The following is a 57,671-nucleotide window of genomic DNA, read 5'->3' as shown; positions in this document are numbered from 1 at the left end:
AAGGTGCAAGGGTTTTAGAAAAATCCAAAGAAAAGCTTGCGCTTGAAAGCTGATTCAATGATAGAGAAGAAAGAATCGCATTTTCAAAGATGGATTCTTCTATATTTTAAGACAGAGCTTGCTGACAAATTGGGTACAAACTCAGAATCGGATTCGTTCAGCAAGCCCTAATTAGACATTTCACCGATCCAGGCATCCAGACCGCAACGTGCGCTTTTATCTGTTCTGCACAAGGGAGCGAACGGTGCACAAGGCATTCAGGGACTGTCCTCCTTTATCTTCCGCACCCCGTCCATCACAAACCGGACAACGGATTCAATCTCAGCCTCTTCATCCTGGGATCCGTTCAGCCCGAAGACAAACTTAAAAATAAATGTGCCGCCGATTGAAAAAAAGATATGCCTTGCCATGGTTTCAGCGGGCTGGTCTGAAAGCTCCCCGCGTTCCTGGAAAGTTCGGATCACCTGCACCAGCCGGGAACCGATATTTTCCGCAAAATACGGTATCAGTTCATGGCGGATTTCTTCATTATAAAAAAACTCTTTTACGATGATTTGGAAAATCTCCCTGTTCTGTTTTAAAAAGAGAAGCCGGTCCCGGAGCAGGTTCCGCAAAAAGTCCTCAAAACCGAGGCCATGGTTTGACAGCAGTTTTTCAAAAAGCTCTTCCGCCATCAAAGGAATCGAATCTTTTAAAAACGGAACGATCAGCGAAACAAGCAAATGGTCTTTCGTGCCGAAGTGCCGGAAAATCGTCCCTTCTGCAACGCCGGCCGCTTTTGCGATTTCGCTTGTCGGCGTATTGCCATACCCTTTCTCTGCAAACAATGCAATGGCCGCCTCCATGATTTTTTGCTTTTTATCCGTGAGCTTCGCGTCCGTCCTTTTTTGCTCCTTCATTGCTTCCAGAAGATTATATTTTGGCAAATTTTCTCCCCCTTTACAGCGCACGGTAACGCCGCAACGCGACAATATTGAGCAGAATAAAAATCACTGCAAAAACAACAAGCGCCGTCAAGTCTTTCCATACATCCCCAAGGCCCATGCCTTCATACATGACCCGCTTTAAGGCATCGGCACCGTAATAAATCGGCATCACTTTTGCAAGCGCCTGCAGCCAGACGGCCATCCCTTTTAACGGAATAATGCCGGAGAAAAAGATCTGCGGCACCACGACAAGCGGAATAAACTGTACCATTTGAAACTCTGAAGCCGCAAAAGACGATAATAAAATCCCGAGAGACAGCGCCACAAGCGCGAGCATCAAATTAACGAGCAGGACATTCCAGAGTGAACCGACAAGCACCATATCCAGCACGTTCACCGCATAAAACACGACAATCACAGTCTGGATGACAGCAAAAATGCCGAAACCCGCCAAATAAGCGGCCACAATTTCGCCCCGCTTGACCGGCGTTGCCATCAGGCGGTCGAGCGTGCCCGATGTCCGCTCTTTCAAAAGCCCAATGCCGGAGATTAAAAATACGAAAAAGAAAACGAAGAAACCCACCAAAATTGGGCTCAGCACATCAAAATATGCCGTATGGCTATTGCCGTATACATATTTTGCTGATACATCCGGTTTGGAAAAAGCCACTTTGACCGGCGCCTGCAACACGCGTTTCGTTCTTTCCGCCTGTTCTTCCAGCTGCTGCACTTTCCCAAAGGCGGGTGACTGTGCGGGAACCTGTTTGATCAAAATATGCTGCGCCTCATTTTGCAAGGCAATGATTTTCTGCACGCCTTGAAGCGTCTTTGCCTGTGCTTTGATTTGTTCGGCCAGCTGCTGCGTGGATTCCGCCGCAATCGCCTGCTTCACTTTCATCTGCAGCGATTTGGCAGTAGACGGATCATTGTTTTGCAAAGTGAGGACATACGCGCCGCCTTTTTTTACAAGCAGCCCGTCAAGATTTCCATTCAGCACGGTTTGCTCCGGATCTTTTACTGTTTCATAGTGTTTGATTTTCATATCCGCTTTATCCAACACTTTTACAAGGCTTGCGTCCACGTGGCTGATCCCGAGTCTCGGGCTGGTTGAGCTGCCGTTAAAGAAAAAGTACATAAGCGTCAAAATCAACAGCGGCGCGAGAAACAACAGCGCCAATGTGCGTTTGTCCCTCAGCATTTCCAACAAAATTCTTTTGATGAGTGCGGCTGTCCTCATTGCCCGTCCCTCCCTGCTTTCAGGAATATCCGGTTTGCATCATCTGTTTGAAGCAGTTCTTTTAATCCGGCCGTATCGAGCAAAAAGCTGGTTCTCTTCATTTTCCGGCCCTCCCCGCTTTCAAAAACACTTCATTCAAGTCGGCTGCTTCATACATTGCTTTCAACTCGCCCGGTGAGCCGTGCGCCAAAATTTTTCCTTCCCGGATCATGGCGACCGTATCGCATTTTTCCGCTTCGTCCATCACATGCGTCGTGACGATCATCGTTTTGCCTTCTTCATTTTTGAGGCGGAGCAGTTCATCCCAGATACTCGCCCTTAATTCCGGGTCAATGCCGACAGTCGGTTCGTCCAGAATGAGCAATTCCGGATCCTGGATAAGCGCAATCGCAAGCGACAGCCGCCGTTTCATCCCGCCGGAATAGGCAGACACTTTTTTATTAAGGTCATCCTGCAAATGGACAAGGCCCGCCGCGTAGGCAATCCGCTCATGCCGTTCCGCTTTCCCCATTTTATAAAGCGATGCGAAAAATTTCAGGTTTTCCTTCCCGGTCAGCTGCATATACAATGCATCTGACTGCGCCATATAGCCGATATGCTGTAAAACTTCAAGGTCCGGCATTTTTTCTCCCAGCACATGGACCGTGCCAGCATCCGTTTTTTCCATCCCGACCATCATTTTGACCAAAGTGGTTTTCCCTGCCCCCGACGGCCCGATCAAACCATAAATCCGGCCCTTCCCGATTTTCAAACGGATATCATTTAACACAGGCTTTTTCCCGAACTGCTTGCTTATATGTTCCATCAGAACCGCAGCTTCCATCCCTGGGCCTCCCTCTTTTTAGAAAAGTGAGTAATGACTCACTTATTATATTGCCATGATGAAAGTTGGCTGTCAATTAAAAAGTGAGTGGTCACTTTCATTTTCCTTTAAACTTGCAAAAATCCGCCCTATTCTCCATTTTTTTGTTTATTATCGGGGTCATTGGGACAATCTTAACATGAGAATATGGGAAACGATTCCACATCCAACATAAAGGAGCGAAAACATGTCAGGACCATCTTTAAGGCGCGCCGACAGCCATTCGTCCATCCATGAAGCGGCTTTAAATGAAGCCCGCGATTTAACGGATTTGCTTGCACAGCTGCTCGGGAAAAAGATGCACGCGGAGGCGCTGAAAACCGCTTTGATTTTGCTTGAACATTGGGAAACAAGGACGCTCGCGCACGCCCAGGCAGAGGAGGAAGGCCTGTACCCGGAACTGCTTGCCGAAAATGAAAACATGAAAGATAAGCTCACCGCCCTTGCCCGCGACCATGATCTGATGCGGAAACTGGCACAGGCAGTGAAAAAGGATTTGCAGCAGGAAAAGCTGGGCCGGCAAACCGTCCGTCAGTTTTATGCATTGATTTGTATCGATGAAATACATAATCACGAAGAAGAAAGCGTACTCCCCCATCATTAAAGAGGTGAAGTCATGAAAAAACAGCAGGAAAAACCGCTGTTTTCCGTCTCCCCGCCACTTTACCATACGTTCATGCAGACATTTGAACTGCATCATATTCATCTGTATGACGCAGATCCGGCGGGCGTCGAAAAGGAAAACGGGATTGAAGTGGTGTTACGCTACGGCGATCGTTTTCAACATGAAACAAGAAAATGCTTCTCCTTCTCCGATATTGAAAACAAAGCGCCGGAAGTGGCGGAATTTTTCAAACAAGCGGCGGAATCATGCAAAGAAGTGCTGATTGCAGATTACTACAAAATGATGAAAAGCTGATAAGGAAAGGTGAAAACATGTTCCAGTTTGAAGACGCAGATTTAATCCAGGACCGCGAAGATTTGATCGCCATCATGCGCATGCGTTTCGGCGATATCCCCCCGGCATTCATTGAAACCATTTATCAATTGGACGATCCGAATACCCTGCAGCGGCTGATTCTGGCGAGCGCCAATGCCCCGGACTTCGAAATTGTGGCAGAAGAACTCCGGGCCGAATCCGGCAGTATCCGGTTAACGGGCGAACGCTTCAATCCATTCGGGAAAGGAAATGACGGCCATGTATAAAGACAACAAGCTGCTTCAGCGGCTGCGACATTTAAAACGCGGAAAACGGATCAACGACGGCTGGACGGAAGAAAGCCCGCGCTCGCGTGATGCAGAAAAATATTACCGCAGGCGTTACGGCTACGACAACATTGTCCGCTCCACGCACGGGATCAACTGCACCGGTTCCTGCAGCTGGCGGATCTACGTGAAAGACGGGATCATCACAGCCGAGACGCAGCACACCGACTATCCGACAACCGGCAGCGACTTCCCGGAATACGAGCCGCGAGGGTGCCCACGGGGAGCGAGTTTTTCCTGGTATACGTACAGCCCGACCCGCGTAAAATTCCCCTATATTCGCCAGGACTTAATCGAACTGTGGCGGGCGGAAAAGGAAAAAGGCCATGACCCTGTCACGGCGTGGGCGAACATTGCCGGAGATGAAGCAAAACGCACCCAGTATGTCAAAGCCAGAGGAAAAGGTGGTTTTGTCCGCACCGATTGGAAAACAGCGTGCGAAATCATCGGTGCTGCCTCGATTTACACGATCAAAACGTACGGTCCCGACCGGATCGCCGGCTTCAGTCCGATCCCGGCGATGTCGATGGTCAGCTATGCGGCCGGCACCCGGTTTTTATCCTTGATCGGCGGTACGATCCTCAGCTTTTACGACTGGTACGCCGACCTCCCGCCCGCTTCCCCGCAAATCTGGGGAGAACAGACGGACGTTCCGGAAAGCGCGGACTGGTATAATGCCAAATACTTTATCATCTGGGGCACAAACCTGCCGCAAACGCGGACGCCGGATGCCCATTTTATGGTGGAATCCCGCTATAATGGGACAAAAATTGTCGGCATCAGCCCGGACTACGCCGAATACGACAAATTTGCGGATATTTGGCTGCCTGCTCGCGCCGGCACGGACGGGGCGCTTGCCCTTGCGATGACGCATGTCATTTTAAAAGAATTTTACATTGACCGCGAAACGCAATATTTTTCCGATTACGCAAAAAAATATACGGATCTCCCCTTTCTCGTTGAAATTGACGAAAAAAACGGGGATGCCCGGTCCGGCCGTTTTCTGCGGGCAACGGATCTCACGGACGGCGAAAAACTCGGCGAATGGAAAACGCTTGTCTGGGACAAGGCGACAAACAGCCCCCAAGTTCCGAACGGCAGCCAGGGCTTCCGCTGGGACGGCAGCAGCAAATGGAATCTCGAGCTGACAAAAGACGACGGCAGTGCCATCGATCCGAAGTTAAGTTTTATCGATGACTATGATGAACCCGTCATGGTTACGTTCCCTTACTTTGCTGATAAAGAAGGCGGCACGATCAAGCGGGCGGTGCCAGCTAAACGGTTAAAGACAAAAGACGGGCAGACGGTGAAGTTTACCACTGTGTTTGATCTTTTCTGCTCGCACCTCGGCGTGGATCGCGGCCTGCCCGGCGATTTCGCGGCGGATTACAATGACGCAAACGCACCATACACCCCGGCCTGGCAGGAAAGCATTACCGGCGTGAAAAAAGCGCACGTCATCCAGGTCGCGCGCGAGTTTGCCGACAATGCCGCCCGCACAAACGGAAAATCAATGATTGCCATGGGCGGCGGGACCAATCACTGGTACCATAGCGACCAAATTTACCGCTGCATTTTAAACCTTGTCATGCTGACGGGATCACAAGGCGTAAACGGCGGCGGCTGGGCCCATTATGTCGGGCAGGAAAAAGTGCGCCCGCTCGAAGGCTGGCAGCAAATCGCCTTTGCCAATGACTGGACAAAACCGCAACGCTTCCAAAACGGTACATCCTTTTTCTACTTTGTAACCGACCAGTACCGGTATGAAGCGCGCATCAACGACAACCAGGAAGGCTGGGGCGGCCGTTTTAAAAACATGCATCCGGCAGACGTCAATGCCCTTGCAGCAAGGCTTGGCTGGCTCCCTTCTTTCCCGCAGTTTACAAAAAATTCGCTTGACCTTGTCAAAGAAGCCCGCGAAAACGGCGCAAAAGACGACCAGGAAGTCATCCAATATGTGGTGGAGCAGTTAAAGCAGGAAAAACTCGAATGGGCAATTGAAAACCCAGATGATCCGTGCAATTTTCCAAGGGTATTTTTCAACTGGCGCTCGAATCTTTTGGGTGACAGTGGAAAAGGCCATGAATATTTCGTCAAACATTTTATTGGCGGTGACGATGCCGTAATGACCGATACGGCCAACTCGTGGCAGCCGGAAACGATTAAAACAGAGGGTGAGCCGCCGCGCGGAAAAGCCGACTTGTTTGTCAGCATGGATTTTCGGATGACCAGTTCCGGCCTGTTTTCGGATATTGTTTTGCCGGCTGCCACATGGTATGAGAAATTTGACCTCTCAAGCACCGATATGCACCCGTTCGTCCACCCGTTTAACGCGGCGATCTCCCCGCCGTGGGAATCGAAAAGCGACTGGGAAGCGTTTAAAGAGATCGGAAGAACATTTTCGGAACTCGCAAAAGAGCATTTGCCGGCGTGCGAAGACCTTGTCATGACGCCGCTCGGCAAAGACACACCGAATGAAATCGGCCAGCCGTTCGGAGAAGTGAAAGACTGGCGCAAAGGCGAAGTCGAAGCGGTGCCGGGAAAAACGATGCCGAACTTCGTCATTGTCGAGCGCGACTACCCGAACGTTTTTCAAAAAATGACCACCCTCGGCCCGAACATTCAAAACGGATACGGCAGCAAAGGCATTCAGATACCCGGTGAAGGCGTTTATAAAGATTTGCTTTCCCGCCTCGGAAAATCGCGGCGGGAAGGGGTTGGAAAAGGGCTCCCGGATTTATCGTCCGACAAGCAGGCGATTGAAGCGATTCTCTTTATGTCCGGCGCCACCAACGGGAAACGGGCAGTCGAAGAATGGAAAGCACTTGAAAAGAAAACAGGGCAAAAACTGGAACACATTGCCAAAGGCCGGGAAGATGAAGACTTCACCCTGCTGGATATTACCGCCCAGCCGCGCCATACGATTTCCGCGCCGGTCTGGAGCGGGCTTGAAAATGATAACCGCCGTTATGCCCCGTTTACAATGAACAAGGAATACAACATCCCGTGGCGGACACTGACAGGAAGGCAAAGCTTTTACCTGGATCATGAAGTCATGCTCGATTTCGGCGAAGGGCTGCCACTGTATTTGCCGCCGCTTCGGCACGGGCCGTATTTAAAAGGCGAAACAGCGGCGCCTGAAAACGGCAAATCGATTACGCTCCGCTACTTGACGCCGCACCAAAAATGGGGCATCCATACGATGTTTACGGATACGACCCAGATGAACCATTTGTTCAGGGGATTCCAGACCGTCTGGATGAATGAGAAAGACGGGCAGTCTATCGGCATTAAAGACAACGACTGGATTGAAGTGTACAACCGGAACGGCGCGATTGCCGCGAGGGTCGTCCTCACTTATCGGATTCCGCAGGGGATGGCATATATGTACCACGCCCAGGACCGGGTATTGGGCGTTCCGGGCACGGCCGTCAGCCAAAAGCGCGGCGGCACCCATAACAGCGTCACACGCATTTCGCTGAAACCGACCCATATGATTGGCGGTTATTCCCAGCTCAGCTACGGTTTTAATTACTACGGCCCGACCGGAAGCCAGCGAGATACCATCGCCATCATCCGGCCGCTAAAGGAGGTAAACTGGCTTTGAGAGTAAAAGCACAAGTCGCAATGGTCATGCACCTTGATAAATGCATCGGCTGCCACACTTGTTCCGTCACTTGCAAAAACATGTGGACAAACCGGCCGGGGATGGAATACATCTGGTTTAACAATGTCGAAACCCGGCCCGGTGCCGGTTACCCGAAACAATGGGAAAACACGGACCGTTTTAAAGGCGGCTGGGTGTACAAAGACGGGAAACTGAAGCTGCGCGCAGGCGGCCCCGTTACGAAATTGGCACAAATTTTTTACAACCCGAACATGGCAAAAATAGATGATTTTTACGAACCATGGACATATGATTATGACCATCTGATCCACAGCCCGAAAAGCAGCCATATTCCTGTCGCAAGGCCGCGCTCGATGATTACCGGAAAACCGATTGACAAGCCCCGGTGGAGTTCAAACTGGGACGATGATCTTGCCGGGGGGAGCGAGACGACAGCGCTTGACCCGAATATGGAAAACTTGCAAAACCATATTACCGGCGAGTATGAAAAAACGTTCATGATGTACTTGCCGCGCATTTGCGAGCATTGCCTTAATCCTTCGTGCGTCGCTTCCTGCCCGACCGGCGCGCTCTACAAACGCGATGAAGACGGGATCGTCCTTGTCGACCATGAAGCATGCCGTGGCTGGCGTTTTTGCATGAACGGCTGCCCGTACCATAAAGTGTATTACAACTGGAACACGCATAAAGCGGAAAAATGCAATTTCTGCTATCCGCGCACCGAAGCCGGCCTGCCGACGATCTGCTCGGAAACATGCGTCGGCCGGATCCGCTACATCGGCGTATTGCTTTACGATGCGGATAAAGTGAAGGAAGCCGCATCGGCCCCGGATCCGAAAGCATTGTACGAATCCCAGCTGTCCGTCTTCCTCGACCCGTTTGACCCGGAAGTGATAGAGGAAGCCCATAAAGCAGGCATAACCGACCCATGGGTGAAAGCCGCGCAGGATTCCCCGGTCTATAAAATGGCGATGAAATGGAAAATTGCGCTTCCGCTCCACCCGGAATACCGGACGCTGCCGATGGTATGGTACGTGCCGCCGCTCAGCCCGATTATGAACCATCTTGAAAATGAAGACGAGTTGTCCACGGACGGCTACATCCCGGCCATTGACCAGATGCGGATCCCGATGGAATACCTTGCTTCGCTGTTAGCGGCAGGCGATACGGCAGTAATCCGGAAAGTGCTGCTGAAAATGGCGGCGATGCGCGTCCATATGCGCGCCAAAACGGTCGGCGGCGTGGATGAACTGAACAAAAGCAAACTGCTTGAAGAAGCCGGCATGACTGCAGAAGAAGTGGAAGATATGGCACGCCTGCTTGCCGTTGCCAAATACAGGGAACGGTTCGTCATCCCGACCGGCCGCCGCGAAATGAACGGTGACCTGTATTACAAGCAAGGCTCCTGCAGCATTGAAGAACTCGCCCCGCCGGAAGGCATGGTTACCTATCCGTTTGAAAGGGGAGCAAGCAATGAATGACCGTGAAAAGCTGATGTTGGCTATTGCTTCACGGATGCTTACCTATCCGACAGAGGCGCTTTATGAGGAAAAAGAGGCGGTCATCGCGGCGGCGAAAGAAACAGACGCGGCACTTGAAAAAGCTGCTGCCGCCCTGTTTTGCCTCCCGCTTTCCGAAATACAGTCTTTGTATGTGTCCACATTCGACCTTCAAGAAAAAAACGGACTGTACTTAACGTACCATGAATTTGGTGACAGCCCGAAACGCGGCGCCGCTTTCATTAAACTGCAGAAAATGATCAACGAGGCCGGTTTTGAGCGCAACGACGGGGAATTGGCCGATTATATGCCAATGCTGTTCGAATTTCTAGCCGTATCGGAGCCGTCACGCGAAACGGAACGCCTGTGCAAAAGGCTCGCCTATGCCGTACAGCGGATTGCCGGCCATTTATCAGAGGAAAGCTTATATATGCCGGTTTTCTCCGTGCTGATGGAACAGATTTTTGAACAACCGAGCAAAGAAGAGATTGAAGCATTGGAACAACAGCGGGAAAAGGCCGATCTTGAAAATCTGCCTTACCCGATCATGTATTAAAGGAGGTACATACATGGCTTCTATCTTTTTATGGGTCATCTTCCCCTATGTAATGGGCACCATCATGATTTTCGGGCTGTTGTACCGGTATGCGTTCCGACAGATCAGCTGGGCGGCGCCTTCTACCGAAATTTTCGAGAAAAAATGGCTCAGCATCGGCTCTCCCCTTTTTCATTGGGGCATTGTCTTTGCCTTTATCGGGCATCTCATGGGTGTCCTTATCCCGAAGCGATTTTATGAAGCCATTGGCGTACGCGATGAGCTTTACCACACGGGCGCCATTATCGGCGGCGGCATTGCCGGGCTGATGGTCGTCGCAGGACTTGTCATTTTACTCATCCGGAGAATCAAATTTGAACGGGTGCGGATCCACGCCACATTCGCCGAATTTTTTTCCATCATTGCCCTGCTTGTGGTCGGGGGCTTGGGCGCTTATATGACGATCGTATACAACACAACCGTGACTGCTTATGAGTACAGGACTACCATTGGCCCATGGTTCCGGAGCTTATTTGTCTTCCGGCCGAAACATGAACTGATGAACGATGTGCCAACGCTTTTTAAGGTGCATGTTATCGCGGCGTTTCTCTTGTTCGCTTCGATCCCGTTTACGCGCCTTGTCCACCTGTTCAGCTTTCCGGCGCGCTATCCGGTACGCGCACCACAGCAATACCGGTCCCGCGCCGGTTACAAGCGTATACCGGAAAAATGAGATGAAAGGATAAGCATATGAAAAAGATTCAACTCCCATTACAGACAATTAGTTTAGTGGCAGCTTTTATGATTTGGGTCATCCTCTCTTCTCTTCTTACCTATATAAAAGGGGACATCCCACTGACACCGGGCGAGACTTCATGGGTGACCTCCATTCCGGTTATTCTCGGATCGCTGTTCCGGGTTCCGGTCGGGTTTTATGCAAACAGGCTCGGAGCAAGGGTGCTGTTTACATTCAGTTTCTTGTTCCTTTTGATTCCGGTGTTTTACCTGAGCATTGCCCAGTCTTTCTGGGGCCTTGTGGTCAGCGGATTTCTAATCGGGGTTGCGGGCGCCACTTTTTCGATCGGTGTCACTTCCCTTCCGAAATATTACCCGAAAGAGCGGCACGGGACGATCAACGGGATTTACGGTATGGGGAATCTCGGCACCGCTGTCACCACCTTCGCCGCGCCGGTCATTGCCAATATGGCGGGATGGCGAACCACTGTCAAGCTTTTCTGCATTCTTTTGATCGTATTTGCTTTGCTGAATTTCTTCTTTGGAGACCGGCATGAGCCAAAAGTCAAAGTTTCGTTTGCGGAAGAGTTTAAAAAAGTGTACCGGGACAGGCGGCTCTGGTTCCTCAGTATTTTTTACTTTATTACATTCGGTTCGTTCGTCGCCTTTACTGTCTACCTGCCAAACTTTTTGGTGTCGAATTTTTCCCTCGCCAAAGTGGATGCCGGCATGCGGACAGCGGGATTTATTTTGCTGGCAACATTGCTACGGCCGCTCGGAGGCTATCTGTCCGATAAATTTAACCCGTATACAGTGCTGGCGTTTACTTTTATAGGACTGACCCTTTCCGGCATCCTGCTTTCCTTCAGTCTCGGGATTACGCTGTTTACGATCGGTTGCCTTGCTGTCGCCTTTTGCGCAGGGGTCGGCAATGGTGCAGTTTTCAAACTCGTTCCGTTTTATTTTTCAAACCAGGCAGGCACGGTAAATGGCATTGTCGCGGCTGCCGGCGGGCTCGGCGGTTTCTTTCCCCCGCTCCTTTTAACATTCGTTTACGGGCTGACCAAAAGCTATGCGATCGGCTTCATGTCCCTTTCGGAAGTTGCGCTTGCTAGCCTTGTGCTCGTGTTCTGGATGAGGTTTACGGAACAGCACCGGGTGTCATAAAGGAGCAGAGATTGATGAAAAAAAGAAAAAGGCAGGTGCATACTGCCGAAAGCGGTTAAACGGAAACGGGCCGGCACATCCATAATGGAAGAAATCAACCCATCTTTGCAGGGGCAGGGAAAAAGCTGAAATACGTTTGAAAGAACACTTGCAAGCTGATCTCGATTTTTGTCTGTACCTGATTAATGGGCAGCTGCGATTCCACCCCGGCAAATGCACTGGGCATGAAGCACTTTTTTAACGATGGAATTCCTGCCGGTCCACTCTCTGCATCATTCAAACGGATCAGATTACTGAAATGATTAGAAGATAGGTGAAGAAAGGATAATTATGATATATGTGGAATTTTCAACTCACAAAAGACGGTAATGTGGAAACAACGGCACGCGGCTATGAAGTTTTAAAATCGGCATTTTTAAATAAAGGCGTTGCTTTTACAAATGAGGAAAGAAAAGCGCTTAACCTCGAAGGACTGCTTCCAACCGGTGTTTTGTCGCTTGAAGAACAGGGAAAACGTGCATATGAACAACTCAGCGGACAACCAACACCCCTTCAGAAGTATATTTATCTGGCATCATTACATAGAAGAAACAGGGTTCTTTTCTTTCATCTGCTGACAAAACACATTAAGGAGCTTCTGCCGATTGTGTATACCCCTACTGTAGGGGAGGCAATCCAGCATTACAGCCATGAATACCGCGAGTCATTGGGAGTTTACTTGTCAATTGACAATCCTGAGGGGATCGAAACAGCTTTCAGAAATTTTGGTGCAAAAGCAGATGAAATTGATCTGATTGTTGCAACAGATGGCGAAAGAATTTTAGGTATAGGGGATTGGGGCGTCGGTGGCATTGATATTGCCAAAGGAAAGCTTACCGTTTACACCGCTGCAGCTGGCATAAACCCCATGCGTGTGATTCCTGTCATTCTGGATACCGGAACGGACCGCGAAGATCTTTTAAAAGATCCGTTTTATATCGGCTGCCGCCATCCGAGGGTACGAGGCGAAACATACGACCGCTTTATTGAAAAGTACGTTCAAACGGCGCACAAGTTATTCCCGGACGCTTTGCTACACTGGGAAGATTTTGCCCAGCCGCATGCTCGCCCGATTCTCGAAAAATACCGCAATGATTACTGTACCTTTAATGATGATATTCAGGGGACAGGTGCAATCTTGCTTGCTGCCGTTTTATCGGCTGTAAAAGCTTCAGGTGTGCCGCTTCTGGAGCACCGGATTATCATTTTTGGCGCAGGAACCGCCGGCATTGGCATCGCTGAACAAATCCGCGATGCAATGGTCAGACAAGGCGCCGATCAGGAAAAAGCCAACCGGCAATTCTGGTGCATTGACCGTCCCGGATTGCTTACGGACCAGACAGAAGGCTTGAAAGATTTTCAAAAACCTTTTGCCCGAGAAGCAAGCGAAGTCAGCGAATGGGCGCGAAATCAGAACGGCGGCATTGACTTTCTCGAAACAGTGCGCCAAGTCCGGCCAACCATTTTAATCGGTTCCTCAACCGTCAGCGGCGCTTTTACAGAAGAAATTGTAAAAGAAATGGCAAAGCATGTGGAAAAACCAGTCATTCTCCCGCTTTCAAACCCGACTTCAAAATCAGAAGCGGTACCGGAAGACTTAATCAAATGGACAGAAGGAAGAGCGCTAGTCGCCACCGGCAGTCCCTTTGAGCCTGTACAGTATAACGGGCAAACCTATGTCATCGGGCAGGCCAACAATTCTTTTATCTTTCCGGGCATCGGACTTGGCGTTATGATTTCAAAAGCGAAGCGGGTCACAGACCATATGCTGGCGAAAGCTGCAGAAGCCGTGGCAGGACAGGTCCATACAGAACAAGCGGGCGCCCCACTCTTGCCACAAGTCGAGGATCTCCGGTCTATTTCACTCGCCGTTGCCTCGGCTGTCGTCCAAGCCGCAATCGATGACGGGATAGCAGGAGTCCGGCCGAAAAATATTGAAAGTGCGGTAAAAGAAGCGATGTGGGAACCCCGGTATCCCGAAATCCAGCCCATTTAATCAGTGAACAGCCGACGCCTTCATTACATCCAAAACATGAAGGCACGCTTTTCTTTCCCTTAGGGTCAATCCTCATCAACAAAGGATGAACAGCATGGAAGCACAACGAAAGAATAGGAAAGAGGTCCATTTGCGCGCATTGTGTATAACGCTGGCTATAGGGGCGGTGATTTGGTTTATTCCCTCCCCTGTAGATTTGCAGGAAAAAGCCTGGCACTTGTTTGCCATTTTTGTGGCAACCATTGTCGGCTTCATTATCAAACCGCTGCCAATGGGTGGTGTTGCCATTCTCTCCATCACAGCCGTTGTGCTGACGGGAACACTGAAACTAGAGGAAGCGTTGAGCGGGTTTCAAAACACGACGATTTGGCTGATCGTGATTGCATTTTTTATTTCACGAGGCTTTATAAAAACGGGGCTCGGCAACAGGATTGCGTATATGTTTGTGAAACTGTTTGGCAGAAAAACGTTAGGATTGTCGTATTCGTTGCTTGTTAGTGATTTGATTTTATCACCGGCCATGCCGAGCAACACAGCCCGCGGAGGCGGCATCATTTTTCCAATTGCCCACTCCCTGTCCAGAACATTTGGCTCAGATCCAGAAAACGGGACAGAGAAAAAGGTCGGATCCTTTTTAATGCAGGTCGCCTTCCAGGGTGTCAACATTACTTCGGCAATGTTCATGACGGCAATGGCGGCGAATCCGTTGGCAGCAACACTCGCGCACAATGCTGGCGTAACAATCACATGGACGGATTGGGCACTTGCTGCGATTGTCCCCGGCCTCGCCAGTTTAATCGTTGTCCCTTATTTTATTTATAAAGTGTATCCTCCGGAAATCAAGGAAACACCGGCAGCATCCGAAATTGCGACGGAAAAATTAAAAGAAATGGGGCCATTAAAAAAATCAGAATGGAGCATGATCATGGTTTTTTTACTGATTTTGGCCCTCTGGATTTTTGGCGGAAAACTCGGCATCGATGCCACCACAACTGCACTGATCGGACTTTCCGTTTTATTGTTAACATCGGTTTTAACGTGGAATGATGTCAAAAAAGAAGAAGGCGCATGGGATACACTGGTATGGTTTGCATCACTTGTCATGATGGCAACCTTTTTGAACAGTTTGGGCATGATCCCATGGTTCAGCCATTTGATGGGCACCGCTGTCCACGGATTGCCTTGGATTTGGGCGCTGATTGCTTTAGCCCTCATCTTCTTTTATTCGCATTACTTCTTTGCCAGCAATACCGCCCACGTTAGCGCCATGTACGCAGCATTTTTAGGCGTAGCGATTGTAGCAGGTGCACCCCCGATGCTGGCCGCCCTGCTTTTAGGATTTATCGGGAACCTGTTCGGCTGCCTTACCCATTACGGCAGCGGACCCGCGCCTGTTTTCTTCGGTTCGGGCTATGTCCCGCAAGATAAATGGTGGCTGCTCGGCTTTAGCGTTTCGGTCATCCATCTGATCATTTGGGGAGTGATCGGGGGGCTTTGGTGGAAAGTGCTGGGGATATGGTAAAAGCCCCGGAACTTTATGCGCTGGGCTTGTCTCCAAGGCACCGGAAACTTCCAATATAACGGGCCGTTCCAGTTTGACAAGGAGCAGCCCTTCCTTTGTATTCGGGGTTTCGCTTTTTATGGTTCATGGTTGATGCAAACAAACACCCATATAACAGTGTATCGAGATGGTTCGTCTACGTCGATGGCGAGATCTTTCGCTTCATGGAAAGCGGTCTTTACGAATCCGTTTTCAAGCATCATAGATTCCTTTAACCCCACCATCCAGGAAAGCAAGCAAAGCACGATAGCCAAATGTGGAAAAAAGAGTGTCTTGAAATACCCGACATCTAAACCCTGTCGAGAAAAATTTGATACATCCATTTTGTCCAATATATTTTTTTCTCCCAATCAGTAGTGTTATGCTTATGCATAGAGGTTTCTTTTTCATGCATTGGGATATGAAGAAAAAGAATCCCTTAAAAAACCTTATAAGGAGAGATCAGGATGAACCAACAGCAGTTCGACAAAGTCAAAAATGGAAAAGGTTTTATTGCGGCGCTCGACCAAAGCGGCGGCAGCACACCGAAAGCATTGGCAAACTACGGCGTGCCGGAAGATGCCTATTCAAACGAAGACGAAATGTTTGATCTTATCCACCAAATGCGGACAAGAATCATCACCTCGCCAGCTTTTGACGGCAAATACATCCTCGGCGCCATTTTATTCGAACAAACGATGGACCGCCAGATTGAAGGCTTGTACACTGCGGAATACCTGGCTGAGAAAAAAGGCGTCGTCCCGTTTTTAAAAGTGGACAAAGGGCTTGCAAATCTTGAAAACGGTGTTCAGCTGATGAAGCCGATCCCGGATCTTGATGCCACACTTCGGCGCGCAAATGAACACCATATTTTTGGGACAAAAATGCGCTCTGTCATTAAGGAAGCCAACCCGGAAGGCATTAAAGCTGTGGTTGACCAGCAGTTTGAATTGGCAAAACAAATCCTCGCGGCAGGCCTCGTTCCGATTATTGAACCGGAAGTAGATATCCATAGTGCAGACAAAGAAAAATGCGAGGAATTGTTGAAGACAGAACTGATCAACCATCTGAACCAATTGTCGGAAAATGATAATGTGATGCTGAAGCTCACCATTCCAACAGTGCCAAACGTCTACAAAGCATTGGTTGAGCACCCGCGCGTTGTCCGCGTTGTTGCCCTTTCCGGCGGCTATTCTCGCGATGAAGCCAATCAAAAACTGAAAGAAAACGACGGCATCATCGCAAGCTTTTCGCGTGCTTTAACCGGAGAACTCAACGCCAAACAGACAGATGAAGAATTCAACGCCGCTTTGGAAAAAGCAGTAAAATCGATCTATGATGCTTCGGTCAATAAAAACTAACAAAAACCAGCAGGGCGCCCGTAGTCCTGCTGGTTTTATTTAAAGGTGCAGAAATGGAACACGACTCTATCTGGCTGCTCTCTAATCTTGAGAAATAGACGGTTGAAAATGTCTAATTAGGACTTGCCGAACAAATCCGATTCTAAGTTTATACCCAATTTGTTAGCAAGGAAGCACGGAAAATTGAGGGCCTTCCTTCACATAGCGCCCGCCTACGTTAAGGAAGCATCGGAAAATGAAGGCCTTCCTTCACATAGAGCACGTCTACGTTAAGAAAGCACGGAAAATTGACGGCCTTTCTTCACATAGGGACCGGCTACGTTAAGGAAGCGCGGAAAATTGAGGGCCTTTCTTCACATAGAGTACGTCTACGTTAAGGAAGCATGGAAAAATGAAGGCCTTTCTTCACATAGGGCACGGCTATGTTAAGAAAGCACGCAAATACAAAGCCCTTCCTTCACATAGAGACCAGCTATGTCTCAAAATATAGAAGAATCCATCTTCGAAAAGGCGATTCTGTCTTCTCTATACGTTGAATCATCTTTCAAGTGCAAGCTTTTCCCTCGATTTTTTATAAAACCCTTGCATTTAAATTTTTGCCAAAGCTGTCAGCATCCTTTCGAAATCTAGGAATTTTACTTATTCAGCAAGCCCTAATAGGCATTCCAATTAGAAGACCGCCCTTTAAGCCGGCACTTCCCACTTTTTTCTCCACTTTTCATATAACCACTGCACCCCATACAACAAGTAAGCCTTATAGTGCAAGTAAATAAAAAATTGGATGTGGTTCAGCTGGTTAAGAGTAACGATACGCAACTTTTTTAATACTTCAATAAATAAAAAAGCAAAAAATCCATCGGCAATAATGTTCAACAGGATAAATTTTTTAAAGTTACCGTACGAATTTTTTAAAATCCACATTGACAACGGCATAAACGGGCCCATGCTGAAAGGCAGCTCGCCCTTTAGAAAGGGCACTTTTTTCTCGTAAAACCTCCACCACTTCCGCATATGTCCCACTAATTGATTCGAAATGGCAAACACGACAATAAAAGCACCCGCTACAGCATAGCGTTTCACATTGCGTTTTCCCAGAAATAGCAAGGACAGCCACGGAACCACCAAAATCACCAAGTTTAAAACCAAGTGCCGTTTTGTAATCATAAACTGGTTCACTCCAAATTGGTTTTGTTCATTAACATGCCCAATTTAGATGAAAAAAACCGCTGTATTTTCCGGCGGCGGCTCCTGAGGCACGCTTTCCATGAAAAACAGCAAAACCAACCGAGCTTTTCTGTTTTTATTTTGTTTTTCCATTATACTTAATTTGCAACATCGTTTTTTTCTGCAAACGGGAGGATCACATGGATAAAAAAATTTCAGTAGAAAGAAAAGCGTTTTTAACGGGAGAAGAACTGGGCGGTCTTAGCGATTTGTTAACCCGTGTTGTGGAAAGCGGAGCGTCAGTCGGATTTCTGCCGCCGCTTCCGCTCTCTGCTGCCTCGGCTTATTGGAAAAATTTAATTTGTGACGACACGATTCTTTTTATTGCAAAAGCAGGAGACAAAATTGCCGGTACTGTCCAACTCCAGCTTTGCCCAAAACAAAACGGGCTCCACAGGGCAGAAATTGCAAAATTGATGACACATCCCCTTTACCAGCGAAGAGGGATCGGGCGACTGTTAATGAAAGAAGCGGAACAATGGGCAAAAATACATCAAAGAACATTACTTGTGCTGGATACACGGGAAGGCGACGTCTCCAACCGTCTCTATCAATCGCTCGGTTACACCGAGGCCGGGAGAATTCCGAATTATGCCCGCTCCCAACACGGCGGTCTGGATACAACGGTTCTATATTACAAATGGCTTTCGGATCCCCATGCTTAAAAAAGGGAGCTGGGATGATTTCTTCATTACTGAAAACATCAGGATACGTAAAAGGCAAACCTTTCATTTTTTTCCAAAAGAGTTGGGGCTGCGGCTTATCCAGATTGCAGCAGTCATTCCGGTAGGTAACATTTTTGGGGAAGAGCAAAAGAGTTTTTGATGCCGGTTATTTTCCCGGATTGCCTTGATCCTGGCAAACAAGAGAGTTTACAAAGAGCTTGCACTCGGCCGTCCAAACCGCTTTCAAAATGACTGTGATTTCGATTTTCCTGGCTGTCATTTTACCCGTTGGAATGGGCGGGCCTTTTTTGCCTCGTAACATTACTGGATGATCTGGCTTGCGGCTTTTTTGTCATTTGGCATCCACTTTTTCCCGCTTGCCGCCGTGTACGGAAAAATCATGCTGCCGCTCGCTGTTCTTTGTTCGGCAAACGTGATCGCCGGCATGCTGCTCCCAAACGTCCCTTTCACCATTTCTTATGCGGATTTTGCAGCTATGGGATTTTCGGCATCATCATATTGTATTCCAAAGACGACCACCCATTTTCTTTACATGGTTCCGGACGTCCGATTTTCGGCACCATCTTATCGCGTTCCAAAAACCCGGTTGCCATGAAAAAAACGGTCTCAGAAACTTTAAGAGCAGAAAAAAGTGCTGAACGTACAAAAAAAGCGGCGATACATCCTATTATCAGGGAATCGCCGCTTCTTCTTATAAAAGCCGTAATTTTTTGTCATAGGAATGGCAGAAAAATTCCGGGTCATCAGCAACAGTTGAACGACTTATGATCGGTTTTCCAGGTAAAACTTGACCTCCAATGCCACGGGTTGTTCCGGTTTTACAAGGATCAGCCCTTCTTGCGTGTTCAGCGCTTCGTTTTTCGCGACCCATGGTTCAATGCAGACGAAAGGCGCATCCCCTTCCACCCAAACGACAGTGTAACGGAAATGTTCGTCTGCTTCTATAGCGAGATCCTTTGTGGCATGGAAAGCCGCCCTTACTGAACCACCTTCAAATATCACGGATTCTTTTAGTCCCGCCATCTCCAGTTTTCCAGTTAATGGCTTTTCCTTGTGGTCATTGTAATCGAAATAGGTTGTTGCAGTTGTCTCCAGTGCCAGCGCTTTATCCCGGATGGCAAAGTACGGATGGAACCCCGGGCAAATCGGCATTGGCTCTGTTGACCGGTTTGTGACTTTCTGCTGGATTGTGACTTTGCCGCCCGCTAAGCGATACGTTAACTGCATTTCGAAATCAAACGGATAAGAAACACGCGTCTCCGGTGTACTATGGAAAACCAAAGTGATCTCCGCATGATCCGTGCCGCATGATTGGCCTGCCACTTCTAAAGGGCGCGTCCGGACAAGCCCATGGTTGGCCATTTGATACACACGGCCTTCCCATTCATACTGCTTGCCCCTAAGCTGCCCTGCTATTGGGAACAGAACCGGAATCCCGCCGCGGACATTTTTATCAAGATCAAACAGCGTTTCCTCATTCATATACAACAAATCTACATCGGCGATATGAATGGCTGTGACCATTCCGCCCCGTTCAGGGCAGACTTCCACAAAATCCCCTTCCCCCTTCAAGCGGAAAAAGTGCATGCCTTGCCGGTCAAATTCTTCTATGCTATACATGATTATCCCTCAATTTGTTAAATTTTGAACATCTGTTTTATTATACCATGGATGATTGATCAAAATGCGGACAGTAAAACGAGTGGCTTCTTGTTACAGTTAACAGCGAGAGAAAGGTCGTTTTTTAATGGGACTAATCATGGTTGACGAGCGCAAAATTCACTCACTTTTTGCGGTTGAACCGTGCGATCCCGAATAAAGTATGCCTTTGGGCCCACCCGCTCCCAGTTCTCTCCGCTGTCTACTACCTTCTCGACCTTGTCTGTCTCTCCAGTAAAAGCCCGTCCCGTTTTTTCAATTTATATACGAATGTGCTTTCTTACATTTCCAAATCCACCATGAAATAGACCAAATCTTGCGTTCTTGTTCTTTTCTCATTTACTATTTTAGCTCACTCTTTCCGCCGTACAGTGGACTCCATTTCCTTGACCACTTTGTTTCGTGTACTGTCTCATTCTGGTCGAAAGGAACCACTTCCCACTTCAATCTTCGGGCAGATTTGCTACAATAAAAGTATAGAAATGAGGGAACGGAATGATCGAACAACCCGTGCTGGATTATTTAAATGCATACATTTTGAGAAAAGGGGAGCAACTCCGCTTAGATGGCGTCTCAAAGGAAACATTTATCGATATCCCCATTGTAAAAGTAACAAAGCGAACGTACCGGACGGTCGGCATTCTTACAATCGGAGCCCGAAAGCCGGACGGAGACAGCAAAAGCAAAGCCGGGGCACAACTGGAGAAGCTGCACTTAACGCCAAGAAAAAAACTCACACTTCATGAAGACGAGCCTCAAACTTTGAAGTGGCTTGATGAAGGGTGGATTGTAAAAGAAGTCCGGCTGAAGACAGACGGAAAAACCGTGGACAGCCAGTGTTACCGGATGGGATATACCTATTACCGGTTTTTGGAAGAACAAAAGCTAATGGAGCACCAGACGCGTCAAGATGAATTGATGACGCTTAAAAATACTTTCGAACAAATCGATATTACATCTGCCGAAACCGCTGTAAAATCAACGATCTATGAGCGCATTAGGGAACGTTTTTTATCAGTCTGCCGTCCGGATGCTTTGATCCAATCGGAATTATTCGAAAAGGCATGGCCGGATCAAAAGCGCATCAAGTTCCTTGCCTTTTTAGCCGCCATCATCCAGATAAGCACTGTACAAGACCGGTTTGACTGGAAAGAGATCGGTGCTTCTTATTATAAAAAGATCGGCGGTTCTAAAGTGTTTGACCGGAACAAATCCGATTTTCTGGATCTTTTTGAAGCTTGGGCGGGTTATCCGGCTGAAGCACTCGGAATGGTGAGCCTTGGCAACCTCACCCCGGTCTATTTTTCAGGACAGGTAACAGGGACATATTCATCCTATCATTACGGCCCGGTTCATGCCGTGACGAACTTATCCCTTTATGAAGACAGCCATTCATCAGAAGCCGAAACATTATGGATTGTGGAAAACCGCGCTATTTTAACAAGAATTGCTGCGGAAAAAGACTTTTTGAAGGACATGCGGGTTTTACTAGTATGCTGCGACGGCCATGTCCGCTCTGCCCATCGGCACTTTATTGAACAGATTCTCCGGAATTCCCCGCCAAAGCAGGTAATCATCTGGACGGACTATGATCCGGACGGTTTCAGAATTGCCCGCGAAGTTTTTGAAATTGTAAAAGAAACCCCTGTTGTGAAGTGGATCGGCCCTGCCGGCGAAATCTTAAACAGCTGGACGCAATACGCCGGACAAATGTCCGCATTCCTTGAAACAAGGCGAATGGAACAAGAAGAGCAGACAGGAGATGTGATGCTGTGGAAAACATGGATCGCCCACTAATATCAATCTTCCAGGAACAGGCGGATTCTCCTGCTGTGCTGCAATCTATGCGGGATATTGCCACTTTATCGGGCGTCTTAAGTGAAATGGGCTCACAACGCGTCTTTGATTCACCAGCCGAGATTTTACGTTTTCTGAGAATTCTTCAGCTCTTAAATGAAGAAGCGCTCGGCATCGGAGATCGCATTCCCAATTCGGATACACTGTACTACCGGTATCAAAACCGTTTTCCTGACGCAGATCCTCCGTCAAAGAAAAAAGTGGCGCATATTGTCAATGTGCTTGTGAATAACAACTGGCTGTCGAAACAGACAACCGGTCTGAAAATGCGGGATCTGGGAAAGCGGATGATGGATGTACTCATCCGCCTCGCCAATGACTCACTCGCTTATTATCTGGAAGATGACATTGGCCGTTCCCTTTTCCAGGCGCGCCGTGATGCAGAATTGAGCGAGGCATACGATGATCATGGCATTTCAGGCGGAAACAAAATCGCAAGCCTGATCCGCAATGTAGAAAACACAATTCTTATGCTAAAGGAACGCGAATTAGAGCTGCTTGCCGACCGGAATGCCCTGCCGCAATTACAAAAAATCCACGATTTAATGGCTGAATTGCAGGAAAAATTGAGCGAGCGGTTCCGCATGTTTGAAACAATGGATGAAAGCCTGATTTTAACAGACCTGATGCAGCGCGGAACAACAGCGATGTCTGAAGGAACAAACTTAAGTTTAGGCATGATCAACAAATACCTGAAGTTTACAACAATGCAGAAAACACCTTTATCCAGCAGTATCCAGCCGGACCTTGTTCGCCAATTTATCATTTCCATGTTTGACCCGCCCATTGATTCTGACATTCCGAATGCATACCAAATGTTCAGCTTTATGGAGCAGGGCCAGTATGAAGACGAAGCGATGGACGGGATTTGGATTCCGGTTAAATTTGCATCCCCGATTTCGGGAAGCGGGATTTCCGAAGCCATTGACTATCTTGAAAATTACGAGCCCGTCACCGAACCTTTAAGCGAGAAAGAAGAAACAATCGAATACGCAGCAGAGGAAGGCTCAAAAGACGAGATGGACGAACTGCTGGGGAACTCAAACTGGATGCTGACCAAGTCCATGATCCAGACGGAAAAGATTGAAAACTACTTGGAAAAAATACACAAGGCTTCTATGGAACAGGCGGTCATTGAAGCCACTTCCGGCGAATGGAGCGACGCAGTCAATGCGTTAACTGCACTTGCCGCTCTTGTGGCGAACAAAAAAATTGATATCCAGCCGGACCCGGGTGACACCGAAACAAAGACTTATGAAAAAACGTGGGAATGGATGAATCAACAGGACGCCAAACAAGTGATTACAAAACGAAAGCAAGGTGAACCAATTGATCAAGGATGATTTTTCGGAACGGGTGTTCGATAATGCCTCTCCTTTGAATGCAATGGCTGCTTTGAGAGGCATTCTCTCAGAAGAAGAGGAACTTGCGTTTATGAATCTGTTATTCTCTTCCTCCGCTTCCATTCGCGGGGCAAACTTCGGCCTTTCCAGAAAGGAAGTGGAAAAACAGTTGAAAATCCAGAACGATAACGATGCATTTTTCTCCTTTCTCACCCGCGTTAACCAGGCAGTCAGCCGTTATTTTCAAGTGATCTATGACGAGAGGCGCGATCAGGTTGTGGTCATGATGCGTGTCCCTGCCCGGGCAGCACGAAACACCTTGTCCAAAGAAAGCCTCGCCCTTTTGCTCTATATGTTTTATCAACAAGAAGTGTTGCAGCATGAATTTTCTTTATTCGGCCAGTTGCTGGAAGCTTTAGGGCATGAAACGAAGAAAGCAAACCAGCGTATTCAGTTGAGCCTTGACCAGCTCAAGAAAATCGGCGCCATTGAAGAATATGAGGATACCCATTCCGATCATAAAGCCTATCAACTGACCGCAATCGGTGTACATATGTTTTCAGACTCATTTTTACGGCGCACAGCCGAGTTCAGCCAGTCCAACAAACTGAACAAAGAGGAAGTATTAAAGTTTTTCAAACGCTATAACTTATATCAAGAAGGAGATGCCGAATGATTCCTTACCGCCTCAAATTTGCCGGTATCCGGGACTTCGAACCGACTTTGATGGATCTGAGCGGAGACGAGCACATTATGATCACAGGCCCGAACGGTTCCGGGAAATCGACAATCAGCTTTTGCATGGGCGCTGTCCTTTATTCTTCAAAAGTGGACGTTGAAGGCCTGAAATCCAGAAACCTGCGTCCCGATCAAGTATGGCGGGCGCACATTTCCCTGTTGTTCCGAAATGCAGGACAAATGAAAATTGACGAACCGGAATTTATCGAATTCACGCTGCATATTGAACAAGAACCGGGACAGCCGATTAAAAAAGAATTTATCGTTGAAAAAGGCGAGACAATCGATGAATGGCAGGGAAAAACAACTTATACATCGGGCGATCAGTACCATAATTTTTCCGCCTATAAAAAGGCATTGCAATACCGCTATAAAATTGATTCTGACCTTTTTTACCTGATCTGGTACCAGCAGGAAGTCAACCAATTCGCCGTTATGCATCCTGAGGAACGCTTCCGTATTTTCAGCGAAATGCATGGCATTGACCAGGCCCGGAAAAACTGGGAAGAAAGCATGGAGAAGGTGAAGGAAACAGAGGAGACGCTTTTGGCTGCTGAAAATCATGTAAAGCTGAATAAACAGAATCTAGGTATTTTAAAAACAGCGCTTGATGTTTTTTTAGACAACCAGAGAAGATTAAAAGAGGGCGCGGAAAAAGCGATCCATTCCCTCCTTCATCTTGAACTGTTCTACCAGAAAGAAATTGAAACCGTGAATTCCGTTATTGAGGATTTAAGCGAGCAGCTGGATGATTTCAGAGATCAATATGCCTCCTCCTCTACTCAAAAGGAAGAACAGGAAGAGGCAATCAAGTCCCTGGCTACCACGCTGGAGAAACGGGAAGAAGCGTTAAAAGCGCTTGAGCAGCGGATCAAAGTGGAATACACCCGGCTAAAATCCATTACGGACGAGAAAAACGGCCTTGAAGAAGAACTGGAAAGCCTGACAGAGAAACAGAAGACCATTTCCCGGACGGAAGAAGAAGCCCGCTCGGCACAAGCTGAGTTATTAAAGGAACTGAAACATACTGAACAAAAGAAAAGCGAAATTGACTATTCCGTTCAGGAAATCAATCACAAGCTGAATGAGTTGTCAGAAGAACTCGGTAAGCTGCACTATTTCATTGAAGAAGCCGAACGGTTGGAAAAAATCCATCTCGAAAAGCTGGAACAGTTCCACAGCAGCCACCACGTCCAGACGACGATTGATCAACTGGGCAAAGCGATCCATCAAAATGGAGACCTCCTGCACGAAACCAATGCCGCTATCAAGCAGCTCCGGAAAGAGGAGCTTTCATTAAAAGAGGATCGCAATGTTTCACAACGCCAGCAGCAATCTCTTGATTATTTCCGTACGATCGGCATAGCCGCCTATCCGCTCAGGGAACTGCTGGAATTGGATAGCGCAGCCAAGCTGAAAGACGAGAATCGCTTTAATGCCATTAAATATGCCGTGTTCTTTAACGGCAAACATGCACAACCGCCGAATGATCTGTACCACGTGCCGCTCATGGATATCGTACCGGATACATTCGAAGAACATGTTCCGGAACTCCATTTAAAAATTAAAGCCGGCTTGACTGAAGAACAAATTCGTTTTGCCGCCAAAGCCCTGTATTGGACAAAGCAGTTTTTTACCGGAACTAAACCCCGTATAGAAAACGGCTTTTTAATCGATCAAAGCGGGATCCGGGGGCCACAGGAAAAAGCAGGCTACATTCTCAGCCAAAGAGCAAGGCAGATCCGGCTTCAGCAAGTGCAGCAAGAATTGGGGCAACTGGAAAGCAAAGCGAAAATGCTGGAACAAAAAATCCAGTCTGATACCGAACAGTTCCAGTTTTTAAACAGTGAGATTCAAAAAGTTAAAGAAGCAGAAGCATTCATGACCCAAAAACATGAACGCGCGCAGAAAAAGCAGAAACTTGCAGAAGCAACCGCGGCACAGAGCCGTTTTAGACAGGAATTAATACAATTGGATCAGCGAAGAAATCATATTGTTGAAAAGCAGACAGAGTTCAATCATGAATTAAAACAGGTTGTACAGGAGCTGGAGTTTTACAGAGAACTCGGAAAACGAAAAGAAAAGTTTGATCAGCTTCGTGAAATCGCCCGGCAGGAAAAAGAAAAAAGGAAAGAAATCAAAACCTTAAATGCATCCCGCGAAGAACTGGAATTCCAATTGGATGAGCAGGAAAGCCGGATCAAGAATCAAGAGCGGAAATTGCGTGCAATCATCAACCGCCTGGAAGACATTAACCGGAATATCGACAGCACCCTGCTGCAGCAAAACCGGAAAAAAGAACGGCTGGAAACTTGCCAGGCAGAACTCGTGATAGTAATGCAGCAACTCCAGGAAATACAAAACCTGGTGCCCGATTTATACGCCGTATTTAGCAGCAGTTTTGAAAGGCTGGCTGAGCTTTCAGAAACAACGCTTAAAACACAACTCAGCAATGCCATGATCACCTTTGACAACGCAAGGCATCAGGAAGGCATTGACCCTGCCGCAGAAGACAATTATAAAAAGGCAAAAGAAGAATATGAAAGGCTGGAAAAAGAATACCAGGAGTCAAAAATCCTGTTGGAGCACAACAAACAAAGAACAGCAGCATTAAAAGAAAATCTGGAAACAACCATCAATATGCGCGTTCTCGAGATCAACAAACGATTTGCCGTGTACATGGCCGCTTTCCAGTTTCAGGGTGAAATCAGCTGGGCGCAGCGGGAAGATAAAAACAGGCGCACCCATTTTGATCTGTATATCAAAGCACGAAAAGAAGGGCACCGCGGCACAATGGAAGATGTCAGTGTAAAAGCGCGCGGTGGCAGAGTTGGCAAAGGTGTATCCGGCGGCGAGGAATCTCTCAGCTCCCTGCTGTTTGCCCTTGCCTTGCTGCAAAACCTGGAAACAACCCCCGGCTTTATCGTACTCGACGAATTCGACAGCGCCCTGGATGAACAAAGAAAATCAAAAGTGTTTGACCTGTACGTCGAACAGCTGCACCGAAAACTGATCATCCTAACACCAAAATCACACGAAGATGAATACATCAACCGGTTCAAAAAAGCTTTTGTCGTCCAGCATGACCCGGCGATCCCGAAGAGCAAGGTGACGGGGATACGGTTGAAGTGATCGGCTATCTAATAAGGAAAGGGGAACGCAACCTGAGCAGTTACGCTTCCCTTTAGGGATTTTCGATAAACTTCAGGTAGTGCCAGGCACGTGAAACATATTTAAGCGGCAGCAAGCCCTATGTGAAGAAAGCACGGTAAATTGACGGCCTTCCTTCACATAGCGCCCGCCTACGTTAAGAAAGCACGGAAAATTGACTCCCTTCCATCACATAGCGCCCGCCTACGTTAAGGAAGCATGGAAAATTGATGGGCTTCCTTCACATAGAACGCGTCTATGTTAAGAAAGCGCGGAAATACGATGGCCTTCCCTCACATAGGGCGCGTCTATGTTAAGAAAGCGCGGAAAATTGACGGTCTTCCTTCACGTAGAGCCCGCCTACGTTTAGAAAGCACGGAAAATTGACGGTCTTCCTTTACATAGCGCCCGTCTATGTTAAGAAAGCACGGAAAAATGAAGGTCTTCCTTCACATAGCGCCCGTCTATGTTAAGAAAGCACGGAAAATCGACGGCCTTCCTTCACATAGAACGCGTCTATGTTAAGAAAGCACGGAAAATCGACGGCCTTCCTTCACATAGAACGCGTCTATGTTAAGAAAGCAAGCAAAAATAAAGGTCTTCCTTCACATAGCGCCCATTAACGTTGCGTATGGGCTTCTTTTTGCCTTTCTTTGCGGAGAGCTTATGAAAAGCCAAGACATTGATCCGGTTTACAAAAGTCTTGGCAGCCTCGGCAAGAACTAAAATCTAAGCATTCACCCAATCTATTAGATGCAAAAAAAACAGGGAGAATCCGCCGCTCCCTGCTATCTTAAAATCATATCAAACGCCTGTCCCAATGGCGGTCAGCTGCAATTGCCTTCACAAATTCTTCTGTAAATTGCCGGGGATCTTCTCCCGTGACCACTCCCGCTTGGTTTAACAGATTTCCTTTTTCCAGGAACACAACGCCGTCAAAAGTGGCGCCAATGGTTTTATAATGCATAAAAGCTTCATGAATAAATTGCGCGGCATTTTTTTCAAATGCAGGCGTTGACCCTTGCCCACCTGCTGCATAAATTGCATCAAACAAAACAGAACTGCTTGTCAGGAATGTTTCTGTTGCCTCAAAAACAGCCCCGTCTGTACCTTTTAAATCACCTAATTTATCACTGATGATGACGGGCAGGACGCCTGAAGCCTGCAAGCCCTTCACGACTGCCGCCACTTTAGGCCCATTAAATTGGTTTCCGAGAATCACACCGACTTTACGTGTGTCAGGAAGCATGACCGTGTTCAGCATGCTGAGCGCCGGAGAAGACTTTTCCAGTTTTGTATCCTCTGCTTTTTCGGGCGGATTTACGCCAATTGCATTTGCGATCGAATTCGCAAGATTAGTGCTGACATTGGCAAACATATCGACTGCCTTTTGCTTGATCGACTTGCTTTTTACTTTGCCAAGTTCAAAGCTGAAGGCCTGGATAATATGCTGTTTCTCCGGTTCCCCCATGCTGTTCCAAAACAGGATGGCTTGTGAAAAGTGATCCTCGAAACTCTTGCTGCGGTTTCGCACTTTACGGCCTTCCACTTTTTCCTGGTAATGTTCATAACCGCCCTCCTGTACGCTGGAAACAGACGGCGTATTATTTGCAAGCGAATTCCTATGATAGCTGACCTGGCCGACATTGATTGTTTGGCGGCCATACCCGTCGCGCTGGTTATTATGGAAAGGGCACACCGGCCGGTTAATCGGAAGCTCATGGAAGTTCGGCCCGCCCAGGCGGATCAGCTGCGTATCCGTGTATGAGAACAAGCGGCCCTGCAGCAGCGGGTCATTGGTAAAATCAATTCCCGGTACCACATTGCCTGGATGGAAGGCAACTTGCTCAGTTTCGGCAAAAACATTATCGACATTGCGGTTTAACGTCATTTTTCCGATGATTTTCACCGGGATCTCTTCCTCCGGCCAGATTTTTGTCGGGTCGAGGATATCAAAGTCAAAAGCAAATTCATCTTCCTCCGGAATCATCTGGACACCGAGCTCCCATTCCGGATAATTCCCCATCTCAATGGCTTTGTACAAATCGCGGCGGTGAAAATCCGGGTCCTTCCCGGCAATTTTTTGGGCTTCGTCCCATACCAGCGAATGGACACCAAGCTTTGGTTTCCAATGGAATTTAACAAAGCGGGCCTTTCCTTCTTCGTTTACAAACCGGAATGTATGGACGCCAAAACCCTCCATCATCCGGAAGCTTCTCGGAATCGCCCTGTCCGACATATGCCACATTACCATATGGGCAGATTCCTGGTTGTTCACAACGAAATCCCAAAACGTATCATGTGCCGTTTGGGCCTGCGGAATTTCGTTATGGGGCTCAGGTTTAAAGGAATGCACCAAATCCGGGAATTTAATGGCATCCTGGATAAAGAAAACCGGAATATTGTTTCCGACAAGGTCATAGTTTCCTTCTTCCGTGTAAAACTTTACTGCAAATCCGCGCACATCCCGGACGGTATCCGCCGACCCCCGCGAACCGGCAACTGTCGAAAAGCGCACAAAAATAGGCGTCTTTACAGCAGGATCCTGCAAAAATTTCGCTTTTGTATAAGGTTTCATGGATTCGTAAACCTGAAATTCGCCGTGTGCAGCATAACCTCTTGCATGGACAACGCGTTCAGGAATCCGTTCATGGTCAAAGTGGGTAATTTTTTCACGAAAATGGAAATCCTCCATCAAAGTCGGGCCGCGTTCGCCCGCTTTCAGAGAAAATTCATCTTCTGAAAGTTTTAACCCTTCGTTTGTCGTCATTGGTTTTCCTTCATCAATGGAGCGAAACTGTTCCAGTTGGCGATCCTTCTCATTTTGGCCCGGTTTCCGTTCACTACTCATTCATATCTGCCTCCACTCTTTGCATTGGATCATCACTCCTCATTCATTTCGTACCCTGCAAAAAAGGAAGGCAAACCGCAAATCGTTATTACGCCTCTTCGTGTTAGCGGAGCCCACCAGCTTTCACGCCCGTGTTCCATTCAGCAATCACATTTACAACTGATCCTTTGGCGTTTTCGCTCGCTCCCTGTCCCCCGGAAAATTTCCGGATGACGGCCGGCCTTCATTTCCAATTCGTTCCTTCGGGGGGCTATCAAAATCTTTTCATTAGATCACCTAATGAGGAATGGGTTATATTTGGTGGATATTCCAATTAGACGATCTATTTGGCAGTAAATGAAAATTTTAGGCACAGATTGAGAGTAAAAATAAAAAATCACTTACAAAATATTTCATAAGTGATTCATGTGGATATCTAATATGTGTAATATTAAACAGGAAAGTCTTTGACGATTTCATAGTCAACAATAGGAGGAATACGATCTGCCAACATTAGATCTTTTAACATCATTATCCGAATAGATACATCAGCGTCGTAAAAGATCTCTCCATCAACCGGCAGTTTTTCGTATGGAACATTTATAATTTTTAACTTTTTATTGTCTATAGTCCATTCAACCGTTCTTTTCAGTTGGGTAGTGGGTCTCATTTTTTTATACCCTCCTTGTTTCTAACGAGAATAAGGTTTTTCATTGAAATCATCAACACACCCTTGATAGAGGCTTCAACCAATTAATTGAAGATAAAAACCAAGCAAAAATTTTGGTCAGGACGGTCATGTAAGAAATATTGTATGGCAAACGCATCTGACCTCTCTGGTGAGATGCGTTTTTCAGGTTATTCAACTTATTTTTTCTCATAATAAATAATATACGAACCGAGTGTGCTTTTTACTTGTTTAACCTTCAATATTACCGTTTCCCCTTTTTTGACATCAGGATTATCATTTGATACAAAGTTCAAATGTTTTCCGGCTTCAATATTGTAACCGAATACGCTATTGGGCACAATTTTGTTCACTTTAACTGAAACAGTTTTCCCTTCTACGTTTTCCCCCTTATTGAGAGCAGTTTCAAACTGTTTTGTGGTGAAATCCACTTTTGTTTTTCCACATCCAACTAATGCGAGCGCAAGAATTAGAGAACAGCTTAATAATACAAATAATTTTTTCAATATAACTCCTCCTTCTTTCATCATATCAATATTTTATAATTTTTTATGTTTTATGTAAATATAAGATATTAAAACCGAATCCAGGTCTTCCCAATGAAAATGCAAATGACAGCGAAAGTATATTGTACATCAATTCATTGTTGTTACTATAAACAGCTGATTTGATCCGGACTTCGGGATTCCGAATGCATTTGCCTCATACCAAGTTACTACGCTTCTAAGCAAATGTTGATCTTTAACGCCGATTTGTTCCCCTGCTGCATTCATTGCAGCAACCTCTCTCGCATTAAGATATATGGCTCCTTTATCGTTTTGCCAGCCCTTTAAAGGTTTCATCGTATTTACTTACCAATGTTCCCAAAATTGACGACGTTCCCACAACGCTGGATAATAAAAGCAAACCATTTACGAATATTGAGAATGAAATCTGATTCAAAAAGGCTGTTCATGTCATGAAGGAAGAGGATAAATGATTGGTAGCAGGCTTCCAAGGCTGAGCGATGAGCGGTTAAAAAATCAAAGTGTTGATAATTTACAAGTTAATGATTTTAGGTAAGGAGATAAAAATCTATGGAGAAGAAAGATATTAATTTTCTCGAAAAGTTACTTTATAAGACAGATAAGAGCTGTGTAATCAGTCAGTTAGCAAACATAAACAACTCTTTATTACTTCATTACTTTGCTGCAAATTATAATTGGAATAATGGATTTGATATCCCAACGGTTATTCTAGAGAATGAGAATTGTGATTTAGGAACAGGTTTACTAATGTTTTATTTTGCAGACGGATATCGTATGTTAGAAAATCCAGATGAATTTTCAAGTTCTTCATTAAAGGAATGGAAGTCCTTTTTGAATAAGATTTATAATAAACTTATTAATTTTGAATTTAAGTATCAAAATATTTCTTTCAATCCTGAGCTAACAAAAATTCAAAAGTATAAGTTGAAAAATAACCATCCAGATATTCCTGATATGCTCATTAACAAATCACCAGGAAAAGTGGTTGATATTCCTAAAATATAAAGTGATTGATTAGAGCCGTTAAATGCCTTTCAAGGTTTTTGTTTTTCTGCTGCCCCTGTATCCCACTAGAAATAGCACAATATTTCGACAAAACGCTTGATCACTAGCGGGGGGAGTACCATGATGGGTGTAAGGTTGAAAAATAACCATTCCGGAAATCTCCATCGAAAGACCTATTTTATTTCCTTAATTTGGTAGTTTTTACTAAAAAAGATTCAAATTTGCCCCCAAGTAAGTGTATTTTTCTTCTATCCCCTCCTTCTATTCACCTATATGCCGCCATTCACCAAATTGACAACGTTTCCGTAACCTTGGATAATAAAACCAAAATATTACGAAATCCGGGGGTAAACATGAGTATCATTTCGCTCTTGAATTTTCAACGCTCACAAAACCAGGAAGAATTGGAACGCCTGAAAAAAAGCAAACAGGCACTGCTAGAATCGAAGCACGCACTGGCGGAGAAAGAAAAGCACGCTCTTCAGCCCGCTCTGTCCGCCTCAACTTGGGAGGGGCAGTTGGCGAAGCAGTTCCAGTTAGTCCGAAAAAACGAACTGCTTGAAAGCTTTAACGCAACGGAAAAGCAAATCAATACGGCCCTTCAACTGCTAGACGAAAAAATCAGTAAGCTTACCACCCAAAACAACCAAATTGAAACAGCCATTCGAGCCGAAATGGTAAAAATGTACAAAAAAGGGGTGTGAAGATGGAAGTCAAAATCCAATTCGGATCAGTTGAAAAGTCGCTTGCAAAAATCCACTCACAAGCACAAAACCTGGACATTTCAATGGATGGCATGGGTTCGTACCCTTTATCTTCCCTTCAGCAGCTTGCCTATTTGAATCAGAAACTGGAGGGCCTGCTCACTGCATATCAGGCCGTTACTTCAAAAAATGAAGCCGCAGCGCAAAAAGCCGTTCATGCCATGAAAGAATACGATGAACAATTGGAAAAAGGCTTTGAAGGCCGGGCGATGAGCAGGTGAAGCCATGAAAACCCTTGATGTCGAAGCGTTTGAACAAGTCGCCCCGGACACACAAAGGGCATTAAAGGAGAAATCCGATCAAATTTCGGACCTCCAGCAGGCAATCGACTCTTTTGTAAACATGGAGGATGCGTTTAAAGGCAAGGCCGGGAATGCGATACGCGGCTATTTTCGGGATTTTCACCAGCCTTTTCTCTTGTATCTGCAGTCGTTTTTAGCCGACTACAACGAGCAACTGAACCAGATTCTTAAAGATTTGTCATATTTTGAACCAGATCTGAAAGGTTATATTGAGGAAGCTTTTATCCAGAATAGTGTCATCCCCGCACTGAAAAAGCTGGAGAGCGCCATTGGCTATTTGCTGGAAGATGCCAATAAAGCAATGCGGGAAGTTTCAGATCTTGTTGAACTGCCAAAACTGGACATTGATGAAAAACTGCATCCAATCCAGAAAGCGCGTAAAAAAGCAAACAAGACGCTTGAACAGCTGTATGATTTTGACACAAAAGCCACCCGTTCGCTTGAGGCTTTAGACCAGGACATAGACACGATGATAAAGTTTGTCCGGCAAATGGAATCGATGGCGGGTGATGGTTCGTTTGATATTGCCACTTACCACCCGACCGAAGCCTATCGCAGTTTGGAAGGCGGGCTCATTCAGAAAACCGGCTTGAAACCAGTTCAAACCATTGACGGCAAGGACTTTGAAGGTCACCTGTCCGTCAAGTTCCATCGCTATGAAGACGGGGTCATAGTGATGGAATACCGTAAGCCCGGCAGCAAGCAGCCCCATTATGAACTGGTGGATGAAATCCCAAAACAAGCCATTCCAGGTTCAGAAAACCCGGACGATCCACTCCTGCTTGACATTTGGAAGGGATTTTATGATGGTGCCGGAAAAGCTATCGGTGACACGATCAATGGTCTCCTATCATTAGGTAAGTCCGCTTTAGATCGTAATACTTATTCTTCAATTGGAAAGAAAGCTGTTGATTATGGAAACAAGCTCAAATCTTCTCCAATTGCAACGTTGAACAGCACCGCACATAAAACGATCGATATGGCAAAGTATATGGGGCAGGCCGTCCAAAATGCTTTTGAACGGGATGTCATCCACGGCGATGCCAAAAGCCGGACGGAATTTTTCACATACGGGCTAACTTCTATCGGAATCTCGCTTATTGGCGACAAAGGCCTCAGCAAACTGGGCACAGCTACGAAAGCTGTCAAGGCCGGGAAGCTGGCAGAAAAGGCTGAGAAGCTGAAAGTCAATACAGGGTTTGTTCCTGCATTGGAAGCAGCTGGAACCGGGAAAACAAAGATTCCATATAATGCCATGGATGAATTGGGGATAAGAATTCAGAAGGCAACAAAAGAAAAATGGGCAGAAAATACCAAAGCTCAGCCTGAAAAAGTCATCAATGCTCTATCCAATTTTCAAAGTAGGAAGATAACATTTGGAAATCAACAATTCATACTAGATAAAAAAGGGATAAAGCATATTTTAGAAAGACACCATCCTAAATATTGGAACGGATCTATTAAAAAGAGCCAAACGTTTCTTCACAAAAATTTATCTCTAGAAGATATATCAAGTATTGTACAAGGAGTAATGCAACAAAATCGAAAAATCTTAATAGAACGTGGAACAGTCGGTTCCTATCAAATATCTGGAACGGTAAATGGAATTGAATATATAATAGGAATAAAAAACGGAAGAATTGGACAATTATATCCAAAGTAGGTGAGTTCATGTTAAAAATTAATACATTTATCAAAAAACCTAATCTTGAAATAAACAATTTGGAAGATATGCTAGAAAATCCAAATAAATATTTCATAAGAGTTGACAATGAAACAGAAATTAAAAATCTCTCCCAAGAGATAGATTTCGATTATATAAATGGCGCTATTACAATTCAATATTATGATCAATTCATAATGGATTTCAGCTTGTGGGATTTAGTTGATCAATTATGGAGCTATTTTATTAAGTTAGTAGAAGACGTATTACAAACTGGGTATGGTACTACTTTTTTTCCTGACCAGCCAGTTAAAATTGAAATGAAGAATATCTCACAGGATATGGTGCTATTTAGATTGGCAGAGGGAGAAATCATCAGTGTAGCATTGCCCAGACAAGAATTCTTAATTACGATATTAAAGAGCGCTCATATGTTTTTCAATAAATTAATGTCATCCTTTGATGGAAATGTAAATTATAGTTATGAAATCAATAAAATAAAAGAAATTCAGGAACAATTACAACATTGATTATATAAGTACATGAGTGATGTTCATTATAATTTAATTGTACCTTATATGCATTTAAATCCATGTCAAATTGCTTTACTCTGAATTATTCATATCCAGAATAGCGTCATCCCCGCCCTCAAAAAACTGGAGAACGCCATTGGCTATTTGTTGGAAGACGCAAATAAGTATTTTTCATCAATTTCCAGTTTGGGCAATTCAACAAGATCCGAAATCATCATGGTGTCTATGTCTTGGTCTAAAGCTTCGAGGGAGCGGGTAACTGTTATATCAAAAGTCATACAATTGTTCAAGCGTACTGTTTGCTTTTTTGCGCGCTTTTTTGATCGAATAAAGCAGGTTCACCAGCAAATACACTATTAAAAGGTGAAAAACAATGAGCTATGAATTTATTAAGGCAAATCAAGAAAATAGTTTTTATCCAGTGACTGAAAACGAAATAAAAGTGGTTGAGAAGGAACTTGATTTAAAATTTCCTAAGGAGTTAGTTAATTTTTATTTAGAGGTTGGCTACGGATTTATTAAAGGTTCAGAGTTTAATGTTAATCGTATGATGGATCCATATTCAGTAAGGGATTTTCGATTAAGAGTTAATGATTTTGAGTTTTATCCCGACATAGAAATCTATGATGAATTTGAGAATAACAAACTAATATTTTTTGAGGGCAGTGAATCAGCTTTAATGTCAATAGAATTGAATGAAAATAGTAGAAGTGCAGTTTACTATTATGATATTCAAATTGCGACTTCTCTTGAAGAATTTTTAAAAAGGATCGGAGAAGATGATAAATATTATTTGGAGTTACTAGCTGATTAAAGCACGATAATAAAACATACCTTGAATCGTTTTCGCCTTTCAAGGTTTTTTTTAATAGATAAAGATGAACTGCTAAGGAGAATTCCTAAATGAATAAAGAGGAATTAATCTATTTTATTCAGGAAAACATGGAATCTGATGACTTTACTGGAGGAGTAGATGAAAAACAAATTGAATATGTCCAGAATACCCTAGAAGTACAATTGCCTGAAAGTTATAAGTGGGGCTTGCTGAACGAATCAGATTCTGTCAGATACAAGCCAAATTACGGTTATTAAAATATAAAATAGTGTTGTGCAAAAATTTCAAAAAAAGAACCCTGAGCTTCCGCTCCAGATTCATTATAAGGAATTGAAGGGCTACTACTGTTTCACTGGTCTCCTGAAGGCGTGCTCGAATAAGGCCTAGCCCATACTTGCGCTTGCCTTCGCCAAATTTGCTTTCAACGGCATTACGTTCGGAGGCATCCTGCCTTGCCACGCGTTCTAAGGTTTTGTCTTCCGTTTTGGATGGGCGTCCCAACCTTGGCCCACTCAGACGAATGCCAAGAGATTTACAGTATGCTAGGTTGTGACGGTTTCGGTAGATTTTATCTGCTAAAATCGCTTCTGGATAAAATCCGAACCGGTTGTAGTAGTTCTCAATAGATTCTCTAAGGGTGATCCCTTCATTGTAATTTTCCCAGTCGAGTTGCTCAATCAAGGCATAGCCATCTACAACGCTAATGGCGACTTTTGAGCCGAATTCCACGTTCGCTTTTGCCTTGCCACGCACAATTGGACGGACATGCGGCTGTGAAATGCTCACAATCCGGTGGTCAATCCGATGTGTTTTCTTTTTGTACATTTCTGCCTGTTGGCGGTAAAGTTCATGAATCACGAGGAGTTGTCGATATTCATCTTTGCTCAAAAGAGACAGGGAGCTTTGGGAAATGAGATTTCCAATGATCTCCAGATTCCGTTTCACATATCCAAGTTGTTTGCCGACAGCTTTCCGGATTTTCCGGGCTCCAGCTTTGCGTTGCTTAGCGACAGAAAGATAGTCCCTGCGGGCTCTTTTTCTGTAGGTCCGTGGCTTTCGTAATTTTCCTTTGTGCGGTTCATGCAGTACATCAATGATGTGTTCCAGTTTCTCACGGGCTTCGTTCAAAAGCCCCAGGTCAGTAGGGTAAGCAATATCAGCCGGTGCACAGGTTGCGTCCAGAATGAGCTTTCCTTTGTTCTTCGTTTTAGGAGAAGCCGATCCAGTTGAATTCTCTTCCGAAGCAGGACCGGAAGGTTGATGATCACCACTACTATGATCGTCATCATCATGGTGATCATCATCGTTGTCATTTTCCTTAGATGCTTCTTCCGATTGGCGTTCTTGTTCTTCCAGAACAATCCATTCATTCAGTTCATTGATGATGTTTGCACCCAAACGTTTTCTAAAACGAGTCATCAGAGAATGATCGAATGGGGCTTTTTCCTGGAATTCAGGCAACCCGATAAAATACTGAAGATACGGGTTTTCCGTGATCTGTTCGACTGTTTCTCGGTCAGATAGCCCAAGCCGTTCTTTGATATAGAGAGCCCCAAGAGCAACTCTGACAGAATAAGCCTTTTCACCTTTGAATTTTTTCTTGAAGGACTTGGCATACTTTTCTTCAGCCTTCCACCAAGGGATTAATTCAGCAAGACGGACCCAGCGATTTTCTTTATTTAATTTTCCACCGAATGGTAGAAAAAAATCTTCTACAAAAGTTAATTGATGTTCGGTCTTTTTGTACATCGTAACGGCCTCCAAGTGCAAGGTTTTTTATACGTTTCCTATAAAATCCTTACACTTTATATTCGACAAAAGTGGCCAAAATCCTTGTCAAATCTGGAATTTTTGTTTATTCAGCAAGCCCTAAGTGGTTTTTAACTAATTACGGCTCTGGTGGATTATTTGGTGTTGATATTTTAGGAGTGGCTAAGTCAAATATAGCTTCTGTTGTTATTGAAACAAAGAATTATAGGGATTTAGGAATGAGTAATAATTTGGTAGTTATTGAAGATATCGGAGAATATGCTTATTGTTTAGATACTAGTAATATGGAGAATAATGAATGTCCAGTAATAGCGTGGAATAGACAAGGTAGACTCGATGACTTTAACACAGCAAAGAATTTTTATGAGTTCTTATCACAAAGGTTGTTGGAGGCAAAAGAAGCATGGGAAGAGGATTTTTAAGACAGATAAAATGAACCATTGCTTATTTGCCGCCAATGCCGCAATGCGGGAAGTTTCAGATCTTGTTGTTGAACTGGCCCAAACTGGATATTGATGAAAAACTGCATCCAATCCAAAAAGCGTGGAAAAAACAAACAGGATGCTTGAACAGCTGCATGGCTTTGACACATAAGCCGCCCTGTCCCTCGGAGCTTTCGATCAAGACCTGGATACGATGATGAAGTTCGCCCGGCAAATGGAATCGATGGCGGGTGACGGCTCGTTTAATTTTGCCACTTACAACCCGAAGCAGTTTGGAAGGCGAGCTCATTCAGAAAGCCGGCGTAAAACCGGTTCAAACCGTGGACGGCAAGGACTTTGAATGTCACCTGTCCGTCAAGTTCCATCACAATGTTCAAGAAGGGTTTCCTGCAGTCCGTATGCTAAAGCTAATTTAGAGATATAGGGGTTAAAGGGCGACCATTATTATGATTTTAAAAAAGCAAATGAAGAGGATTAAAAAGTACCCCAGCAGGAGATACTTGGCATCATGTAGAAGATGGAAAGACAATGATGTGGATTCCAAGTGATATTCATTCAGCAGTTAGACATACAGGTGGTGCCTCATTAATCAAAAAAGGCTCAGACCAGAGGAAAATTAACGAAGGTGTTCTATGATGAATATCGTTTCAAATAACGGATTTAATAAAAAAAATCTCATTACCTTTTCACAAAAAGTTGGTTATAAGTTGCCAGAGGATTATATTGAATTTTTACAAAAATATAATGGTGGCTATATTAAAAATAGTTACAGCACTTATTATCATTGCGGCAAACATAAATTTATTTTAACATCTATGTTCGGTTTAGGAACAAAGGATGACTTACTGAACCAGTTTGAATTATATAAAAATAGAATTCCAAATACTTATATTCCTATAGGCAGGGATGCAGGAGGAAACCTTGTATGTTTAAATCTTTCAAAAGAGAAATATGGATACGTTTATTTTTGGGATCATGAAGAAGAGAATAAATACGAAAAGGGGAAAATAGCGATAACTGATCTATATTTGATTGCAGAATCGTTCAATGAGTTTCTAAATTCCGTAGCAGAAGATAGCACTACAAAACTAGAATTAGATGGATATGAAGTGAAGAAGGTTTGGATCGACCCAGGCTTTTTAAAGGAGTTAAATAACAAATCAAGCAAGTGAGTTTCCCAACTGTCACCCTGGCATGGGAGGGCCTGCGAATGACGAAAGTATGATAGGCAGAAAAATAATTGAAGTTACAGACCCCCAAATCAATATGGCGTATGCCGTGCAATTGTGGGAATTGAAGGTAACAATCTAAAGAAAGGAATAGAGTTCACGTAACAGAAGCAACAAAAGAAGCTTACAATAATAGTAAACTGATAATGGTGTGAAAATACAAATGAGGATAGATCCTCATTTTAACATTAAAATATATTAGAGAAGTGTAAAAGTGAAATACAAAATTATAATTATCATTCACAAAGCCGGGGCGAAACCGGTTCAAACCGTGGACGGCAAGGACTTTGAAGGTCACTTTTCCGTCAAGTTCCCTCGCTATGAAGACGGTGTCCTTGTGATGGAATACCGCAAGCCCGGCAGCAAACAGCCCAATTATGAACTGGTCGATGAAATCCCAAAAGAAGCCATTCCTGGTTCAGAAAGCCCGGATAACCTGCTTTGCTTATGATGGTGCCGGAAAGCTCTCGGTGAAACGATCAATGGTCTCCTATCAGCAGAAATTTTATATAAAATTATAGTAAAAAATACTTTTATACTTTAACGAACTATATAGGGGATGAATAAAATGGAAACACAAAAAATGGACCGAATTTACGGAGAAATTGCTAATAAATTGGTGGCGATGATACCAGAAGAATGGAAGAAAATATATCTATATGTTGAAATTGGACATGGGTATAAAATAATGTTTTTTTATTATTATCCATTAGCCGATAAGGAACCGGTATATAGTCTTGACATTCCTGATAAATTCATCATTGATGAGGAAAAATTCAATGATTTAGAAAATGATTTGCTCAATCTTTTTTCAGCGTTACAATCCGAATTTGCAGCTCAACACCAAGAAAAATGGACCAATTTAACCTATATGTTGGATAACACGGGTGCAATGAATGTGAAACTCGGATACCAAGACCTTTCCCAAATTGATCCTGTTGAAAAACAGGAACAATGGGAAGCAACATATTTAAAATGAATTTATACGTTCCGTTTATACGAGAAAAGGTGCTGAACCAAAACCGTCTTTCCTTTTCTATTGTTCCCACACTCACTATACTACCGTTACAGGAGTAAGTGCGGCAGTATTTAAAATTTCGATGCATTGCATAAAGACCATCTAGAAGTTATAGATAAAAATGTTAAAGTAAAATATATTTTTAAATTCGGATGGAACTTTAATGCTAAAAAAGCATTTGGACGAATTGTTAAAGGGTGGAGATCATAAATGGTGGAGAAATTAGCAGAATTACTACGTGTATTAGAAAATATTCATTCAAATGTAAATGTTTTAACCAAAGAGGACTTTAACGAACAGTACGATAACCTGAAAGATTTTCAAGCCTTAATCAAAGAATTAGAGAAAGTAATAAGCGATTTTAAAAAAGTTAATCCTAACGATGAGAACAAGGTAGAACAATATTTACTAGAGTTTCATAGAATTTTAACAACCTTTGAGTGGCACTTTTCGGAAATCAGCGATATAAATACAAAAATACTAAAGAATTACAAAGATAGAATTGAAGGTAATACTAAAGAAATTTAACTTCCGAATACCTCGGCAATGAATATGCCAGATGGACATTTATGGCGGTCATAAATGTATCACTGGTGGAAAATCGGGATCCAAAACAAAGTTGAGGAAATGGCGCATTATCGTGAAATGCAAATGGGGCGCATCCATGCATGGAATACCTCTTCATTCGCTTTTGATGAACTCGGTAAATAATCCGAAAAGGTAGGTTCACTGCTCAAGAGGCAAGGTAGCTGTTGATATTAGAGGTGCAATGTACCTTTTTATGATGTCTGTACAACTTCATTCGATTTTTAAGCATGTATTATAAACAAACTATCTCAATCAATAGCAATGCACGCCCCATTTACAAACCTTTTTATTGTTGTACCTCTATATCCCTAAGCCTCCTTCTTTTCAATCTCTCCAAAGTATGATGTTGCAATGTTGTCCAGCTGTTCAGCAATGTTTCCAAAGGCAGTATTTAAATCCAGCGTTTTTACACTCATTTTATTTCCACTCATCATGAAGTCGGCGTTTGGCACAATGGTTTCTTCGGTTCGGGCATACAACAGCATACCCGCGACATTGCCGGTGTTGCCGACATCCTGATTCTTTACATAGGTAAAAATCTGATACAGGTTGTTGGAATGAAATGTCCTGCTGCCATACCTGCTCTGAACTTGCATGGTATGCGCATAGTACTTTGTATCGATGATCAGTACTTTGCTGCATGATTTTAGTACAATGTCTGTCTGCATAGTAGGAAGGAAATCAGTCGCCCCCGTATCAATGTTCCATGCGATCTGTGGAGCAGCTGCCCGCAAACTCGGATAATGATAGCGGTAATATTCCAGCACAAATTTCTCAAATAGACGTGACATGTGCTGCTCATCCAAGAAATTGGCCATTTTGAACTTGCCTTTGTCTGTGGAGAGCAGTAAGCCATCTAAAACAAAATAGCAGATGTTCAGGAGCATTTTATAGCTTTGATTGTTTTTCTGAAACCGCAGGATGTTCCATTTTATGCGCGTTGGCTCAATCATATCCACACTGTCAAAATGTAGCATCACTTTTTTCAAGGCTGTTCTCCGTTTAACGTTTACAGATGGCTGCTGCATGAGTATGACAGAGGTGGTTTTCAGGATTTGGTTAAATACATTATTTTCGGACAGCTCATCATATTCGCAGGAGAGCTTTTGCTTCCGCTGCAGTTTATGATGGATGGTCCCATGAATGTCCAGTTTACCGCGTAACACGGAAAGGTCATCACAATGTGAAACATATTCCTTATACAAGCCCTGTTTTAGTTGTCGGGCGATCCCTTTAGTAAGGATGGCAGCAAATAGATCTTGGATATGCTCAAACCTTTCTGACCCTATTTCATCGTAGTTTGATCGTTTCAGCACACGAAAGGCGTAAGAGAGCATATAATAGATGTTTCTGATTAGAATGCCTTTATCTTTCATCATTGAAAACACCGCGCAATATATTTTCCCAACGCTGCAATTTGTCCGGCTCATCAAACCAGTATTCATGCAGCATCGGAAGAATATCAAATTCGACCACTTCCTTCAACCACTCATCCGTACATTCAGCCTGTCCGCAAAAATAACTGTGGCCAATGCGGAAACCTGGTCCAAGTGAACTGTCGGCAGCAATTTCCTGATTCAATTCCTTGATGCGTTCAATTAAAGTGTTGAACGTGTCATGATCCAATGCAGACTGGTAGGATTGAAACCCAGCAGAATGAAATCCCGGCTCAATTTCAAAAAAGCTGAAACGGCGGCGCAAAGCATAATCGATCATTGCAAGGCTACGGTCGGCGGTATTCATCATCCCGATCAGGTACAGATTCTTTGGAACGGTGAACGGCAAACCGTTATAAGCAAGCGTTGCCTTTGTGCCACGATAATCTTTTTCAATCAACATAAGCAATTCACCGAATATTTTACTCATGTTGCCGCGATTGATTTCATCGATGATAAAAAAGAACGGTTGATCAGGCATGTTCGCTGCCTTTTGACAAAACTTATAGAAAATGCCGTATTGTAATTGAAACCCTTCCTCCTTAGGTTTATATCCCATCATGAAATCCTCATAGGAGTAGTTCTGGTGAAACTGAATCAATTCAATGCGGCTGTCGTCTTTTAATCCCATCATTGCATAAGCAAGCCGCTTAGCTGTAAAGGTCTTGCCAACACCCGGAGCTCCCTGCAAAATGAGATTCTTTTTATGCTTCAGCAGAGAGGTAAGCGTTTCGTAACGTTCTTCAGTCATATATACCTCTTCCAAAAATTGATCTTTGGAATAAGCTTCCATGTTTTCTTTCGACATAATCGGGTTTTCCTCGCGAATAATGTCTTCAATAAAGTCATATTCTTCCTTCGTCAGCTTGAAAAGACTGCCCTGTGGATTCTGGAAATATTCCATTTTTTCCAGCTCAGGGCAATTTTTCAATGTTGCATAATCGATCGGTGTGACAAGCCCTTCTGTTTTTTCAAAATAAAGATATTCTCCATCACTTTCTTCCAGCACTTTCGCAAGTGCTACCACCTGTTTCACCGGGTAAGATTCATATCCAATAATAAGGTCGCCAGCCTTCGCATCCAAGAAGTTTTGAAAAATGCGGCGTTTGTTGCCATTTTCATTATACAGTGTATATCGCTGCGTCTCGCCGATGTCGATATCCGAGAAACGCCAAATTTTAGGATTAGCATTGAGCCACCAGTAACCCTGCTTCTCTTTACCTTGGCTGATTTTAGCTTGTGGCTCCTTTTCATACAAAGGAATTTCAGAAAGGTCAAACTGATCCAGCGCTTTGCTCAATTCATCACGAAGTTTCCACATATAATTACCTGCCATTCCTTTGTCTGCATGCTTTCCAACATATAAAATCGGCCACCATTTTGCATTATCGTTATGAGAAGTCATCAAAGGACATCCCGTCGTCTCGGCAACACGCTTTGCAAGAGCAGAAGATCCACTATTATAATAGTTCGAGTTATTCCCGTATTTTTCTGAAAGCTGCTTACAAGTGGCCATGCCGCCACAGTCTTTTATGCGCTTCATGATTTTTAGACTTTTTGTGTTAAACACACGTTTATCTGCAAGCAGTGCAAGCCATTCCTCCGTTGTAATTTTTGGGCTATAGTCCATTGGAAACCACTCGGCATGATCTTCAGTAGACTTTTTTGTATAAAAACGGCTGATATAAAAGCCAAGATCCATCGTCAATGTCTTCAGCGCTTTATCCGGGTAGCAACGATCCGTAAGTACGGATTGCAGCATTTGGACCAATTCCTCATCCTTTTTCAAGTGCTCGCAAATTTCATTGTAAAGGTGAAATTCCCCTACGAGATTGCGAGAAGAAGCACCTTTTTTTGGAATAAAATCGCTGTCAAGCACTTTTGCCACAGCCCGACATTCCGAGTACTTGTAAATATAATATTTATCCGGATAACGGAGCCAAAGGTATGTGCTAATGGAATTCAGCGTTTGATAATGCTGCCTCCATGTGCCTTGATCATATTTTACACGCATTGTTTCTGCATCAGACTGGAATTTTTCAACTCGTTCCGCAAAATTCTTGGACTCATCATACAGATTGATAAACATGGCTCTTGTCGCTTCTTCATCTGCCACAGCAAACTCATGAATCATTCTTCTTGGGTAGTTGTTCACGGAAGTGAGCAGATTATTGGTTTTGTCTGTTGCTTTCGTGAACATCTCAGCAAAGTCAGAAGCATTGATATCCCAATGATCCTGAAAATGCTGGACCGCTTCCCATTTATATTTTTCATTTTCCCAGTGCGTTGGAAAGTTTTGTTTATATGCTGCGATCACCGCTGCTAACGAATTTTTGTTGATCATAAGCCATTTCACCTAATTTTTCATTATATCTTAAACATGGTTCATCATTAACTATACTTTTGCTTCGTCTCAGCAATCCATTGTGGCAATTTAGTCGTGAGGATCATATTATGTCTTAACAAATTGCCAGCCGTTTGATTGGTTGCCTTGTTGAAATCAACACTGCGAATGAGATCATTGATAAAAGGAACAATATCAGGCTCTGAAGTGGAATATGAATTCACTGCTTTTGTAAGTAATTCACTATCTAATCCCCACTCCGTAGAAAATTGAATGACCGTATCGCGCAGTTTATCCGCTTTCCAAATTTCAAATGCCTCATCAAAGTTTAAACTGCTCGATAAGTTACCGGGCACAAGCTCAGTATCCACAAATTCCCTTAATAGCTGTGCTTGCTCATGGTCCCCCATGTTACTTAACTCTTGAATTTGTTCGTAAATAATGCGGAGGGTTTCACGATCCACCGTTTGCACGCCGTACGGTGAAGTAACTTTTGAACCTATTAATTTTATAATATGGTTTGCATCAATGACTTGTGTTCCTGCCAATTTCGTTTTCCCAGCAAGCGGATGAACGGTTGATGGCGCAGGTGGGGTTCCGGGCTTCCTTGTTAAGTTTTTATAAGCACCGACATACTGCAGCCAAGTGTGCTCGTCTATTCCAAAAGCGTCATCATTCCACTTAAATTCATAGTACTGTTCTACCAAATTTAACTGCTCAGCAGCATCTTTAAAAGCAAGGATAAAGGCTTCCTTTTTCTTCTCATCCTGTTCTATTTTTTGCCATTCAGTAGGATCAGGTAAAGTCGGGATCATTTCAGATACTTTGATTTCCAATTTCTTTACAGCCGTTTGGTAAGTATCCACAATGGCCTTACTGCTCTTCCCACCGCTTCCATACAGCTTCAAAGCTTGATTTACCATTTCTTCAGTCATTCGAGGGTATTGGAAGTTGATAATCGTTCCAAATTCTTTTTTCGAACCAAAGACACGATTGGTGCGTGAGTAGGCTTGGATCAGACCTTGAAGTTCAAGGGTACGGTCAACATAAAGCGTATTCAGACGTTTCGAATCATAACCTGTCAACAGTTGGTCTGCCACAATGACGAGGTCGATATTTTTCGGGTTTCGTCCACTGCCGCCTCGTGTCGCGCGCTCTACAAGGTCTTCAAAATAGGCATCTTCACCATGTTTTTTATCACCAGCTATAAACTCAATACCTGTAAAAGCAGCGTAGTCCTGAAACATCTCTTTGACAATTTCAGGGTCTAGTGGCTTAGGATCATTTTCGTTACCAAAACTAAACGTCATCGCAACATTTAGCTTTTCCCCACGTTCTTTTAGTTGTTTTTTAAATTCATGATAATAAGCAATTACACGGTCTTTATAGGCAACCGTCAAAATTGCATTAAATTCTCTTTCTTGTGATTGGGATTCCCAGTTATTCAGAATTTCTTCCACTACCCGTGGAATATGCGTTTCGTCTTGGTATACAAGCAGCCCTCGTTTTTTTGCTTGCTTTTCAACGTCCGCTTCTGACATTTCTTGAACTTGGCGTTCGATTTCTCTGTCTGTCCATTCAGGATGTTCTTCCTTCATTTGTTCAGCGATCTGGTCTCTTAAATCATCATAACTTTTGAATTCTCCGGTGTTGATATAGTCAACGTGAAAACCTAATACGTTTTTATCGGCAATCGCCTCATCAATCGTATATTGATGTAACTTCGGCCCAAATAACTTTTCAGTGGTATTGATGACTTCGCTTTTTTCATTGATCTTTCCTTTGACCTTATTTTCATCAAATAAGGGGGTGCCGGTAAAGCCAAAGAAAAGTCCATTTTTCTTGAAATAGCGTTTTATCGTTCCCATCATCTGTCCCATTGTCGTACGATGGGCTTCATCGATGATAAAGACCATTTTCTTATCTGCTAAACGATTATCGTGTGCTTCTTCTAGTTCCTTCACTAAAGCATTGAGTTTGAATGTTGTTGTGACCACAATGCCATTCTTTGCTGACATCAGTTTCTTTTTTAGCTGGTAGGTGTGTTTTGTATCATCAACAGAAACCGGCTCGTAGGCAGCATATGCTTTGAAGTTTTCACTGGTACGATTATCTAGCTCACGTCTATCAACAAGGAAGACGACTTTATCAAATCCTGCTCTTGTCGATAAAAACAAAGCAGTCTTGAAACTTGTGATTGTTTTTCCTGAACCAGTCGTGTGCCAAACAAAACCGCCATGAGGTATTTTTTCATCATTGTCCCATCCAAACGCAGCCCCTTCAACCGCCTGCAGAGCATGAACTTGATAGGGACGCATTAACAGATGTCGCCTATTTTCCTCATCACGCGCTTCATCAATGACTAAATAATCTCCGACCATCTGATGTGCCATTGGAATCATCAAAAATTGTTCAATTACTTTTTTCCAATCGTTTATTACATGGTTATCTTTATCTGCCCAATGAAAGACGAAACTCGGGTTAAAATCTCCAATTGTTTTGGGCGTAGCGAAATATCGAGTGTCAATTTCAGAAGTGATGACCATCATTTGCGAAAAAGCCATAAAGTTATGACTGTATTCACCGTCACGGTAGTAGCGCATAAACTGGCCAAATGCCTCGTCCAACGTTTTGTCCGTGCGTTTTTGTTCGATATTGATTAAGGGCAAGCCGTTGATCAGCAGGACGATATCAAAACGGTTGTTGTTGGGGGTCTGTATTTCTCTCGCAATCCTATAGCTTGAGTCCCCACCACGTACTTCAGCTTTTTTAAAAATCGTCAACGTGATTTGTTTTCTCGTGATTTTCGGATTGTCATCACGGTAGATGCCATCGATCTTACCTTTTGATCCTTCAATAGCCAAAATCTTTGCAGCCTCATAGCTATTGCTGATTTGATTGACCTTTGCCATCACTTGTTTGAACTCATTATCGGTTAATTCCACGCCTTCAAGCTGGTCAGCATTGATACGGTTGAGTTCACTACGCCAGTGCGAAACCAAGTCAGCAACCGTTACTTTTTGTTTATTGCCGTTTAAGAACTCGGGTGCTTCCCATTTATATTTCTGCAGTTCCTTGACAAAATTCTCTTGAAAAGTTTTCTCCGCCGCACTCTTCGGTGTATTGCTCATAATTTCGCTCCCCCTTTATACAAACATCTCATTGAGGTATGCTTCTTTGATGTTTTGTAGTTTTTCGAGCTTACGTTGATGGAGGGTGATGAGGTGATCAACACTTTTAAAAAGCCGGCCAATTAGTATTTGTTCGTCTCCTCTCGAAGGAACGTATACTTCCATATTAGCCAGATCATTTGAATTGATTGCAGGATAACTTGTACCAGTACATCTATCTAAAACCGCTTTAACAAACTGTTCGGTTTGTACTAGACTCAGCAAGAAATATCCATCACCATATGGACGTAGTTGTGCATATCCCGTTGAGAAAACATAGTTATTACAAGGTTTCTCAAACAAATAGTTATTTTTTTGATATGGTCTAACTGTTTGATAAAACAAATCACCTTTTCGTGCAAGTCGCTGTGCTCTTGATGGAGCCTTCTCCTTTCTAACTTTTCTATGGGCGATCAGTTCTGTACCTACAACAGACTCCAAATCTACATATTCAAATATTTCTGGTAACTCCTCTTTTGGATTAAACTCCGCAACATCCCCCAACTTCCGCTGTTCCCAAGCTTGCGTAAATCCTGCAAATCTTCGTTTTGGCACACGCTCACCTTCAGCGGGAAACATTTCAGAAAGATAAGCGGATTTTAATGTTTTCATTTTTTCTAACTTACACTGATGAAGGGTGATAAGGTGATCGAGGTTCTTGAAGAATGCGCCAATTTTGACTTGCTCTTCAACGTTCTTGGTTATCCAAGCACCTTGATTTTTAAGTATTGTGAAGTGACGTTTATAGCCTTGTGGTTCAGGTTTATATCTTTCTAGTAACGAAAACAGAAAGTCACCCTCAAGACCATCTGCACTCAATATTTTTACTCCATCAGTCGCAATAAAGAACGGTTTAGTCGGTTTGTAAAGCGATACTGTATGATCGCCAAACAGCGTTACATCCCGATAATTTTCAAAAGGTGTTCCATTAGTATATCCAGCAACCGGCCTATCTCCTTGTTGAATTACTTCAAAGTCTCCCTCAGCATTGGGCTCCGCTAAATATGGTCTGAATTGATGTGTTTTTACCACTTTCCCCAACTTACGCTGTTCCCAAGCCGGAGCATTTTGAAATTCCTTAAATCGCCTTTTTGGCACTAAATTTTTTTGTTCCATTATTCTTCCACCACCAATTCACGCATCATGGCTTCAAGTGCTGATTCTGAGTCTTGAATTTCTTCATCAATTGCTGACAAGGTATCAGCATAACGTTCATGCAACATTTGCAATGTGTCCAACTCTTTTTTTATCGGTTTCCATACCAAACCAACTATAGCATCCACCATATTGCCGAACCATTTTTCATACATCAGGTTGTCGATTTCTTCGTTTGTCAAAGTCAAGATACGTTCTTGCACGGATTCTTTGAGTGCTTTTTCATCCGCTTTCACGGCTTTGTTAAGCGCTGATTTATCTGCAAATAATTTTTCAACTTTTTTCAGTAGGTCATATTCAACGGTTTCCTTGCTTGCCTTTTTTAACGCGGCCTTGATTGATTTGCTTTCAAAAGCCTCACCTGCTTCATTCAAGCACTCGCCTAGAGCATTGGCTTCGTCGCTATCTTCCTCTTTCGCAGCCTCAACCAACTCAGATAGCTTTGTTTCAATCTCCTGAATGCGGGCTTTCTTTGATTCAATTTCTTTTCGTTCATCACCGTATAAATTTTTTGCAATCAACTCAGTTGGTACAATACTGCCAACCCAACCGTCTTGCTCTTCACGTTTTTTATTTCCGGATCCTTTCGTTACCATATTGGGCTCACGCGTGCGACCAGCTGTATAGAAACCACTTGATTTAATGATTTCCGCATCATGTGCCAGTGTATTTTTCCATATCTCCGCTACAATTTGGTAGCCGTCATACACATCAATATATTGGAAGGATGAAAGAATCTGCTTGATCTCAACCAGCATGTCGTCCATTAACTGCGTCAAGCTACTGCTTTTATCAACATTTCGTAAAACGTCCCAGTATTTATCGATATAGTTTTTTGTTTTGCTTTCGATTTCTTTTGATATTTCAACAATGCGAGCGTCACTCAATACATCATTAGAAATTTCCTCAACGGGTTTTAACAGTTCGACATATCCTTCACGAATTTCTTTTAAGGATCGTTTCAAAACATCTGGCACGGTAGACTGTAAAACCTTCAAATCGTCAATGTTCTTTTGTGGAATCCCGCCGAGTAGGTGAGCATCCACATCGTGCGGAATTTCTTCTTCATTCGCCTGGATATAGCGAGGAATGTTCATGTTATACTCATTTTCCATTATTTCCTCACGTGTCGCTAGGTGACTGTACCCTTCCTCTTCTCTACGTTCAACATATGTATCCACAATTTTTGCAATGTCCTTTTCTTGCAGGACATTTTGCTTTCCAACTTTAATAAAGCTATGAGATGCGTCAATGATTAAAACAGGATCGTCAAATTTTCGGTTCTTCTTCAAGATGATGACAACGACTGGAATCCCTGTATTGGTAAATAGATTACTTGGCAAGCCGATAATGGCATCAATGTAATTTTTTTGAAGCAATCGTTTGCGAATCTCGCCTTCTGCTGAACCACGGAACAGCACCCCATGAGGCAAGACAATCGCCATCGTCCCGTTTTGTCCTAAGTGGAATAATCCATGTAATAGGAAAGCAAAATCCCCTTTAGAATCTGGTGGCAACACCCCAGCAACTTCAAAACGAGGGTCACTAACTTTTAACCCTGATCTGTTCCAATTCTTCGCTGAATATGGCGGATTCATCACCACTGCATCAAATTGCACGCCTTCATTCGGGCGTTCTGGATCTTCTGGCCAGTCTTGGGAAAGTGTATCACCATTTTTAATGGTCATCTTTTCTGGCCGAACACCGTGCAGCAATAAATTCATACGGGTTAGGTTATAGGTTGCTGTGTTCTTTTCTTGCCCGTAATAGCTCAAATTCTTTTGTGCATCTTCATCTAAGTGCTTTCCAACCGTTAAAAGTAGCGAACCAGAACCAACAGTCGGGTCATAGATTGACTTGATATCTGATGTTCTCGCTACAATTTGTGCCATGACTTCGCTGACTTGTCGTGGCGTGTAGAATTCCCCTGCTTTCTTTCCTGACTCCATCGCAAACTGTCCGATGAGGTACTCATACGCATCACCCAGTACATCGCCTTTTTGCAATGCTACCATGTTCAAGTCTGCAAAAAGCAAGATTAGTGCCTTAATATTTTTGCTCCGTTCGTTTAAATTGCTGCCTAAAGCCGTATCCGTTAAATCAAGCGTTGAACTTGAGAATAGTCCTTGAAAGTCATCCGAATCACCAGACACGGCAATCGTACGCTCAAAGTGATTCAAGCTATCTATTACTTTTTGGACTTCAAAATCACCCGAATTGATATCTTTTATCCAAGTCTGATAAAGATACTCAGGAGAGACATAATAACCAAGTACGTTTTGAATCATTTGCTCTAGCATTTCGCCGTATTCTGCTTTTGCCTTTGTGTATGCTTCAACCAGCTCCAACTCAGACATTTGCCCGATGCCACTGGCCACTTTGAACGTTTCCAATGTCTTATCGCTCAAAAACTTGTAGAACATTAATCCAAGCATATAATCTTTGTAACGGCTGGCATCCATTGAACCACGTAGTTCATTGGCCCCATCCCATAATCTACGTTTAATTTCTTCTGATGTAATCAAGTTGTATCCCCCATTTGTTATATTTCTCGAATCACATATTGGCTGTATCAACGTCTAAGTCTAAATCAAATTCCATCGATTCATCCAATTTTTCTTGAAACATGTTGATATATATTGCAAAAAATCCTCACATGACGTGCAAACTTATTAGTATATCCATATTAATATGCCAGCTGTGGATCATCATTTTTCTTCCAAGCTGATTGTTGTGTGCTTTTTATTAGTACAGCTTAATATGCTTCTATTATATCAAAAATGGATTTCCTCCAATGAAAAATCTTGGTTCATCATAAGTTTTCATCTTACACCTCCATAAGATCTCCCTTACAGCGCTGTAATGACACCTAATTCCATTACCGATGAAGTCTTTTATTTGTACCGGAAATACCCATTTGGCCCTCGCGTTTATTTCCTGTCCAACCAGTTTTATTTTGCAACCATTTTCTTTTGCATAGCGGTAAGCATATGCCAAGAGGCGACCGGTTCCAAAGCTTCCGTCATAGACTGTGCCTTCCTGAATGTTCAGCAGTAATGGAAGCAGTTTAGCGATAACTCGAGGAGTTATAATCTCCGCTCCTGTCTTTCCTGACCTGTGGACAAGCAGGTCAAGCAATTCATCAAATATTTCGGCATAATCATCTGAATTTGGTTTTGGATACTAATTCACAACTGTCGCAAACTGGTACAAAGCAGCGTCATCTAATTGCTCCGAAATTCGAACCTCTTGGAATACATTTTGCAAAAAAGGAATTTTTTCTTCGATCGTCTTTAAACTTTCTTGTAGCCGTTTTTTAATCCATAACCATTAAGCGTCATTTGGCTCCATAAACTGGATTCAGGCATTCCCGTTGCCAATTTGTCACTGCTTTCAATGTACAAATGTACCAAGGTAACGCAAGACCCGCCACCGCAAAAAAGCCCTCACTCTTAAAGAGTGAAGACCCGTTTTCAATGCATGCCTTTCCATTCTCCCTGGTTTTTGGAGGATTTCATCTTTTTTGCTTTTTCTTTGTGCATGCGGTTGGCTGCCGCGCTGCCTGCCCCATCGCCCAGCTGCTGCAATTCCCTTGAATACTCGGAATCGGTTTTGGCTGAGTCAAAGCCTTCTTTGTTCTTTTGTTCGGCATCGTGCTTCCGTTTTGGCATATTCATCCCTCCTTCACCTCTAGTATGGGAATTGAAAAAGCAAATATGCGAAAGCAGGCATTGCGGAAGCGGCTACTTTTTTCTAAAAAAGAAAAAAGCCTTTTGTATGGCCGTAAGCGCGATGACTTCATGTAGCATCCTAAACCACCTGGTTATTCGTGGCCGATGCCTACTAAATACAAACTTTTCACGGCTTGATACCCGAAATGTATGCCAAATCCAATTAAGGCAATCCCGGCAATGACAGACAGCCATTTTAAAAAACGCTGATGAACAAATTTTCTTCCAAAGTGAACGGAAGAAGCTACCGTTATATCCCAGGCAGCTATCCCAATAAAAATCGCGCTGCTGTAAAGTAAAGCTTTTCCCGAATTTACCGTATTTAAAATTGTGGTTAAAACCGACCCATAAATGCCAATCCAAAATATAATATTCAGTGGATTAGAGATCGCAATCAAAAAGCCTGACAGAAAAGATTGCAGCAAATTTCCTTTCTTTTTCTCCTCTGGTATGGTGATTTCTCTAAAAGCATCTCTAATGCTCTCATAGCCTAAGTATACAAGAATGATACACCCGAAAATCCACATCATCAGCTTCGCAACTGGTGTAGTTAAATATGTAGATACACCGAAATAAATCAAAAACATTAAAACAACATCGGCGGACATCCCGCCCAAGCCGACAAACCAGGAATGCAAAAAGCCTTTCTTGATCCCCCTCTTAACCATTTCAATCGTAATGGGGCCAACTGGCACTGAGAGGGAAAGCCCTAAAACAATGTAGCTAAAAATATTCATGTGCTCACTTTTCTCCCTGCAATTAAAACTCCATCTGTCTCTGACAGCTAATACTGCCAACCCGCTGTTTGTTAAAATGGCATCTTCATTTACTGTTGATCAAAAAACGGGCACCATCATCCCCCCCTTAAAAAATATGAGTGTGTATCTTCATACACCTATTTTAATATTTATCCAGTCTGAAATAAATCATTTTTTGCAATTTTTTCCTACTCCACTCATTTACTTTCACACCTTGAACAGTTGGTGTTGGAACCCATTTTGATATCGCCCAAACAACAGAGCGACAAAACCGGCCGTGATATCACCAGCCCATCATTTGACATGTATCCATATTCTCTTTACGATAATGACAAGAAATAAAATTTCCGGGGAAAAGGAGACTGATGATGTCCATTTACGACTATTCTTTTGAACGGCTTACTGGAGAAGAGAAAGAGTCTTTGGCCAAATATAAAAACCAGGTGCTGCTTATTGTCAATACGGCAAGCAAATGCGGATTTACACCCCAGTATGAGGGGCTTGAGCACCTTTACGAAAAGTACAAAGACAAGGGGTTTGCCGTGCTTGGCTTTCCGAGCGACAGTTTCATGAAACAGGAGTTTGACGAAAGCGAAAAAATTGCAGCATTTTGCCAAGCCAACTATGGCGTAACATTCCCGTTGTTTAAAAAAAGCAAAATGAAGGGGAAAGAAATGAACCCGCTGTTTGCCGAATTGCTCGAGCAGACAGGCGAGAAGAAAATCACATGGAATTTCAATAAATTTCTCGTCGACCGGCACGGCCATGCCATTGGCTATTACGGCTCGCGGACAAAGCCGGAAGACCTTGAGGAAAAGATCGAGGAACTGCTGCAGGTATAGCAATAAAAAAGCGGGAAGTTTCGGCATCCCGCCCGTAACGTTACGCTGATTTTGTCCATGCATTGAAATAGCGTAAAGAATATATCCTTTTTAATGGGAAGACATCGTTCCAAATGTATCCGTGCATTTGGATGGGCGTGTGTCTCCCCATTTTCCATCTGCAGGAAAACTATTTCATTTTCACCGTCAATAAAACCGATTTGCCACGTTTTACCGATGTTTCAGCTGTTTTGCTTAACGTGTCCACGGCATCAAAATTGGTGACGACGACAGGGGAGATGATGCTTTCCGCACGTTCCCTGATTTGTTCGAGGTTAAAGGTGACCAGTTTATCACCTGCTTTTACACGATCCCCCTGTTGAACAAAGCCTTCGAACCCTTCCCCGTTCAAAGCAACAGTCTCCATGCCGATATGAATCAATATTTCCAAGCCGCTCTTTGTCTCTAGCCCAACCGCATGCTTCGTTGGGAAGAACTGGACAATTTCCCCGTCCACCGGTGAGACCACAACGCCTTCATCCGGTTCTATCGCAATGCCATCCCCGATCATCTTCCGGCTGAACACCTCATCCGGCACATCTTCTATTTGAACAACCTTCCCGCTCATTGGCGCAACAAGTTCTTCCACTACAGCTTTTTTTGAAAAAAGTTTAAACATATGCTTCCCTCCCGTATTTTTTGAATACCCTTACTTTAACATAACAAGGAAAAAAATGGTGGTCCTGCATCACCCGGAATACCCGTATGAAAATGAGCTGCTGTTTGAAATCATTTGCCTTGTTCCGGGGGTTTTTTAACCAGTTAGCACCAATCCTCGAGCTTCCACGCTTCATGAAAAAGGCGAAAAGCTCGCATTCCTTTTCGCCCCTTCCATTATTTCAATCCCGGCCGGTATACCTCATTCAACCTTCGCACTCCGGACCGTTTTTGAGAAAACCAACGCCTGCCGTCCCGCTTGACAGCCGCCTTAAATGTATATGTTTCACGGCCCTTTATTCATTCCCGGCAGTATTTTGGTTGCCTCAAGTACCCGGTTCGTTTAAAAGGAGAGGCTTTCGCTGTCCCACAATTGTTTGACAGCGCCTGCCATATAAGCTTATACAACTCATTATTCCATCCCCGGCTGGTATTCCGAATCTGGTTCTTTTTTAAAAGGGCCAGCGATGCTACGATGTTTGGCAGCTGCCTGCCGCATAAACCTACGCGGCTGTTAGTGCAATTCCGGCCAGTATTCCTTGTTGGCTTCGATTAAATCATCCAGCAATGCTTTTGCGACTTTTGCGCTTGGCACGGTTTTTGAAAGGGTCAGCGCCTGCCACAATTTTTGATAGCTGCCTTCGACATAAGCCTGCACGACCAATTTTTCCACGGTGACCTGCTGGTACATCAGCGCCCGTTCAAATTCCGGGATTCTGCCCTGGCACAGCGGTTCCGGGCCGTCCGTGCCGACAATGCACGGGACTTCCACCATCGCATCATCATCAAAGTTTGCGATTGCGCCGTTATTTTCCACAATCATGACCATTCTTTCATGCGTATTGTAGGCAATCGCACGGGCAAGATCGACGATAAATGTTGCATGGCTGCCGGCAGAAAAAGATTCATTTTCAGCGGTCCCTTTTTCAACGATTCTTTGAGCAGCGGAGAACACCTCTTTTTCCCGTCCGTCGATGACTTCGTTTGCCCTCGTGTAATGGATATCGGAATGTTCCACCACATAATCCGGGTAAAAGTAATATTTCAAGTACGTATTCGGCAAAAATCTCGGATCGACCGCCAAAAGATCTTTCGCTTTTTTGTGCGTTTCCTGCCAGCTTTGGTCCATATGCTGGGTATCCACTTCAACCTGGGTCAAATAACCATGTTTCGCGACATAATCGCGGATCTCCGGCAAATATTCATGGCCTTCTTTATCTTTAATACTCGTCCACCAGCCGAAATGGTTCAGCCCGAAATAGCGCACATCCAAATCTTTCGGCTGTTTGCCAATGATTTGCGACATTCTCCGCAAAGTCCCGACCGGCATATCGCAAATATTTAATACTTTGGCTTGCGGGCGGAGCATACGGCACGCTTCAGCGACAATGGCGGCCGGGTTGGAGTAGTTCAACATCCAGCATTCCGGGGAATATTTTTCCATGATGTCAATCAGTTCAATCATATCCCCAATGCTGCGCATGCCGTAAGCAATTCCGCCGGGCCCGCATGTTTCCTGCCCGACCACCCCGTGTTTTAACGGGATTTTTTCATCCAGTTCCCGCATTTTATATTTCCCCGTACGAATATGGGCAAAACAGAAATCGACGTCTGTAAAAGCTTCTTCGGGATCGGTTGTAAAAGTATATTCAATTTCCGGCGCATTTTCCCTTAATACAATCTCTAATGCTTCTCCGATCACGCGCTGCCTTTCTTCATCATTGTCGTACAATTTCAATTTTCGGATCGGAAATTGGTCCAAATGATCCAAGAGCATCGTGACAATCCCCGGTGTATATGTGCTGCCTCCGCCTGCAATGACAACTGAAAATTTTTTCATTTTCTTCATTCCTTCCTGTTTGTTATTCTTCGTTATTCCGGCCTAAATACTGGTCC

At 44.2% G+C, this 57,671-nt stretch carries 53 protein-coding genes (1 of these 53 cut by a window edge); 32 read left to right on the top strand and 21 right to left on the bottom strand.

Going from position 1 to position 57,671, the window contains the following annotated elements; all coding sequences use genetic code 11:
• Positions 1-257: 257 nt before the first annotated feature.
• From BCOA_RS26720 to BCOA_RS26705, 4 genes are read right to left on the bottom strand one after another with little or no spacing between them, the layout of a single operon-like run.
• Positions 258-926, bottom strand: coding sequence for a TetR/AcrR family transcriptional regulator (locus BCOA_RS26720; protein WP_014097129.1), 669 nt, complete (start codon positions 924-926; stop codon positions 258-260).
• 13 nt (positions 927-939) lie between these two features.
• Positions 940-2,163, bottom strand: coding sequence for an ABC transporter permease (locus BCOA_RS26715; protein WP_014097128.1), 1,224 nt, complete (start codon positions 2,161-2,163; stop codon positions 940-942).
• On the bottom strand, positions 2,160-2,264 hold the full coding sequence (locus BCOA_RS26710) for a hypothetical protein (protein ID WP_014097127.1): 105 nt from the start codon (positions 2,262-2,264) through the stop codon (positions 2,160-2,162). The genes BCOA_RS26715 and BCOA_RS26710 overlap by 4 nt, the downstream gene beginning before the upstream one ends.
• Positions 2,261-2,986: an ABC transporter ATP-binding protein gene (locus BCOA_RS26705; protein ID WP_014097126.1), complete on the bottom strand. Its 726-nt coding sequence runs from the start codon at positions 2,984-2,986 to the stop codon at positions 2,261-2,263. The genes BCOA_RS26710 and BCOA_RS26705 overlap by 4 nt, the downstream gene beginning before the upstream one ends.
• Positions 2,987-3,212: 226 nt before the next feature.
• Between BCOA_RS26705 and BCOA_RS26700 the strand changes: the two genes are divergently transcribed.
• The 11 genes from BCOA_RS26700 to BCOA_RS26645 all read left to right on the top strand — a co-directional run bounded on the left by BCOA_RS26700 (position 3,213) and on the right by BCOA_RS26645 (position 16,791).
• The gene (locus BCOA_RS26700) at positions 3,213-3,629 is read left to right on the top strand and encodes a hemerythrin domain-containing protein (RefSeq protein ID WP_014097125.1); all 417 of its coding nucleotides are present in this window, start codon (positions 3,213-3,215) and stop codon (positions 3,627-3,629) included.
• A gap of 12 nt (positions 3,630-3,641) precedes the next feature.
• Entirely contained in the window at positions 3,642-3,944 is a 303-nt protein-coding gene (locus BCOA_RS26695) for a hypothetical protein (RefSeq protein ID WP_014097124.1), read from the top strand.
• A 17-nt stretch (positions 3,945-3,961) separates the two neighbouring features.
• Positions 3,962-4,231, top strand: coding sequence for a hypothetical protein (locus tag BCOA_RS26690; protein WP_014097123.1), 270 nt, complete (start codon positions 3,962-3,964; stop codon positions 4,229-4,231).
• Entirely contained in the window at positions 4,224-7,898 is a 3,675-nt protein-coding gene (locus tag BCOA_RS26685) for a nitrate reductase subunit alpha (protein ID WP_014097122.1), read from the top strand. The genes BCOA_RS26690 and BCOA_RS26685 overlap by 8 nt, the downstream gene beginning before the upstream one ends.
• Complete coding sequence (gene narH / locus BCOA_RS26680) at positions 7,895-9,400, top strand: nitrate reductase subunit beta (RefSeq protein WP_014097121.1); 1,506 nt, start codon at positions 7,895-7,897, stop codon at positions 9,398-9,400. Before BCOA_RS26685 ends, narH begins: the two co-directional genes overlap by 4 nt.
• Complete coding sequence (gene narJ, locus BCOA_RS26675) at positions 9,393-9,974, top strand: nitrate reductase molybdenum cofactor assembly chaperone (protein ID WP_014097120.1); 582 nt, start codon at positions 9,393-9,395, stop codon at positions 9,972-9,974. The genes narH and narJ overlap by 8 nt, the downstream gene beginning before the upstream one ends.
• 13 nt (positions 9,975-9,987) lie before the next feature.
• The gene (gene narI, locus BCOA_RS26670; RefSeq protein ID WP_014097119.1) at positions 9,988-10,686 is read left to right on the top strand and encodes a respiratory nitrate reductase subunit gamma; all 699 of its coding nucleotides are present in this window, start codon (positions 9,988-9,990) and stop codon (positions 10,684-10,686) included.
• A 17-nt stretch (positions 10,687-10,703) separates the two neighbouring features.
• Complete coding sequence (locus BCOA_RS26665) at positions 10,704-11,855, top strand: nitrate/nitrite transporter (RefSeq protein WP_014097118.1); 1,152 nt, start codon at positions 10,704-10,706, stop codon at positions 11,853-11,855.
• A gap of 337 nt (positions 11,856-12,192) precedes the next feature.
• The gene (locus tag BCOA_RS26660) at positions 12,193-13,890 is read left to right on the top strand and encodes an NAD-dependent malic enzyme (protein WP_014097117.1); all 1,698 of its coding nucleotides are present in this window, start codon (positions 12,193-12,195) and stop codon (positions 13,888-13,890) included.
• A gap of 94 nt (positions 13,891-13,984) precedes the next feature.
• On the top strand, positions 13,985-15,412 hold the full coding sequence (locus tag BCOA_RS26655; protein ID WP_014097116.1) for an anion permease: 1,428 nt from the start codon (positions 13,985-13,987) through the stop codon (positions 15,410-15,412).
• Positions 15,413-15,897: 485 nt separating this feature from the next.
• Positions 15,898-16,791: a fructose bisphosphate aldolase gene (locus tag BCOA_RS26645; protein WP_014097114.1), complete on the top strand. Its 894-nt coding sequence runs from the start codon at positions 15,898-15,900 to the stop codon at positions 16,789-16,791.
• A 684-nt stretch (positions 16,792-17,475) separates the two neighbouring features.
• On the opposite strand, the gene BCOA_RS26640 is transcribed toward BCOA_RS26645, so the two are convergent.
• Positions 17,476-17,955, bottom strand: coding sequence for a hypothetical protein (locus BCOA_RS26640; protein WP_014097113.1), 480 nt, complete (start codon positions 17,953-17,955; stop codon positions 17,476-17,478).
• A gap of 200 nt (positions 17,956-18,155) precedes the next feature.
• On the opposite strand from BCOA_RS26640, the gene BCOA_RS26635 reads away from it, so the two are divergent.
• Positions 18,156-18,680: a GNAT family N-acetyltransferase gene (locus BCOA_RS26635; protein ID WP_014097112.1), complete on the top strand. Its 525-nt coding sequence runs from the start codon at positions 18,156-18,158 to the stop codon at positions 18,678-18,680.
• 328 nt (positions 18,681-19,008) lie between these two features.
• Positions 19,009-19,296 carry a DUF6609 family protein gene (locus BCOA_RS35685; RefSeq protein ID WP_367616782.1) on the top strand — a complete coding sequence of 96 codons (288 nt, stop codon included), beginning with the start codon at positions 19,009-19,011 and terminating at the stop codon, positions 19,294-19,296.
• A gap of 167 nt (positions 19,297-19,463) precedes the next feature.
• On the opposite strand, the gene BCOA_RS26625 is transcribed toward BCOA_RS35685, so the two are convergent.
• Complete coding sequence (locus BCOA_RS26625) at positions 19,464-20,321, bottom strand: aldose epimerase family protein (RefSeq protein ID WP_014097110.1); 858 nt, start codon at positions 20,319-20,321, stop codon at positions 19,464-19,466.
• A gap of 534 nt (positions 20,322-20,855) precedes the next feature.
• On the opposite strand from BCOA_RS26625, the gene BCOA_RS26620 reads away from it, so the two are divergent.
• Genes BCOA_RS26620 through BCOA_RS26605 form a run of 4 tightly spaced genes read left to right on the top strand, consistent with a single transcriptional unit; the run spans position 20,856 to position 27,430 of the window.
• Positions 20,856-22,157: a DUF2399 domain-containing protein gene (locus BCOA_RS26620; RefSeq protein WP_014097109.1), complete on the top strand. Its 1,302-nt coding sequence runs from the start codon at positions 20,856-20,858 to the stop codon at positions 22,155-22,157.
• Entirely contained in the window at positions 22,133-23,560 is a 1,428-nt protein-coding gene (locus BCOA_RS26615; protein ID WP_014097108.1) for a hypothetical protein, read from the top strand. The genes BCOA_RS26620 and BCOA_RS26615 overlap by 25 nt, the downstream gene beginning before the upstream one ends.
• Positions 23,547-24,236 (top strand): hypothetical protein, encoded by a 690-nt coding sequence (locus BCOA_RS26610; protein WP_014097107.1) that lies wholly within the window; start codon positions 23,547-23,549, stop codon positions 24,234-24,236. Before BCOA_RS26615 ends, BCOA_RS26610 begins: the two co-directional genes overlap by 14 nt.
• Entirely contained in the window at positions 24,233-27,430 is a 3,198-nt protein-coding gene (locus BCOA_RS26605) for an SMC domain-containing protein (protein ID WP_014097106.1), read from the top strand. The genes BCOA_RS26610 and BCOA_RS26605 overlap by 4 nt, the downstream gene beginning before the upstream one ends.
• Before the next feature lie 817 nt (positions 27,431-28,247).
• On the opposite strand, the gene BCOA_RS26600 is transcribed toward BCOA_RS26605, so the two are convergent.
• The 3 genes from BCOA_RS26600 to BCOA_RS26590 form a co-directional block, all read right to left on the bottom strand.
• Positions 28,248-30,299: a catalase gene (locus tag BCOA_RS26600; RefSeq protein ID WP_014097105.1), complete on the bottom strand. Its 2,052-nt coding sequence runs from the start codon at positions 30,297-30,299 to the stop codon at positions 28,248-28,250.
• A gap of 430 nt (positions 30,300-30,729) precedes the next feature.
• On the bottom strand, positions 30,730-30,948 hold the full coding sequence (locus tag BCOA_RS26595) for a hypothetical protein (protein ID WP_014097104.1): 219 nt from the start codon (positions 30,946-30,948) through the stop codon (positions 30,730-30,732).
• 197 nt (positions 30,949-31,145) lie between these two features.
• Entirely contained in the window at positions 31,146-31,472 is a 327-nt protein-coding gene (locus BCOA_RS26590; protein ID WP_014097103.1) for a hypothetical protein, read from the bottom strand.
• A gap of 570 nt (positions 31,473-32,042) precedes the next feature.
• Between BCOA_RS26590 and BCOA_RS26580 the strand changes: the two genes are divergently transcribed.
• The 7 genes from BCOA_RS26580 (at position 32,043) to BCOA_RS26550 (ending at position 36,852) form a co-directional block, all read left to right on the top strand.
• Complete coding sequence (locus tag BCOA_RS26580) at positions 32,043-32,498, top strand: DUF4274 domain-containing protein (protein ID WP_014097101.1); 456 nt, start codon at positions 32,043-32,045, stop codon at positions 32,496-32,498.
• A 353-nt stretch (positions 32,499-32,851) separates the two neighbouring features.
• The gene (locus BCOA_RS26575) at positions 32,852-33,202 is read left to right on the top strand and encodes a YwqH-like family protein (protein ID WP_014097100.1); all 351 of its coding nucleotides are present in this window, start codon (positions 32,852-32,854) and stop codon (positions 33,200-33,202) included.
• 2 nt (positions 33,203-33,204) lie between these two features.
• A complete protein-coding gene (locus BCOA_RS26570; protein ID WP_014097099.1) occupies positions 33,205-33,483 on the top strand; it encodes a DUF5344 family protein in 279 nt (92 codons plus the stop codon).
• A gap of 4 nt (positions 33,484-33,487) precedes the next feature.
• On the top strand, positions 33,488-35,227 hold the full coding sequence (locus tag BCOA_RS26565) for an LXG domain-containing protein (RefSeq protein ID WP_014097098.1): 1,740 nt from the start codon (positions 33,488-33,490) through the stop codon (positions 35,225-35,227).
• An 8-nt stretch (positions 35,228-35,235) separates the two neighbouring features.
• Positions 35,236-35,757, top strand: a complete 522-nt coding sequence (locus BCOA_RS26560) for a hypothetical protein (protein ID WP_014097097.1) — start codon at positions 35,236-35,238, stop codon at positions 35,755-35,757.
• Between the two features lie 376 nt (positions 35,758-36,133).
• Positions 36,134-36,574: an SMI1/KNR4 family protein gene (locus BCOA_RS26555; protein WP_014097096.1), complete on the top strand. Its 441-nt coding sequence runs from the start codon at positions 36,134-36,136 to the stop codon at positions 36,572-36,574.
• 89 nt (positions 36,575-36,663) lie between these two features.
• On the top strand, positions 36,664-36,852 hold the full coding sequence (locus tag BCOA_RS26550) for a hypothetical protein (RefSeq protein WP_014097095.1): 189 nt from the start codon (positions 36,664-36,666) through the stop codon (positions 36,850-36,852).
• Here BCOA_RS26550 and BCOA_RS26545 read toward each other — a convergent pair.
• On the bottom strand, positions 36,824-38,344 hold the full coding sequence (locus BCOA_RS26545; RefSeq protein WP_014097094.1) for an IS5-like element ISBco3 family transposase: 1,521 nt from the start codon (positions 38,342-38,344) through the stop codon (positions 36,824-36,826). The two genes, BCOA_RS26550 and BCOA_RS26545, sit on opposite strands and share 29 nt — an antisense overlap.
• A 71-nt stretch (positions 38,345-38,415) precedes the next feature.
• Here BCOA_RS26545 and BCOA_RS26540 point away from each other — a divergent pair, with 71 nt between their 5' ends.
• The 7 genes from BCOA_RS26540 to BCOA_RS35580 all read left to right on the top strand — a co-directional run bounded on the left by BCOA_RS26540 (position 38,416) and on the right by BCOA_RS35580 (position 41,766).
• The gene (locus BCOA_RS26540) at positions 38,416-38,787 is read left to right on the top strand and encodes an SMI1/KNR4 family protein (protein ID WP_017551151.1); all 372 of its coding nucleotides are present in this window, start codon (positions 38,416-38,418) and stop codon (positions 38,785-38,787) included.
• A gap of 549 nt (positions 38,788-39,336) precedes the next feature.
• On the top strand, positions 39,337-39,444 hold the full coding sequence (locus BCOA_RS35680; protein WP_080564920.1) for an HNH endonuclease: 108 nt from the start codon (positions 39,337-39,339) through the stop codon (positions 39,442-39,444).
• On the top strand, positions 39,441-39,980 hold the full coding sequence (locus BCOA_RS26535) for an SMI1/KNR4 family protein (protein ID WP_014097093.1): 540 nt from the start codon (positions 39,441-39,443) through the stop codon (positions 39,978-39,980). Before BCOA_RS35680 ends, BCOA_RS26535 begins: the two co-directional genes overlap by 4 nt.
• Positions 39,981-40,251: 271 nt before the next feature.
• Positions 40,252-40,488 (top strand): hypothetical protein, encoded by a 237-nt coding sequence (locus tag BCOA_RS26530; RefSeq protein WP_014097092.1) that lies wholly within the window; start codon positions 40,252-40,254, stop codon positions 40,486-40,488.
• 117 nt (positions 40,489-40,605) lie between these two features.
• The gene (locus BCOA_RS26525) at positions 40,606-41,016 is read left to right on the top strand and encodes an immunity protein YezG family protein (RefSeq protein WP_014097091.1); all 411 of its coding nucleotides are present in this window, start codon (positions 40,606-40,608) and stop codon (positions 41,014-41,016) included.
• A 249-nt stretch (positions 41,017-41,265) separates the two neighbouring features.
• Complete coding sequence (locus BCOA_RS26520) at positions 41,266-41,583, top strand: hypothetical protein (protein ID WP_014097090.1); 318 nt, start codon at positions 41,266-41,268, stop codon at positions 41,581-41,583.
• A gap of 54 nt (positions 41,584-41,637) precedes the next feature.
• The gene (locus tag BCOA_RS35580; protein WP_014097089.1) at positions 41,638-41,766 is read left to right on the top strand and encodes a hypothetical protein; all 129 of its coding nucleotides are present in this window, start codon (positions 41,638-41,640) and stop codon (positions 41,764-41,766) included.
• Positions 41,767-41,951: 185 nt separating this feature from the next.
• Here the strand turns inward: BCOA_RS35580 and mcrC are convergent, their stop codons facing one another.
• From mcrC to BCOA_RS26480, 8 genes are all read right to left on the bottom strand, one after another.
• Positions 41,952-43,022, bottom strand: coding sequence for a 5-methylcytosine-specific restriction endonuclease system specificity protein McrC (gene mcrC / locus BCOA_RS26515; RefSeq protein ID WP_014097088.1), 1,071 nt, complete (start codon positions 43,020-43,022; stop codon positions 41,952-41,954).
• A complete protein-coding gene (locus tag BCOA_RS26510; RefSeq protein ID WP_014097087.1) occupies positions 43,009-45,423 on the bottom strand; it encodes an AAA family ATPase in 2,415 nt (804 codons plus the stop codon). The genes mcrC and BCOA_RS26510 overlap by 14 nt, the downstream gene beginning before the upstream one ends.
• A 47-nt stretch (positions 45,424-45,470) precedes the next feature.
• On the bottom strand, positions 45,471-48,554 hold the full coding sequence (locus BCOA_RS26505) for a type I restriction endonuclease subunit R, EcoR124 family (RefSeq protein WP_014097086.1): 3,084 nt from the start codon (positions 48,552-48,554) through the stop codon (positions 45,471-45,473).
• Between the two features lie 15 nt (positions 48,555-48,569).
• On the bottom strand, positions 48,570-49,712 hold the full coding sequence (locus tag BCOA_RS34415) for a restriction endonuclease subunit S (RefSeq protein ID WP_373897140.1): 1,143 nt from the start codon (positions 49,710-49,712) through the stop codon (positions 48,570-48,572).
• The gene (locus tag BCOA_RS26495) at positions 49,709-52,273 is read right to left on the bottom strand and encodes a type I restriction-modification system subunit M (RefSeq protein ID WP_014097084.1); all 2,565 of its coding nucleotides are present in this window, start codon (positions 52,271-52,273) and stop codon (positions 49,709-49,711) included. The genes BCOA_RS34415 and BCOA_RS26495 overlap by 4 nt, the downstream gene beginning before the upstream one ends.
• Before the next feature lie 244 nt (positions 52,274-52,517).
• Positions 52,518-52,886 carry an N-6 DNA methylase gene (locus BCOA_RS26490; protein WP_029142625.1) on the bottom strand — a complete coding sequence of 123 codons (369 nt, stop codon included), beginning with the start codon at positions 52,884-52,886 and terminating at the stop codon, positions 52,518-52,520.
• Positions 52,887-53,221: 335 nt separating this feature from the next.
• The gene (locus BCOA_RS26485; protein WP_013860490.1) at positions 53,222-53,419 is read right to left on the bottom strand and encodes a hypothetical protein; all 198 of its coding nucleotides are present in this window, start codon (positions 53,417-53,419) and stop codon (positions 53,222-53,224) included.
• A gap of 152 nt (positions 53,420-53,571) precedes the next feature.
• Positions 53,572-54,216, bottom strand: a complete 645-nt coding sequence (locus BCOA_RS26480) for a LysE family transporter (RefSeq protein ID WP_014097083.1) — start codon at positions 54,214-54,216, stop codon at positions 53,572-53,574.
• A 389-nt stretch (positions 54,217-54,605) separates the two neighbouring features.
• Between BCOA_RS26480 and BCOA_RS26475 the strand changes: the two genes are divergently transcribed.
• Positions 54,606-55,079 (top strand): glutathione peroxidase, encoded by a 474-nt coding sequence (locus tag BCOA_RS26475; protein ID WP_014097082.1) that lies wholly within the window; start codon positions 54,606-54,608, stop codon positions 55,077-55,079.
• Between the two features lie 169 nt (positions 55,080-55,248).
• Here BCOA_RS26475 and BCOA_RS26470 read toward each other — a convergent pair whose 3' ends face one another.
• The 3 genes from BCOA_RS26470 to BCOA_RS26460 form a co-directional block, all read right to left on the bottom strand.
• Positions 55,249-55,737 (bottom strand): PTS sugar transporter subunit IIA, encoded by a 489-nt coding sequence (locus BCOA_RS26470; protein WP_014097081.1) that lies wholly within the window; start codon positions 55,735-55,737, stop codon positions 55,249-55,251.
• Positions 55,738-56,289: 552 nt separating this feature from the next.
• Positions 56,290-57,615: a 6-phospho-alpha-glucosidase gene (locus tag BCOA_RS26465; RefSeq protein ID WP_014097080.1), complete on the bottom strand. Its 1,326-nt coding sequence runs from the start codon at positions 57,613-57,615 to the stop codon at positions 56,290-56,292.
• Between the two features lie 22 nt (positions 57,616-57,637).
• On the bottom strand, positions 57,638-57,671 hold the 3' end of the coding sequence (locus tag BCOA_RS26460; RefSeq protein ID WP_014097079.1) for a PTS transporter subunit EIIC. Its footprint extends 1,574 nt past the window's final position; 34 of the gene's 1,608 nt are visible here — the last part of the coding sequence; the start codon falls outside the window, past its right edge; its stop codon occupies positions 57,638-57,640.

It is taken from the genome of Heyndrickxia coagulans 36D1 (assembly GCF_000169195.2).
Classification (GTDB): Bacteria; Bacillota; Bacilli; order Bacillales; family Bacillaceae_C; genus Weizmannia; species Weizmannia faecalis.
The sequence above is the reverse complement of the archived record's forward strand: the minus strand, read 5'-3'. Positions and strand labels throughout refer to the sequence as shown.

What these genes read in the sequence shown, in the direction of transcription:
- BCOA_RS35685 (WP_367616782.1), top strand. Translation starts at nt 19,009, where the DNA reads ATGATCTGGCTTGCGGCTTTTTTGTCATTTGGCATCCACTTTTTCCCG.
- BCOA_RS26560 (WP_014097097.1), top strand. Translation starts at nt 35,236, where the DNA reads ATGTTAAAAATTAATACATTTATCAAAAAACCTAATCTTGAAATAAAC.
- BCOA_RS26625 (WP_014097110.1), bottom strand. Translation starts at nt 20,321, where the DNA reads ATGTATAGCATAGAAGAATTTGACCGGCAAGGCATGCACTTTTTCCGC.
- BCOA_RS26520 (WP_014097090.1), top strand. Translation starts at nt 41,266, where the DNA reads ATGGTGGAGAAATTAGCAGAATTACTACGTGTATTAGAAAATATTCAT.
- BCOA_RS26635 (WP_014097112.1), top strand. Translation starts at nt 18,156, where the DNA reads ATGGATAAAAAAATTTCAGTAGAAAGAAAAGCGTTTTTAACGGGAGAA.
- BCOA_RS35580 (WP_014097089.1), top strand. Translation starts at nt 41,638, where the DNA reads ATGTATCACTGGTGGAAAATCGGGATCCAAAACAAAGTTGAGGAAATG.
- BCOA_RS26660 (WP_014097117.1), top strand. Translation starts at nt 12,193, where the DNA reads ATGTGGAATTTTCAACTCACAAAAGACGGTAATGTGGAAACAACGGCA.
- BCOA_RS26710 (WP_014097127.1), bottom strand. Translation starts at nt 2,264, where the DNA reads ATGAAGAGAACCAGCTTTTTGCTCGATACGGCCGGATTAAAAGAACTG.
- BCOA_RS26555 (WP_014097096.1), top strand. Translation starts at nt 36,134, where the DNA reads ATGAGCTATGAATTTATTAAGGCAAATCAAGAAAATAGTTTTTATCCA.
- BCOA_RS26645 (WP_014097114.1), top strand. Translation starts at nt 15,898, where the DNA reads ATGAACCAACAGCAGTTCGACAAAGTCAAAAATGGAAAAGGTTTTATT.
- BCOA_RS26525 (WP_014097091.1), top strand. Translation starts at nt 40,606, where the DNA reads ATGGAAACACAAAAAATGGACCGAATTTACGGAGAAATTGCTAATAAA.
- BCOA_RS26505 (WP_014097086.1), bottom strand. Translation starts at nt 48,554, where the DNA reads ATGAGCAATACACCGAAGAGTGCGGCGGAGAAAACTTTTCAAGAGAAT.
- BCOA_RS26690 (WP_014097123.1), top strand. Translation starts at nt 3,962, where the DNA reads ATGTTCCAGTTTGAAGACGCAGATTTAATCCAGGACCGCGAAGATTTG.
- BCOA_RS26485 (WP_013860490.1), bottom strand. Translation starts at nt 53,419, where the DNA reads ATGCCAAAACGGAAGCACGATGCCGAACAAAAGAACAAAGAAGGCTTT.
- BCOA_RS26655 (WP_014097116.1), top strand. Translation starts at nt 13,985, where the DNA reads ATGGAAGCACAACGAAAGAATAGGAAAGAGGTCCATTTGCGCGCATTG.
- BCOA_RS26480 (WP_014097083.1), bottom strand. Translation starts at nt 54,216, where the DNA reads ATGAATATTTTTAGCTACATTGTTTTAGGGCTTTCCCTCTCAGTGCCA.
- mcrC (WP_014097088.1), bottom strand. Translation starts at nt 43,022, where the DNA reads ATGATGAAAGATAAAGGCATTCTAATCAGAAACATCTATTATATGCTC.
- BCOA_RS26640 (WP_014097113.1), bottom strand. Translation starts at nt 17,955, where the DNA reads ATGATTACAAAACGGCACTTGGTTTTAAACTTGGTGATTTTGGTGGTT.
- BCOA_RS26535 (WP_014097093.1), top strand. Translation starts at nt 39,441, where the DNA reads ATGATGAATATCGTTTCAAATAACGGATTTAATAAAAAAAATCTCATT.
- BCOA_RS26685 (WP_014097122.1), top strand. Translation starts at nt 4,224, where the DNA reads ATGTATAAAGACAACAAGCTGCTTCAGCGGCTGCGACATTTAAAACGC.
- BCOA_RS26715 (WP_014097128.1), bottom strand. Translation starts at nt 2,163, where the DNA reads ATGAGGACAGCCGCACTCATCAAAAGAATTTTGTTGGAAATGCTGAGG.
- BCOA_RS26705 (WP_014097126.1), bottom strand. Translation starts at nt 2,986, where the DNA reads ATGGAAGCTGCGGTTCTGATGGAACATATAAGCAAGCAGTTCGGGAAA.
- BCOA_RS26545 (WP_014097094.1), bottom strand. Translation starts at nt 38,344, where the DNA reads ATGTACAAAAAGACCGAACATCAATTAACTTTTGTAGAAGATTTTTTT.
- BCOA_RS26510 (WP_014097087.1), bottom strand. Translation starts at nt 45,423, where the DNA reads ATGATCAACAAAAATTCGTTAGCAGCGGTGATCGCAGCATATAAACAA.
- narJ (WP_014097120.1), top strand. Translation starts at nt 9,393, where the DNA reads ATGAATGACCGTGAAAAGCTGATGTTGGCTATTGCTTCACGGATGCTT.
- narI (WP_014097119.1), top strand. Translation starts at nt 9,988, where the DNA reads ATGGCTTCTATCTTTTTATGGGTCATCTTCCCCTATGTAATGGGCACC.
- BCOA_RS26570 (WP_014097099.1), top strand. Translation starts at nt 33,205, where the DNA reads ATGGAAGTCAAAATCCAATTCGGATCAGTTGAAAAGTCGCTTGCAAAA.
- BCOA_RS26595 (WP_014097104.1), bottom strand. Translation starts at nt 30,948, where the DNA reads ATGAGACCCACTACCCAACTGAAAAGAACGGTTGAATGGACTATAGAC.
- BCOA_RS26605 (WP_014097106.1), top strand. Translation starts at nt 24,233, where the DNA reads ATGATTCCTTACCGCCTCAAATTTGCCGGTATCCGGGACTTCGAACCG.
- BCOA_RS26665 (WP_014097118.1), top strand. Translation starts at nt 10,704, where the DNA reads ATGAAAAAGATTCAACTCCCATTACAGACAATTAGTTTAGTGGCAGCT.
- BCOA_RS35680 (WP_080564920.1), top strand. Translation starts at nt 39,337, where the DNA reads ATGATGTGGATTCCAAGTGATATTCATTCAGCAGTTAGACATACAGGT.
- BCOA_RS26695 (WP_014097124.1), top strand. Translation starts at nt 3,642, where the DNA reads ATGAAAAAACAGCAGGAAAAACCGCTGTTTTCCGTCTCCCCGCCACTT.
- BCOA_RS26700 (WP_014097125.1), top strand. Translation starts at nt 3,213, where the DNA reads ATGTCAGGACCATCTTTAAGGCGCGCCGACAGCCATTCGTCCATCCAT.
- BCOA_RS26470 (WP_014097081.1), bottom strand. Translation starts at nt 55,737, where the DNA reads ATGTTTAAACTTTTTTCAAAAAAAGCTGTAGTGGAAGAACTTGTTGCG.
- BCOA_RS26580 (WP_014097101.1), top strand. Translation starts at nt 32,043, where the DNA reads ATGGAGAAGAAAGATATTAATTTTCTCGAAAAGTTACTTTATAAGACA.
- BCOA_RS26550 (WP_014097095.1), top strand. Translation starts at nt 36,664, where the DNA reads ATGAATAAAGAGGAATTAATCTATTTTATTCAGGAAAACATGGAATCT.
- BCOA_RS26620 (WP_014097109.1), top strand. Translation starts at nt 20,856, where the DNA reads ATGATCGAACAACCCGTGCTGGATTATTTAAATGCATACATTTTGAGA.
- BCOA_RS26565 (WP_014097098.1), top strand. Translation starts at nt 33,488, where the DNA reads ATGAAAACCCTTGATGTCGAAGCGTTTGAACAAGTCGCCCCGGACACA.
- BCOA_RS26600 (WP_014097105.1), bottom strand. Translation starts at nt 30,299, where the DNA reads ATGAGTAGTGAACGGAAACCGGGCCAAAATGAGAAGGATCGCCAACTG.
- BCOA_RS26575 (WP_014097100.1), top strand. Translation starts at nt 32,852, where the DNA reads ATGAGTATCATTTCGCTCTTGAATTTTCAACGCTCACAAAACCAGGAA.
- BCOA_RS26465 (WP_014097080.1), bottom strand. Translation starts at nt 57,615, where the DNA reads ATGAAAAAATTTTCAGTTGTCATTGCAGGCGGAGGCAGCACATATACA.
- BCOA_RS26475 (WP_014097082.1), top strand. Translation starts at nt 54,606, where the DNA reads ATGTCCATTTACGACTATTCTTTTGAACGGCTTACTGGAGAAGAGAAA.